54 protein-coding genes, 2 tRNA genes, 3 rRNA genes, 3 pseudogenes and 2 riboswitches (1 of these 64 running past the window's edge) are annotated in these 57671 nt (G+C 55.5%); of the genes and pseudogenes, 58 read left to right on the forward strand and 4 right to left on the reverse strand.

Annotation, left to right across the window (positions count from 1 at the left end):
• The 20 genes and pseudogenes from dnaA to PM3016_RS00100 all read left to right on the forward strand — a co-directional run bounded on the left by dnaA (position 1) and on the right by PM3016_RS00100 (position 22524).
• Positions 1–1362: a chromosomal replication initiator protein DnaA gene (gene dnaA / locus PM3016_RS00005; RefSeq protein WP_013913823.1), complete on the forward strand. Its 1362-nt coding sequence runs from the start codon at positions 1–3 to the stop codon at positions 1360–1362.
• Between the two features lie 231 nt (positions 1363–1593).
• Positions 1594–2736, forward strand: coding sequence for a DNA polymerase III subunit beta (gene dnaN / locus PM3016_RS00010; RefSeq protein WP_013913824.1), 1143 nt, complete (start codon positions 1594–1596; stop codon positions 2734–2736).
• A gap of 12 nt (positions 2737–2748) precedes the next feature.
• Positions 2749–2964 (forward strand): S4 domain-containing protein YaaA, encoded by a 216-nt coding sequence (yaaA, locus tag PM3016_RS00015; protein WP_014368069.1) that lies wholly within the window; start codon positions 2749–2751, stop codon positions 2962–2964.
• Positions 2964–4071: pseudogene (recF, locus tag PM3016_RS00020) on the forward strand (DNA replication/repair protein RecF). The gene yaaA and the pseudogene recF overlap by 1 nt, the downstream one beginning before the upstream one ends.
• A 29-nt stretch (positions 4072–4100) precedes the next feature.
• Positions 4101–4349, forward strand: coding sequence for an extracellular matrix regulator RemB (remB, locus tag PM3016_RS00025; protein WP_013913827.1), 249 nt, complete (start codon positions 4101–4103; stop codon positions 4347–4349).
• Between the two features lie 90 nt (positions 4350–4439).
• Positions 4440–6353 carry a DNA topoisomerase (ATP-hydrolyzing) subunit B gene (gene gyrB, locus PM3016_RS00030; protein WP_014368070.1) on the forward strand — a complete coding sequence of 638 codons (1914 nt, stop codon included), beginning with the start codon at positions 4440–4442 and terminating at the stop codon, positions 6351–6353.
• 201 nt (positions 6354–6554) lie between these two features.
• Positions 6555–9062: a DNA gyrase subunit A gene (gene gyrA / locus PM3016_RS00035; RefSeq protein WP_014368071.1), complete on the forward strand. Its 2508-nt coding sequence runs from the start codon at positions 6555–6557 to the stop codon at positions 9060–9062.
• Between the two features lie 143 nt (positions 9063–9205).
• Entirely contained in the window at positions 9206–10276 is a 1071-nt protein-coding gene (locus tag PM3016_RS00040) for an HD-GYP domain-containing protein (RefSeq protein WP_014368072.1), read from the forward strand.
• 318 nt (positions 10277–10594) lie between these two features.
• Positions 10595–12131: ribosomal RNA gene (locus PM3016_RS00045) — 16S ribosomal RNA — on the forward strand.
• 280 nt (positions 12132–12411) lie between these two features.
• Positions 12412–15341: ribosomal RNA gene (locus tag PM3016_RS00050) — 23S ribosomal RNA — on the forward strand.
• Between the two features lie 97 nt (positions 15342–15438).
• Positions 15439–15555 (forward strand): 5S ribosomal RNA (gene rrf / locus PM3016_RS00055).
• The 16S, 23S and 5S rRNA genes sit together here, the layout of an rRNA operon.
• 178 nt (positions 15556–15733) lie before the next feature.
• Positions 15734–17190 (forward strand): annotated as a pseudogene (gene guaB / locus PM3016_RS00060) (IMP dehydrogenase).
• Between the two features lie 132 nt (positions 17191–17322).
• Positions 17323–18627, forward strand: coding sequence for a D-alanyl-D-alanine carboxypeptidase family protein (locus PM3016_RS00065; RefSeq protein WP_013913832.1), 1305 nt, complete (start codon positions 17323–17325; stop codon positions 18625–18627).
• A 118-nt stretch (positions 18628–18745) separates the two neighbouring features.
• The gene (pdxS, locus tag PM3016_RS00070; RefSeq protein WP_013913833.1) at positions 18746–19627 is read left to right on the forward strand and encodes a pyridoxal 5'-phosphate synthase lyase subunit PdxS; all 882 of its coding nucleotides are present in this window, start codon (positions 18746–18748) and stop codon (positions 19625–19627) included.
• A 40-nt stretch (positions 19628–19667) separates the two neighbouring features.
• On the forward strand, positions 19668–20240 hold the full coding sequence (pdxT, locus tag PM3016_RS00075) for a pyridoxal 5'-phosphate synthase glutaminase subunit PdxT (RefSeq protein WP_013913834.1): 573 nt from the start codon (positions 19668–19670) through the stop codon (positions 20238–20240).
• 11 nt (positions 20241–20251) lie between these two features.
• Positions 20252–21532: a serine--tRNA ligase gene (serS, locus tag PM3016_RS00080; protein WP_014368073.1), complete on the forward strand. Its 1281-nt coding sequence runs from the start codon at positions 20252–20254 to the stop codon at positions 21530–21532.
• 47 nt (positions 21533–21579) lie between these two features.
• Positions 21580–21669 (forward strand) — tRNA-Ser (locus PM3016_RS00085).
• A gap of 140 nt (positions 21670–21809) precedes the next feature.
• Entirely contained in the window at positions 21810–22157 is a 348-nt protein-coding gene (locus tag PM3016_RS00090) for a hypothetical protein (RefSeq protein ID WP_014648961.1), read from the forward strand.
• 17 nt (positions 22158–22174) lie between these two features.
• Positions 22175–22357, forward strand: a complete 183-nt coding sequence (locus PM3016_RS00095; RefSeq protein WP_013913837.1) for a hypothetical protein — start codon at positions 22175–22177, stop codon at positions 22355–22357.
• 23 nt (positions 22358–22380) lie between these two features.
• On the forward strand, positions 22381–22524 hold the full coding sequence (locus PM3016_RS00100; protein ID WP_013913838.1) for a hypothetical protein: 144 nt from the start codon (positions 22381–22383) through the stop codon (positions 22522–22524).
• A gap of 86 nt (positions 22525–22610) precedes the next feature.
• On the opposite strand, the gene PM3016_RS00105 is transcribed toward PM3016_RS00100, so the two are convergent.
• The gene (locus tag PM3016_RS00105) at positions 22611–22796 is read right to left on the reverse strand and encodes a hypothetical protein (protein ID WP_013913839.1); all 186 of its coding nucleotides are present in this window, start codon (positions 22794–22796) and stop codon (positions 22611–22613) included.
• Positions 22797–22934: 138 nt separating this feature from the next.
• Entirely contained in the window at positions 22935–25265 is a 2331-nt protein-coding gene (helD, locus tag PM3016_RS00110) for an RNA polymerase recycling motor HelD (RefSeq protein ID WP_013913841.1), read from the reverse strand.
• A gap of 156 nt (positions 25266–25421) precedes the next feature.
• Between helD and map the strand changes: the two genes are divergently transcribed.
• Complete coding sequence (gene map, locus PM3016_RS00115) at positions 25422–26165, forward strand: type I methionyl aminopeptidase (RefSeq protein ID WP_013913843.1); 744 nt, start codon at positions 25422–25424, stop codon at positions 26163–26165.
• A gap of 222 nt (positions 26166–26387) precedes the next feature.
• On the opposite strand, the gene PM3016_RS00120 is transcribed toward map, so the two are convergent.
• A tRNA-Arg gene (locus tag PM3016_RS00120) sits at positions 26388–26460 on the reverse strand.
• A gap of 186 nt (positions 26461–26646) precedes the next feature.
• On the opposite strand from PM3016_RS00120, the gene PM3016_RS00125 reads away from it, so the two are divergent.
• From PM3016_RS00125 to PM3016_RS00140, 4 genes are all read left to right on the forward strand, one after another.
• The gene (locus PM3016_RS00125; protein ID WP_274380011.1) at positions 26647–27168 is read left to right on the forward strand and encodes an RNA polymerase sigma factor; all 522 of its coding nucleotides are present in this window, start codon (positions 26647–26649) and stop codon (positions 27166–27168) included.
• Complete coding sequence (locus PM3016_RS00130; RefSeq protein ID WP_013913845.1) at positions 27165–27671, forward strand: zf-HC2 domain-containing protein; 507 nt, start codon at positions 27165–27167, stop codon at positions 27669–27671. Before PM3016_RS00125 ends, PM3016_RS00130 begins: the two co-directional genes overlap by 4 nt.
• Entirely contained in the window at positions 27668–28831 is a 1164-nt protein-coding gene (locus PM3016_RS00135) for a hypothetical protein (protein WP_014368075.1), read from the forward strand. Before PM3016_RS00130 ends, PM3016_RS00135 begins: the two co-directional genes overlap by 4 nt.
• Before the next feature lie 159 nt (positions 28832–28990).
• Entirely contained in the window at positions 28991–29596 is a 606-nt protein-coding gene (locus PM3016_RS00140) for a DedA family protein (RefSeq protein ID WP_014368076.1), read from the forward strand.
• 63 nt (positions 29597–29659) lie between these two features.
• On the opposite strand, the gene tadA is transcribed toward PM3016_RS00140, so the two are convergent.
• On the reverse strand, positions 29660–30139 hold the full coding sequence (tadA, locus tag PM3016_RS00145) for a tRNA adenosine(34) deaminase TadA (protein WP_013913848.1): 480 nt from the start codon (positions 30137–30139) through the stop codon (positions 29660–29662).
• Between the two features lie 341 nt (positions 30140–30480).
• Positions 30481–30568: riboswitch (cyclic di-GMP riboswitch) on the forward strand.
• Positions 30569–30679: 111 nt separating this feature from the next.
• Here tadA and PM3016_RS00150 point away from each other — a divergent pair.
• The 33 genes and pseudogenes from PM3016_RS00150 to nuoL all read left to right on the forward strand — a co-directional run.
• Positions 30680–31390 (forward strand): PilZ domain-containing protein, encoded by a 711-nt coding sequence (locus tag PM3016_RS00150; protein WP_013913849.1) that lies wholly within the window; start codon positions 30680–30682, stop codon positions 31388–31390.
• A 128-nt stretch (positions 31391–31518) separates the two neighbouring features.
• On the forward strand, positions 31519–32244 hold the full coding sequence (locus PM3016_RS00155) for a peptidoglycan recognition protein family protein (RefSeq protein ID WP_014368077.1): 726 nt from the start codon (positions 31519–31521) through the stop codon (positions 32242–32244).
• Between the two features lie 180 nt (positions 32245–32424).
• Positions 32425–33525 (forward strand): redox-regulated ATPase YchF, encoded by a 1101-nt coding sequence (gene ychF / locus PM3016_RS00160; protein WP_013913851.1) that lies wholly within the window; start codon positions 32425–32427, stop codon positions 33523–33525.
• 149 nt (positions 33526–33674) lie between these two features.
• Positions 33675–34754: a peptide chain release factor 1 gene (gene prfA / locus PM3016_RS00165; protein ID WP_013913852.1), complete on the forward strand. Its 1080-nt coding sequence runs from the start codon at positions 33675–33677 to the stop codon at positions 34752–34754.
• Entirely contained in the window at positions 34747–35655 is a 909-nt protein-coding gene (gene prmC, locus PM3016_RS00170; RefSeq protein WP_013913853.1) for a peptide chain release factor N(5)-glutamine methyltransferase, read from the forward strand. Before prfA ends, prmC begins: the two co-directional genes overlap by 8 nt.
• A 164-nt stretch (positions 35656–35819) precedes the next feature.
• On the forward strand, positions 35820–36569 hold the full coding sequence (gene spoIIR / locus PM3016_RS00175) for a stage II sporulation protein R (protein WP_013913854.1): 750 nt from the start codon (positions 35820–35822) through the stop codon (positions 36567–36569).
• Between the two features lie 83 nt (positions 36570–36652).
• Positions 36653–37732 (forward strand): L-threonylcarbamoyladenylate synthase, encoded by a 1080-nt coding sequence (locus PM3016_RS00180; RefSeq protein ID WP_041619005.1) that lies wholly within the window; start codon positions 36653–36655, stop codon positions 37730–37732.
• A gap of 101 nt (positions 37733–37833) precedes the next feature.
• The gene (locus PM3016_RS00185; RefSeq protein ID WP_014368079.1) at positions 37834–38397 is read left to right on the forward strand and encodes a manganese efflux pump MntP; all 564 of its coding nucleotides are present in this window, start codon (positions 37834–37836) and stop codon (positions 38395–38397) included.
• Between the two features lie 133 nt (positions 38398–38530).
• Positions 38531–39114: pseudogene (locus PM3016_RS00190) on the forward strand (low molecular weight protein arginine phosphatase).
• 106 nt (positions 39115–39220) lie between these two features.
• A riboswitch (ZMP/ZTP riboswitch) is annotated at positions 39221–39301 on the forward strand.
• A 99-nt stretch (positions 39302–39400) separates the two neighbouring features.
• Positions 39401–39859, forward strand: a complete 459-nt coding sequence (gene rpiB, locus PM3016_RS00195; protein WP_013913858.1) for a ribose 5-phosphate isomerase B — start codon at positions 39401–39403, stop codon at positions 39857–39859.
• Between the two features lie 41 nt (positions 39860–39900).
• Positions 39901–40518: a TIGR01440 family protein gene (locus PM3016_RS00200; protein ID WP_013913859.1), complete on the forward strand. Its 618-nt coding sequence runs from the start codon at positions 39901–39903 to the stop codon at positions 40516–40518.
• A gap of 106 nt (positions 40519–40624) precedes the next feature.
• Positions 40625–41872 carry a serine hydroxymethyltransferase gene (gene glyA, locus PM3016_RS00205; protein WP_014368080.1) on the forward strand — a complete coding sequence of 416 codons (1248 nt, stop codon included), beginning with the start codon at positions 40625–40627 and terminating at the stop codon, positions 41870–41872.
• A 207-nt stretch (positions 41873–42079) separates the two neighbouring features.
• Positions 42080–42709 (forward strand): uracil phosphoribosyltransferase, encoded by a 630-nt coding sequence (upp, locus tag PM3016_RS00210; protein ID WP_013913861.1) that lies wholly within the window; start codon positions 42080–42082, stop codon positions 42707–42709.
• Between the two features lie 35 nt (positions 42710–42744).
• Positions 42745–43887 carry a non-hydrolyzing UDP-N-acetylglucosamine 2-epimerase gene (wecB, locus tag PM3016_RS00215; RefSeq protein WP_013913862.1) on the forward strand — a complete coding sequence of 381 codons (1143 nt, stop codon included), beginning with the start codon at positions 42745–42747 and terminating at the stop codon, positions 43885–43887.
• Between the two features lie 174 nt (positions 43888–44061).
• The gene (locus PM3016_RS00220) at positions 44062–44298 is read left to right on the forward strand and encodes an AtpZ/AtpI family protein (RefSeq protein WP_014368081.1); all 237 of its coding nucleotides are present in this window, start codon (positions 44062–44064) and stop codon (positions 44296–44298) included.
• Positions 44299–44391: 93 nt separating this feature from the next.
• On the forward strand, positions 44392–44658 hold the full coding sequence (locus PM3016_RS36960; RefSeq protein ID WP_238540564.1) for an ATP synthase subunit I: 267 nt from the start codon (positions 44392–44394) through the stop codon (positions 44656–44658).
• Positions 44659–44694: 36 nt separating this feature from the next.
• Positions 44695–45462 carry a F0F1 ATP synthase subunit A gene (gene atpB / locus PM3016_RS00225; RefSeq protein WP_013913865.1) on the forward strand — a complete coding sequence of 256 codons (768 nt, stop codon included), beginning with the start codon at positions 44695–44697 and terminating at the stop codon, positions 45460–45462.
• Between the two features lie 99 nt (positions 45463–45561).
• Positions 45562–45792, forward strand: coding sequence for a F0F1 ATP synthase subunit C (gene atpE, locus PM3016_RS00230; protein ID WP_013913866.1), 231 nt, complete (start codon positions 45562–45564; stop codon positions 45790–45792).
• A 112-nt stretch (positions 45793–45904) separates the two neighbouring features.
• Positions 45905–46390, forward strand: a complete 486-nt coding sequence (atpF, locus tag PM3016_RS00235; protein WP_013913867.1) for a F0F1 ATP synthase subunit B — start codon at positions 45905–45907, stop codon at positions 46388–46390.
• Entirely contained in the window at positions 46387–46938 is a 552-nt protein-coding gene (locus PM3016_RS00240) for a F0F1 ATP synthase subunit delta (protein WP_013913868.1), read from the forward strand. Before atpF ends, PM3016_RS00240 begins: the two co-directional genes overlap by 4 nt.
• 16 nt (positions 46939–46954) lie before the next feature.
• Positions 46955–48469 carry a F0F1 ATP synthase subunit alpha gene (gene atpA / locus PM3016_RS00245; protein WP_013913869.1) on the forward strand — a complete coding sequence of 505 codons (1515 nt, stop codon included), beginning with the start codon at positions 46955–46957 and terminating at the stop codon, positions 48467–48469.
• Between the two features lie 96 nt (positions 48470–48565).
• A complete protein-coding gene (gene atpG / locus PM3016_RS00250; RefSeq protein ID WP_013913870.1) occupies positions 48566–49423 on the forward strand; it encodes an ATP synthase F1 subunit gamma in 858 nt (285 codons plus the stop codon).
• A gap of 156 nt (positions 49424–49579) precedes the next feature.
• Positions 49580–50986 (forward strand): F0F1 ATP synthase subunit beta, encoded by a 1407-nt coding sequence (atpD, locus tag PM3016_RS00255; RefSeq protein ID WP_013913871.1) that lies wholly within the window; start codon positions 49580–49582, stop codon positions 50984–50986.
• A gap of 120 nt (positions 50987–51106) precedes the next feature.
• Entirely contained in the window at positions 51107–51511 is a 405-nt protein-coding gene (locus PM3016_RS00260) for a F0F1 ATP synthase subunit epsilon (protein ID WP_013913872.1), read from the forward strand.
• A gap of 396 nt (positions 51512–51907) precedes the next feature.
• Positions 51908–52273, forward strand: a complete 366-nt coding sequence (locus PM3016_RS00265) for an NADH-quinone oxidoreductase subunit A (protein ID WP_013913873.1) — start codon at positions 51908–51910, stop codon at positions 52271–52273.
• Positions 52258–52776, forward strand: coding sequence for a NuoB/complex I 20 kDa subunit family protein (locus PM3016_RS00270; protein WP_013913874.1), 519 nt, complete (start codon positions 52258–52260; stop codon positions 52774–52776). The genes PM3016_RS00265 and PM3016_RS00270 overlap by 16 nt, the downstream gene beginning before the upstream one ends.
• Positions 52773–53930 (forward strand): NADH-quinone oxidoreductase subunit C, encoded by a 1158-nt coding sequence (locus tag PM3016_RS00275; protein WP_014368082.1) that lies wholly within the window; start codon positions 52773–52775, stop codon positions 53928–53930. Before PM3016_RS00270 ends, PM3016_RS00275 begins: the two co-directional genes overlap by 4 nt.
• Before the next feature lie 6 nt (positions 53931–53936).
• Positions 53937–55040, forward strand: coding sequence for an NADH-quinone oxidoreductase subunit D (locus tag PM3016_RS00280; protein ID WP_013913876.1), 1104 nt, complete (start codon positions 53937–53939; stop codon positions 55038–55040).
• Positions 55040–56047: an NADH-quinone oxidoreductase subunit NuoH gene (nuoH, locus tag PM3016_RS00285; RefSeq protein ID WP_014368083.1), complete on the forward strand. Its 1008-nt coding sequence runs from the start codon at positions 55040–55042 to the stop codon at positions 56045–56047. The genes PM3016_RS00280 and nuoH overlap by 1 nt, the downstream gene beginning before the upstream one ends.
• Before the next feature lie 49 nt (positions 56048–56096).
• On the forward strand, positions 56097–56540 hold the full coding sequence (gene nuoI / locus PM3016_RS00290) for an NADH-quinone oxidoreductase subunit NuoI (RefSeq protein ID WP_013913878.1): 444 nt from the start codon (positions 56097–56099) through the stop codon (positions 56538–56540).
• On the forward strand, positions 56541–57068 hold the full coding sequence (locus tag PM3016_RS00295) for an NADH-quinone oxidoreductase subunit J (RefSeq protein WP_013913879.1): 528 nt from the start codon (positions 56541–56543) through the stop codon (positions 57066–57068). It begins immediately after the preceding gene.
• 5 nt (positions 57069–57073) lie between these two features.
• Positions 57074–57391 (forward strand): NADH-quinone oxidoreductase subunit NuoK, encoded by a 318-nt coding sequence (gene nuoK / locus PM3016_RS00300; RefSeq protein WP_013913880.1) that lies wholly within the window; start codon positions 57074–57076, stop codon positions 57389–57391.
• A gap of 58 nt (positions 57392–57449) precedes the next feature.
• Positions 57450–57671 carry the start of an NADH-quinone oxidoreductase subunit L gene (gene nuoL, locus PM3016_RS00305; protein WP_014368084.1) on the forward strand. Its footprint extends 1671 nt past the window's final position, so 222 of the gene's 1893 nt are visible here — the first part of the coding sequence; it begins with the start codon at positions 57450–57452; the stop codon falls past the right edge of the window.

Genomic DNA, 57671 nt, shown 5'->3' on the forward strand with positions numbered 1-57671 from the left:
GTGGAGAGCCATCCTAATGACCAGTGGCAGCAAGTACTTCTAATATTGCAAAAAAGGGTGAGCAAGCCGAGCTATGAAACCTGGCTCGCGTCCACAAGGGCCGTTGTGTTCAACAAATCGACGGTGACCATCTGTGCACCCAACAAATTTGCAAGAGAATGGCTGGAAGACCGATACACAAAACACATCAATGAAGCCATTGTCGATTACATGGGCCACCCGGTCGAGCTCAAATTCACGATTGAAGATGAGCAAACGGAAGCTGCCGGCACTCCATCCGAAGCTCTGCCGGTGAAACCGAAGCAGCCGCCTGCAGCTGAAGAAACCTTCAGCCATATGATGAATCCGAAGTATACCTTCGATACATTCGTCATCGGTGCGGGGAACCGGTTTGCACACGCAGCGTCGCTGGCCGTCGCTGAAGCGCCGGCCAAAGCCTATAACCCGCTGTTCCTGTACGGAGGCGTCGGACTCGGCAAAACGCACTTGATGCATGCGATCGGTCATTTTGTGCTCGAGCATAATCCGAGCGCGCGCGTACTATACATCTCATCCGAGAAGTTTACGAACGAGTTCATCAATGCCATCCGGGACAATCGTGGCGAGAGTTTCCGCGCCAAATACCGCAGTATCGACATTCTTCTCATAGATGATATTCAGTTCCTGGCCGGTAAAGAACAGACGCAGGAAGAATTTTTCCACACGTTCAACGCGCTTCATGAGGAGCGCAAGCAGATCATCATTTCGAGTGACCGCCCGCCGAAGGAGATCCCGACGTTGGAAGAGCGCCTGCGCTCCCGCTTCGAGTGGGGGCTCATCACGGACATTCAGCCTCCGGACCTGGAGACGCGGATCGCCATTCTCCGCAAGAAAGCGAAGGCGGAGAATCTCGATATTCCTAACGAAGCCATGGTATACATCGCCAACCAGATCGATTCGAACATTCGGGAGCTTGAAGGCGCCCTGATTCGTGTGGTGGCTTATTCGTCTCTGATCAATGAGGACATTACTTCCCATCTGGCAGCTGAAGCACTCAAGGATATCATTCCGAGCTCCAGGCCGAAGGTTATTACGATTCAGGATATCCAGGCGAAGGTCGGGGAATTCTACGGACTTAAGATTGAGGATTTCAAAGCGCGGAAACGGACCAAAACCGTAGCATTTCCAAGGCAGATCGCCATGTATCTTGCCCGCGAGATGACGGATTTCTCCCTGCCGAAGATCGGGGATGCCTTCGGGGGCCGGGACCATACGACGGTCATCCATGCCCACGAGAAAATTTCTGCGGCGCTGAAGGTGGATCAGGATCTCTATAAGATCATCCAGAACATCAGCGAAAAAGTGAAAAACGTGACGATGTGAGTCACTATATACGCGTTTTTATCAGTTATACACAGGCCAGACCCTTGGGATAACCAATCGAATAACGAAGAGCCTATGCACAAACTATTCACATGTGGATAGGCTTTTCTTATGCCCCTTTCGGGTACATATCCACATATCCTCAGCCCCTACTACTATTACTAATAAAAAAAAGGTAATATAGAGGTATATGCCGTATCCGACTATTTTAGAACCTGTAGGAGTGACATTATGAAGTTAACGGTACTGAAAGAATATCTGAACGAGTCCATACAGCACGTATCGAAGGCCATTTCCAGCAAAACGACCATTCCCATCCTGGGCGGTATCAAAATAGACGCGGATTCGACCGGAATGACGTTGACCGCAAGCGATACGGACATCTCCATTCAGAGCTTTATCCCTAAAGAGAAGAACGAAATTTCCGTTATCGATCTGAAACAGACCGGCAGCGTCGTACTGCCATCCAAATTTTTTGTCGAGATTATTCGAAAGCTGCCGGCGCAGCAGGTTGAAATCGAAGTAAAGGAAGGTTTCCACACCACTATTCGCTCCGGTTCTTCCGAAATTCAGCTGGTCGGCCTCGATCCGGAAGAATATCCGATCATGCCCGGCATTGAAGAGAACAAGCGGATCCAGATTCCAAGCGATCTGCTCAAGACGATGATCAAGCAGACGGCTTTCGCCGTTTCGACGAATGAGGCCACTCCTATTCTGACGGGAATCCTGTGGACCATTGCCGACGGCAAGCTCAAGTTCACCGCCTGTGACAGACACCGTCTGGCCAGCCGCGAAACGAGCATCGATACCGAAGAAGGGCTCGTTCTGAATAATGTTTCGATCTCCGGCAAGACGCTGAATGAGCTGTCCAAAATCCTGCCTGATCAGAACACGCTGATCGATGTCGTGTTCGCGGAGAACCAGGTGCTGTTCAAGATGAGCTCCATTCTCTTCTACTCGCGGATTCTGGACGGTACGTATCCGGATACGTCGAAGCTCATCCCGCAGTCTTACCAGACGGAGCTTGTCATTAACACCGATGACCTGGCCGATGCGATCGACCGCGCTTATTTGCTGTCCCGTGAAGAGAAGACCAATATCGTCAAGCTGATCATGCGTGAAGATCAGACGATCGAGATCTCCTCCTCTTCTTCCGAGCTTGGCAAAGTAACCGAGGAGCTGACCGCCTCCCGCCTGAATGGTGAACTGCTGCGAATCTCTTTTAACTCCAAGTACATGCTTGATGCGCTCAAGGTAATGGATTCCGAGCAGATTCATATCGGGTTTACCGGTGCCATGCAGCCGATCATCATCCGGCCGGACGAAAATTCGAGCCTGCTGCAGCTCATCCTGCCCTACAGAACGACAGGCTAAAGGAGCATATCCATGAAAACCGTATCTATCCACACCGAATACATCACCCTCGGCCAGTTTTTGAAACTAGCCGACTGCATATCCACAGGTGGACAAGCCAAGCCTTTTCTTGAAGAAACGCCGATTACCGTGAATGGAGAGCCGGAGAACCGCCGCGGCCGGAAGCTGCGTCCTTCCGACATCATCAAGGTGCAGGGCTGCGGGGAATTTCAGGTGGTCCAGGGCTGATGCAGTTAACCCGGCTGGCACTGCAAAATTACCGCAATTACGAACAAATGGAGTTTCGGACCGATGCGATGGTAAACATCATTGTCGGGCCGAATGCGCAGGGGAAGACGAATCTGCTGGAGTCCATCTTCGTGATGGCCCTGACCAAGTCCCACCGGACCAATCAGGACAAGGAGCTTATCCGATGGGATACCAAAGCTGCACAGCTGCACGCCGAAGTAGATAAGCGCTACGGAGCCGTGCAGCTGGATTTGTCTATTTCCCACCAGGGCAAGAAGGCTAAGATTAACGGGCTGGAGCAGAAAAAGCTGAGTAATTTCATCGGCTCATTGAACGTCGTCATGTTCGCACCGGAGGATCTTGAGATCGTGAAGGGCTCCCCGGGCGTCCGGCGGCGCTTTCTTGATATGGAGATCGGTCAGGTCCATCCCTCCTACTTGTACGATCTGTCGCAGTACAACAAAATTCTGGTGCAGCGCAATAATTACCTCAAACAGCTGTTCTCCTCTTCCTCTCCTGCTCCCCTTTTTGGAAGTTTGGAATGAGCAGTTGGCTACTTTTGGTATTAAAATCATGAAAAAACGTCAAAGCTTTATAAAGAAGCTGCAGGCCTGGGCGGAGAAGATCCATTCTGGGATCACAAACGGCGGAGAACAGCTGCGAATTGACTACGAAAGCCCGCTGTCCGGCAGCCTGGAGGAAGATGAAGCTGTTTTATTTGACCAATTTATGATAAAGTTATCACAGGTAAAGGATCAGGAGCTGCGGCGCGGCGTGTCGCTGGTAGGGCCTCACCGAGACGATTTAAGGTTCTATATCAACGGCAAGGAAGCACAGACGTTCGGTTCTCAAGGTCAGCAGCGGACAACCGCGTTGTCGCTGAAGCTGGCCGAGATCGAGCTGATTCATGAAGAGGTTGGCGAATACCCGCTTCTTCTGCTGGATGACGTGCTGTCCGAGCTCGACCGCTTCCGGCAGACGCAGCTCATCGAGACGTTTCAGCGCAAGGTGCAGACCTTCATCACAACGACCGGCATCGAAAGTGTGGATGTTTCCAAACTCGAAAGCGCTTCTGTCATTCATGTACGCAGCGGAAGCTTGACATAGATAGTTATGCCGATAAGGAGAGGGCCTGCATGTTTATCCATTTGGGCGGGGAGAAAATCATTCGCGCATCGGAGCTTGTCGCCATTTTTGACTTATCCATCGAAAAATCCTCTAAAATATCCAAGCAGTTCGTAACCTATGCCAGCAAGGAGAAGCGCGTGGAAGTCATAGGCGACGAAGAGAGCAAATCGCTGGTGGTCACCCAGTCCAAGGTGTACTATTCCCCGATCTCTTCCATGACGCTCAAGAAACGCGCTCATCAGCTGCTGACGAACTAGCACGACCATAAAGCCTCTCTGCTCAGATATAAACTTCTTAGAAAAGGCTTCGAAAGAAGCTTTTCTTATTACGGAAAAGTGGGTGTCTGCATGTCTGTAAATCCAGGTACGACCTATGATGAAAGTCAGATCCAGGTGCTTGAAGGTCTGGAGGCGGTACGAAAGCGGCCCGGTATGTATATCGGCTCGACGAGCGCCCGGGGCCTTCATCACCTGGTGTGGGAAGTTGTCGACAACAGTATCGACGAAGCGCTTGCGGGGTACTGTACGCGCATTGAGGTTATTGTTCACAAGGACAATTCCATTACCGTTATCGACAACGGCCGCGGTATTCCGGTAGGGGAACATCCCAAGCTCAAAAAATCGACTCTCGAAGTCGTGCTCACTCATGCCGGCGGAAAGTTCGGTGGCGACGAATCCGGATATAAGGTTTCCGGCGGACTTCACGGCGTGGGTATATCCGTCGTTAACGCTCTGTCCAAGAAGCTGGTCGTCCAGGTCAAGCGTGAGGGCAAGGTTCACCAGCAGGAATTCAGCTGTGGTGTGCCGCAGTATGACCTCAAGATCATAGGGGAAACGGAAGAGACGGGGACCCAGGCAACTTTTTGGCCGGATGAAGAGATCTTCAAGGAAACGACCGAGTATGATTTCGATACGCTTCAGTCCCGGATCCGGGAGCTGGCGTTTCTCAATAAAGGCATTGAAATCGTTTTGACCGATGAGCGTTCCGATGTGTCCAATTCCTTTATGTATGAGGGCGGGATCGTCTCCTTTGTCGAGCATTTAAACCGCAACCGGGAACCACTGCACGAGCCTCCGATTTTTGTGGAGGGGGAGAAAGACAATATTACGGTGGAAGTTGCCCTGCAGTACAATGATACGTACGCGGAGAACATTTATTCGTTTGCGAACAATATCAATACACACGAGGGCGGAACGCATGAGTCTGGCTTCAAGAGTGCATTGACCCGGATCTTGAACGAGTATGCGCGTAAGTACAATACGATTAAGGATAACGATGCGAACCTGTCCGGCGATGACGTACGCGAAGGCCTGACAGCCATCATTTCCGTGAAAATCCCTGAGCCTCAATTTGAGGGACAGACGAAGACCAAGCTGGGCAACAGCGAGGTGCGGGGGATTGTGGAGTCTCTCTTCTCCGACAAGCTGGAGGAATTCCTGGTTGAGAATCCGTCCGTAGCCAAAAAAATTGTGGAAAAAGGTGTTCAGGCTCAGCGTGCAAGGGAAGCAGCCCGTAAGGCGCGTGAACTGACTCGGCGCAAAAGTGCACTGGAAGTCAGCTCTCTGCCGGGCAAGCTTGCCGACTGTTCCTCCAAGGATGCTTCGATCAGCGAAGTTTATATCGTTGAAGGAGATTCCGCGGGAGGCTCGGCCAAACAGGGCCGTGACCGTCATTTCCAGGCTATCCTGCCTCTGCGCGGAAAAATTCTGAACGTAGAGAAGGCCCGACTCGATAAGATTCTGTCCAATGCGGAGATCAGGGCGATTATTACTGCTCTGGGCACAGGTATTGGTGATGATTTCGAGATTACCAAGGCCCGCTACCACAAGGTCATCATCATGACGGATGCGGACGTCGACGGAGCGCATATTCGGACGCTGCTGCTCACCTTCTTCTTCCGCTACATGCGCAAACTGATCGAAGCGGGATTCGTGTACATCGCTCAGCCGCCTCTCTATAAGCTGGAGCGGAACAAGACCATCCGTTACGCGTACAACGACAAGCAGCGCGAGGCCATCATGGCGGAGTTCGGTGAAGGCGCCAAAGTCAACGTCCAGCGCTACAAGGGTCTAGGAGAGATGAACCCGGGCCAGCTGTGGGAGACAACCATGGATCCCGACAGCCGTACGCTGCTGCAGGTCAGCATCCAGGACGCCATCGACGCGGACGTCGTGTTCGATACCCTGATGGGCGATGCGGTTGAACCGCGGCGCGACTTTATTCAGCTCCACGCAAGATACGTGAAGAACCTGGATATTTAATCCATGATTGTATTACCCATATCCGGACCCTCGGGTCCACATGCGGATCTGCTGCAGCGAGGCGCGTTTCATTCGGCCTGCAGCAGTTTCGCGGTTTTCGGGGATCTAGCAGTCCCTCGCATGAGAACGTTGTTTTTATATTGTCCTACCATCATCCTTTGACTTAAGGCCTAATCCAGTGAAGTAATGTAGGAGGTACCAATGTCGGAAGAACCTCGTTCGCAAGTAAAAGAAATTGATATCGGTTCGGAAATGCGCACCTCCTTTATGGACTATGCGATGAGTATCATCGTCTCCCGTGCGCTCCCGGATGTCCGGGACGGCTTGAAGCCGGTTCACAGACGGATTCTCTTTGCCATGTCCGAGCTCGGCATGTCCCCGGACAAGCCGTACAAGAAGTCTGCGAGAATCGTCGGTGAAGTAATCGGTAAGTATCACCCTCACGGGGATTCTGCCGTGTATGAGACGATGGTCCGTATGGCACAGGATTTCTCACTGCGCTACATGCTCGTAGACGGTCACGGAAACTTCGGTTCCATTGACGGCGATATGGCGGCGGCCATGCGTTATACGGAAGCCCGTCTGTCTAAGATTGCCATGGAGCTGCTCCGTGATATCAACAAAGAAACGATCGACTTCGTTCCGAACTATGACGGTGAGGAACAGGAGCCGGCCGTACTCCCGTCCCGTTTCCCCAACCTTCTGGTGAACGGTCTGTCGGGGATCGCCGTCGGGATGGCAACCAACATTCCGCCGCATAACCTGACAGAAGTGATCAATGGGGTTCAGCAGCTGATCCAGAACCCGGAGGTCACTCCGCTGGAGCTCATGCAGTCGATCAAGGGGCCGGACTTCCCTACCGGCGGTTATATTATGGGCCGTGAGGGAATCAAACAGGCGTATGCGACCGGCAGAGGCTCGGTCATTATGCGTGCGAAGACCCTGATTGAGGAGAACGGCAACAAAGCCAGAATCATCGTTTATGAGCTGCCTTACCAGGTAAATAAGGCGCGGTTGATCGAGAAGATCGCCGAGCTTGTGCGTGAGAAGAAAATCGACGGGATTACGGACCTTCGGGATGAATCGGACCGCAACGGCATGCGCATCGTGATCGAACTGCGCAGAGATGTCAATCCGAATGTCGTTTTGAATAATTTGTACAAACAGACCGCCATGCAATCCAATTTCGGTATTATTATGCTGGCTTTGGTCAATGGCGAACCGAAGGTGCTTAATCTTCGTGATGTGCTGTTCCACTACCTGGAACACCAGAAGGTAGTCATCCGCCGCAGAACCGAATTCGAACTGCGCAAGGCGGAAGCACGTGCCCATATTCTGGAAGGCCTGCGTATAGCACTCGATCATCTGGATGAAGTGATTGCGCTCATCCGTGCTTCCCGTACGACGGAAGAGGCCAGAGAAGGCCTCATGACCCGGTTCGGGCTCAGCTTCGATCAGGCACAGGCCATTCTCGACATGCGTCTGCAGCGTCTCACCGGGTTGGAGCGGCAGAAGATCGAGGAAGAATATGCCGAGCTTCTCAAGAAAATCGCCGAGTACAAAGCCATTCTGGCTGACGAGCAGCTCGTTCTGGCGATTATCAGTGAAGAGCTCAATGAGATCAAAGAGAAGTTCGGAGACGAACGGCGTTCCGAAATTACGATCGGTGAGGAAAGCATCGAAGATGAGGATCTCATTCCTCAGAGCGATGTTGTCATTACCATCACCCATACCGGCTATATCAAGCGACTGCCTGTGACGACATACCGCAGCCAGCGCCGCGGCGGCAAAGGGATTATGGGGATGGACACGAAGGATAAAGACTTTGTGGAACACCTCTTTGTCACGAACACGCACCACTATCTGCTGTTCTTTACGAACAAAGGTAAGGTCTACCGTTTGAAGGCTTATGAGATTCCGGATCTCAGCCGTACGGCCAGAGGAACGCCGATCATCAACCTGATTCAGATTGAACAGGGGGAGACGATCAATGCGGTCATTCCGGTGGAATCCTTCGATTCGGACAAGTATCTCTTCTTTGCATCGAAGAAGGGACTTGTGAAGAAGACCTCGCTGGACGATTACAGCAACATTCGCAAAGGCGGTTTGATCGCAATCACGCTGCGCGAAGACGATGACCTGATTGGCGTGCGACTAACGGACGGCAACCAGTCCATCATCATGGGGACGGCACAAGGCATGTCCATCCACTTCCCGGAGAACGAAGTGCGCCCGATGGGCCGCTCAGCTACGGGGGTCAAAGGTATTCAGCTCGATGAGGAAGACCATGTGATCGATATGGACGTCGTTCATGAAGATAACAGCGTGCTGATCGTAACTTCGAAGGGCTTCGGCAAGCGTACGCCGGTATCGGAGTACCGTCTTCAGTCCCGCGGAGGCAAAGGGATCAAGACCCTGAACGTGACGTCCAAGAACGGACCTGTCGTTGGTCTGAAGGTCGTGCAGGAAGAAGAAGATCTGATGATCATTACCGCTTTCGGAACGGTGATCCGGACGAGCATGTCGGGTATTTCTCTGATGGGCCGCAACACCCAAGGGGTAAGGCTCATTAACATCCGGGAAGAAGATGAAGTATCTACCTTGGCCCGGGTGGAGAAGAGTGATGATCCGGCGGATGACGCGGAAGGTGAGGAATCCGAAGAGATTCAGGGGACCTCGGAAGGCTTTGATGAAACGTCGGAAGAATAACCAATACTATCCGAAAAGAATGGGGCTTACATCCCCATTCTTTTTGATTTATAATGGTTGTACATAGGTCTTCGGTCTTGTTTTGAGGAAAGGGGACCTGATCTTCGAGAGTTGGCATACTGAAGGCAAAGTGAGGGATTATAATGGCATCCGTCCCTGTTTCCCAATTGAAGTACGGCGACAGAATCAGTGATAACGTAGTAACGAAGAGGAATCAGGTCCTGTTCCCCAAAGGCAGAGTGATCTCCGGCAGGGATGTGGAAATTCTGCAGGCCTTCCTTATTTCTTCGGTTGAGATAGAATCCAAGAATGGGAGCAGAGAGACGGCAGCCGAGTCACCGGTTCCTTCCGATGTGCCGGAACCCGTCAAATCTACCTTCCAAGAACAATATGATAAGATGCTTCGCCTGCTGAAGCAGGTGTTTGATGCTGTCGGCCCTGGGGGACAAGCTCTTCCTATTCTCGAAATCCGGACGGCGTTGGAAGGCCTCATTCGGCACATAGACCAATATAATGTCCTAACCTTCAGCCCCAAGGTGTTTCAGCTCACCGACTATATGTATCATAACAGCATCATGGTTGGACTCACCTCGTTTCAATTAGCGAGATGGCATGGCTGTGCTCCCAAAGATCTGATTCCTATTGCGCTGGCCGGTCTTTTGCATGATATCGGGAACGCCAAGCTGGACACCTCCATCCTGTTTAAGCAGGACGCGCTTACGTCAGCGGAGTTTGAAGGTATGAAGAAGCATACAATCCTCGGGTACAATATTTTAAAAGGCGTGGCCGCCATTAATGAAGGGGTGAAGCTCTGCGCCCTGCAGCACCATGAACGGGAGGACGGCACGGGCTATCCGCTGGGCATTTCAGGCGACAAGATCCATTCGTACGCGAAGATTGTGGCCGTGACGGACATGTTCCATGCCATGACGTCCGATCGGTTCCATAAGAAGGCCAAGTCACGTTACCTTGTGCTTGAAGAGTTACTCCAGGAGTCCTTCGGCAAATTGGACCCGGCTATCGTCCAGACATTCATTCAAAAAGTAACATCGTTCCATAACGGAACCTTAGTCAAGCTCAGTGACGGACGCACCGGGGAGATCGTGTTCTCGGACCGCTCCAATCCGACAAGGCCTTGGGTTAACGTTAACGGGGCGATTATTAACCTGACGGTGGAACGGAGTCTTTATATTTTGGATGTACTGCCCCAGTAGAGAAACCGAAAATCAAGGCAAGGGTTATTGCTTCTTATTTGAGAAAGAAAAGTCTTCGCTTGCCTTACAAGCGGAGGCTTTTTTGATTATGCAGTTTTTTTAAAAAAACTCTTGCATCTTGGTAGGCGGCTGTGATATATTAATCAAGTCGCCGCTGAACAGGCGGGGAAATGAAAGATTAGATTGCCCTTTGAAAACTGAACAACGAGTGAGTGTTAAATATAGAGACTCAGCGATGAGTTTCTGCCAAGCTAGTTGCAATTGTGATGCCGATTTCGGCGGCGCAATTGTCAACCGTAATGAGTCATCAGCTTTTCTTTAATGGAGAGTTTGATCCTGGCTCAGGACGAACGCTGGCGGCGTGCCTAATACATGCAAGTCGAGCGGAGCACTTCGGTGCTTAGCGGCGGACGGGTGAGTAACACGTAGGCAACCTGCCTGTAAGATCGGGATAACTACCGGAAACGGTAGCTAAGACCGGATAGCTGGTTTCGGTGCATGCCGGAATCATGAAACACGGGGCAACCTGTGGCTTACAGATGGGCCTGCGGCGCATTAGCTAGTTGGCGGGGTAATGGCCCACCAAGGCGACGATGCGTAGCCGACCTGAGAGGGTGATCGGCCACACTGGGACTGAGACACGGCCCAGACTCCTACGGGAGGCAGCAGTAGGGAATCTTCCGCAATGGGCGCAAGCCTGACGGAGCAACGCCGCGTGAGTGATGAAGGTTTTCGGATCGTAAAGCTCTGTTGCCAGGGAAGAATGTCGTGGAGAGTAACTGCTCTGCGAATGACGGTACCTGAGAAGAAAGCCCCGGCTAACTACGTGCCAGCAGCCGCGGTAATACGTAGGGGGCAAGCGTTGTCCGGAATTATTGGGCGTAAAGCGCGCGCAGGCGGTCTTTTAAGTCTGGTGTTTAAGCCCGGGGCTCAACCCCGGTTCGCACCGGAAACTGGAAGACTTGAGTGCAGGAGAGGAAAGCGGAATTCCACGTGTAGCGGTGAAATGCGTAGAGATGTGGAGGAACACCAGTGGCGAAGGCGGCTTTCTGGACTGTAACTGACGCTGAGGCGCGAAAGCGTGGGGAGCAAACAGGATTAGATACCCTGGTAGTCCACGCCGTAAACGATGAGTGCTAGGTGTTAGGGGTTTCGATACCCTTGGTGCCGAAGTAAACACAATAAGCACTCCGCCTGGGGAGTACGCTCGCAAGAGTGAAACTCAAAGGAATTGACGGGGACCCGCACAAGCAGTGGAGTATGTGGTTTAATTCGAAGCAACGCGAAGAACCTTACCAGGTCTTGACATCCCTCTGAAAGCCCTAGAGATAGGGTCCTCCTTCGGGACAGAGGTGACAGGTGGTGCATGGTTGTCGTCAGCTCGTGTCGTGAGATGTTGGGTTAAGTCCCGCAACGAGCGCAACCCTTGACTTTAGTTGCCAGCATTGAGTTGGGCACTCTAGAGTGACTGCCGGTGACAAACCGGAGGAAGGTGGGGATGACGTCAAATCATCATGCCCCTTATGACCTGGGCTACACACGTACTACAATGGCCGGTACAACGGGAAGCGAAGTCGCGAGATGGAGCGAATCCTTAGAAGCCGGTCTCAGTTCGGATTGCAGGCTGCAACTCGCCTGCATGAAGTCGGAATTGCTAGTAATCGCGGATCAGCATGCCGCGGTGAATACGTTCCCGGGTCTTGTACACACCGCCCGTCACACCACGAGAGTTTACAACACCCGAAGCCGGTGGGGTAACCCGCAAGGGAGCCAGCCGTCGAAGGTGGGGTAGATGATTGGGGTGAAGTCGTAACAAGGTAGCCGTATCGGAAGGGGCGGCTGGATCACCTCCTTTCTATGGAGTCCATGTCACCTGCAGGGTGGCGGACAAATATGGCAGCGCAAGCTGCATCGACCGCGCAAGCGGGACACTCACTCGTGTTCAGTTTTGAAAGGTGCAATGCCTTTCAAACTTGGCTAGGCTGTCAAAAGCTGATACTTGTATCGGCCGCGGCGCCATGCTAAGATAACGTTCCTGCCAGTGAAACGGCGGTGAACATGGTTTGTTCCTTGAAAACTGGATAGCGAAACAAAGCAAATAAAGCTGAAACATCCAATGTTTCGAATAGCGATTAGGTTAAGCTATTAAGAGCACACGGAGGATGCCTAGGCACCAGGAGCCGAAGAAGGACGTGGCGAACAACGATAATGCCTCGGGGAGCCGTAAGCAGGCTTTGATCCGGGGATGTCCGAATGGGGAAACCCACATGTGGTAATTCGCATGTACCATGCAGTGAATACATAGCTGCATTGGAGGCATACGAGGGGAACTGAAACATCTAAGTACCCTCAGGAAAAGAAAACAATAGTGATTCCGTCAGTAGCGGCGAGCGAAAGCGGAACAGCCCAAACCAAGGAGCTTGCTCCTTGGGGTTGTAGGACGTCAATGTGGGTTAAGCAGAGTAGGCGAACAGGTCTGGAAAGGCCGGCCAGAGTGGGTAAAAGCCCCGTAACTGAAATTCTGCGAACACCCTAGACGGATCCTGAGTACCGCGAGACACGTGAAACCTCGTGGGAAACCGGCAGGACCATCTGCCAAGGCTAAATACTCCCTGGTGACCGATAGTGAAGCAGTACCGTGAGGGAAAGGTGAAAAGAACCGCGGGAGCGGAGTGAAAAAGAACCTGAAACCGTGTGCTTACAAGAAGTCAGAGCCCGTTAATGGGTGATGGCGTGCCTTTTGTAGAATGAACCGGCGAGTTACGTTCCCGTGCGAGGTTAAGGTGAGAAGCCGCAGCCGCAGCGAAAGCGAGTCTGAATAGGGCGACATAGTACGTGGACGTAGACCCGAAACCGTGTGATCTACCCCTGTCCAGGGTGAAGGTGCGGTAACACGCACTGGAGGCCCGAACCCACGAATGTTGAAAAATTCGGGGATGAGGTGGGGGTAGCGGAGAAATTCCAATCGAACTCGGAGATAGCTGGTTCTCCCCGAAATAGCTTTAGGGCTAGCCTCGGGTTAGCGTTGCGGAGGTAAAGCACTGATTGGGTGCGGGGCCCGCCAAGGGTTACCAAGTCCAGTCAAACTCTGAATGCCGCAAACGTGATGCCCGGGAGTCAGACAGTGAGTGCTAAGATCCATTGTCAAGAGGGAAACAGCCCAGATCATCAGCTAAGGTCCCCAAGTGTGTGTTAAGTGGGAAAGGATGTGGAGTTGCACAGACAACCAGGATGTTGGCTTAGAAGCAGCCACCATTGAAAGAGTGCGTAATAGCTCACTGGTCGAGTGACTCTGCGCCGAAAATGTAACGGGGCTAAACACACCACCGAAGCTATGAGTCCAAGGTGCAAACTTGTTTGCACCCGGGCAGTAGGGGAGCGTTGTATGCGGGTTGAAGGTTGATCGTGAGGACAGCTGGACTGCATACAAGTGAGAATGCCGGTATGAGTAACGAAAAGATCAGTGAGAATCTGATCCGCCGAAAGCCTAAGGGTTCCTGAGGAAGGCTCGTCCGCTCAGGGTAAGTCGGGACCTAAGGCGAGGCCGAAAGGCGTAGTCGAAGGACAACAGGTTGAAATTCCTGTACCACCGTGAACCGTTATGAGCAATGGGGTGACGCAGAAGGATAGTGACGCGAGCTGATGGATGCTCGTCCAAGCAGTAAGGCTGATGTGTAGGCAAATCCGCACATCGTAAGGCTAAGCTGTGATGGGGAGGGAAATTTAAGTACCGAAGGTCATGAGTTCAGGCTGCCAAGAAAAGCCTCTAGCCAGGGAGAAGGTGCCCGTACCGCAAACCGACACAGGTAGGCGAGCAGAGCATGCTAAGGCGCGCGGAAGAACTCTCGTTAAGGAACTCGGCAAAATGACCCCGTAACTTCGGGAGAAGGGGTGCCTCGGTAGGGTGAATAGCCCGAGGGGGCCGCAGTGAAAAGGCCCAAGCGACTGTTTAGCAAAAACACAGGTCTGTGCGAAGCCGCAAGGCGAAGTATACGGGCTGACGCCTGCCCGGTGCTGGAAGGTTAAGGGGAGCGGTTAGGAGCAATCCGAAGCTGTGAACCGAAGCCCCAGTAAACGGCGGCCGTAACTATAACGGTCCTAAGGTAGCGAAATTCCTTGTCAGGTAAATTCTGACCCGCACGAATGGCGTAACGACTTGGGCGCTGTCTCGACGAGAGATCCGGTGAAATTTTAATACCTGTGAAGATGCAGGTTACCCGCGACAAGACGGAAAGACCCCATGGAGCTTTACTGCAGCTTGATATTGGACTTTGGTACGATCTGTACAGGATAGGTGGGAGCCTGAGAAGCCTGAGCGCCAGCTTGGGTGGAGGCGCCGTTGGGATACCACCCTGATCGTATCGGAGTTCTAACCTGGTACCGTGATCCGGTACGGGGACAGTGTCAGGTGGGCAGTTTGACTGGGGCGGTCGCCTCCTAAAGCGTAACGGAGGCGCCCCAAGGTTCCCTCAGAATGGTTGGAAATCATTCGAAGAGTGCAAAGGCATAAGGGAGCTTGACTGCGAGACAAACAGGTCGAGCAGGGACGAAAGTCGGGCTTAGTGATCCGGTGGTACCGAATGGAAGGGCCATCGCTCAACGGATAAAAGCTACCCTGGGGATAACAGGCTTATCTCCCCCAAGAGTCCACATCGACGGGGAGGTTTGGCACCTCGATGTCGGCTCATCGCATCCTGGGGCTGAAGTAGGTCCCAAGGGTTGGGCTGTTCGCCCATTAAAGCGGTACGCGAGCTGGGTTCAGAACGTCGTGAGACAGTTCGGTCCCTATCTGTCGCGGGCGCAGGAAATTTGAGAGGAGCTGTCCTTAGTACGAGAGGACCGGGATGGACGTACCGCTGGTGTACCAGTTGTTCCGCCAGGAGCACGGCTGGATAGCCAAGTACGGACGGGATAAGCGCTGAAAGCATCTAAGCGTGAAGCCCCCCTCAAGATGAGATTTCCCAGTATGTAAGACCCCTTGTAGACGACGAGGTTGATAGGTTCGGGGTGGAAGCGCGGCAACGCGTGGAGCTGACGAATACTAATCGGTCGAGGGCTTATCCACAAGCTTCCGTAAGGAAGCGGCGGCAGTAATATAGATGTTAGATCTTTAGCTAGCAGTTTTCGTTTCCAGTTTTCAAGGTGCAAGCCTTGAACAACCGTTTGGTGATGATGGCGGAAGGGAACCACGCGTACCCATCCCGAACACGAACGTTAAGCCTTCCAGCGTCGATGGTACTTGGACCGCAGGGTCCTGGGAGAGTAGAACGTCGCCAAGCAAAAAGAGCCTTTTTGGAAATAATCCGAAAAGGTTCTTTTTTTATATTCAAAACACTGGATGAAAACCCATGAAAATGCACCTAGTTTAGGCTTGACACCAAAAATGGGCTTTTGATAAGATTGCAATAATACTTTTCGGGCTTTATATGAGGTATAACATGAAGGAGGATTATTTTTGTGTGGGAGACTAAGTTTGCCAAAGAAGGGCTGACATTTGATGACGTATTGCTGGTGCCCCGTAAATCGGATGTGTTCGGCAAAGAAATTGACATCTCAACGGAACTGACCAGTTCGATCAAGTTGAATATTCCCTTCCTCAGTTCGGCGATGGATACGGTGACGGAATCGGCCTTGGCGATTGCTATTGCAAGAGAGGGCGGCATAGGGATCATTCATAAGAATATGCCCATTGCCCAGCAAGCAGAAGAAGTGGACCGGGTTAAGCGTTCCGAAGCCGGCGTATCACCAATCCTTTCTCCCTTACTCCTGAACATCATGTGTATGATGCGGAAGAGCTGATGGCGAAGTACCGGATCTCCGGTGTGCCGATCTGCGACGAGAACAACAAGCTGGTCGGTATTCTGACGAACCGTGACCTTCGTTTCGTACATGACTACTCCATCAAAATCAAGGAAGTCATGACACGTGAAGACCTGGTCACCGCTCCTGTCGGAACCACGCTGCAGCAGGCGGAAGGGCTTCTGCAGAAGCATAAGATCGAGAAGCTGCCTCTGGTGGATGAGAACAATGTACTGAAGGGCCTCATCACCATTAAGGATATCGAGAAGGCGATTCAGTTCCCTAACTCGGCTAAAGATCAACACGGACGCCTTCTTGCAGGTGCGGCTGTGGGTGTATCCAAAGACGTGATGGAGAGAACGGCAGCTCTGGTGGAAGCCGGTGTGGACCTCATTGTAGTCGATTCGGCACACGGCCACCATATCAACATCCTGAATACGGTTCGCAAGATTCGTGAACAGTATCCGAACCTGCCGATCTGCGCCGGGAACGTAGCGACGGGGGAAGGAACAAGAGACCTCATCGAAGCCGGCGCTTCCATGGTGAAGGTCGGGATCGGTCCTGGCTCCATCTGTACGACCCGCGTAATTGCAGGTATCGGTGTTCCTCAAATCACTGCCATCTACGACTGTGCTTCCGTAGCCCGCAGCTACAATGTGCCGATCATCGCAGACGGCGGCATTAAGTACTCCGGCGATGTAGCGAAGGCGATCGCAGCCGGTGCCAGCGCCGTCATGATCGGAAGCCTCTTTGCCGGTACGGAAGAAAGCCCTGGCGAATCGGAAATTTATCAGGGCCGCCGCTTCAAAGTTTACCGCGGCATGGGCTCCCTCGGCGCAATGAAAGAGGGCAGCAAGGACCGCTACTTCCAGGAGAACGAAAGCAAACTCGTTCCGGAAGGCATCGAAGGCCGTGTGGCTTACAAAGGGCCTCTGGCGGATACTTTGTATCAGCTGGTCGGCGGTCTGCGCTCCGGTATGGGATACTGCGGTGCACGCAACATTAAGGCGCTTATTAATGAAACGAGCTTCATCCGTATTACGGGTGCGGGGCTTCGCGAAAGTCATCCGCACGACGTGCAGATTACGAAAGAAGCACCTAACTACTCGTTGTAATACATGCTTTAGAGAGACGGAAGCCCCAGGCTGCCGTCTTTCTTTTTTGTAAAGGAAAAGTCGCTTATGGTACAATAACAAAGTCATCATGGAGAACATGGTATAAAATTTTTTTTATGGGAGTTGAGTTGGTTGTTTGTACGTGCAAAGCGAATTTGTTCCACATTAGCGGTTACGTTACTCTTACATACGACATTGGCAGCAGTCCAGCCTGCAGCAGTTCGGGCAGAGGAAGCTCCTCCGGCCCAAAGTACGGAGCTTCAGCTCAATGCGAAGTCGGCCGTGCTGATGGATGCGGCAACAGGCCAAATTTTATACCAATACAATGCGGATGTAGCTTATCCGCCGGCCAGTATGGCAAAAATGATGACCGAATATCTGGTCATGGAAGCCGTGGATCAGGGCAAGCTGAAGCTCGATGAGATGGTGACGACCAGCCAATATGCGGCCGATGTTATCGGTTCCGGTCAGCTCCTTGCGGCTAATGAGCAGGCGACGGTAGACAATTTGTTCGCCGCCATGTCCATCTATTCGTCCAATGATGCATCCGTAGCCCTTGCTGAGCGGATTGCGGGGACGGAAGAAAAGTTTGCACAGATGATGAACGACAAAGCGAAGGAATTTGGATTGTCGCCTCAGGCTCATTTTAACAATGCAACCGGACTCTCGATCGCCGATCTGGGCAAATATGCACCGAAGGAAAACAAGCAGGAAACGATGCTGACGGCCAAGGATGCAGCTATCATCGCTTATCACATGATTAAGGATCATAAGAAGGTCCTGGAATATACCAAAACCTCTTCCCGTAAGTTCCGTGAGAAAGACGCGGCGCCGATGGTGAACTGGAACTGGATGCTGGAAGCCAACAAAGATAATGCTAACTTCAAGCGTTATGCTTATACGGGCTTGGACGGTTTGAAAACGGGACATACGGACGAAGCCGGATACTGTTTTACAGGCACGGCTGAGCGCAACGGCATGCGTCTGATCAGCGTGGTCATGGGAACGCCTACCGAACCGAAACGTTTTGAGGAGACCCGTAAGGTACTGGATTATGGGTTCAACAATTTTGAATCCAAACAAATTGCTGCGGCAGGTGCGCCGATAAGTTCCATGCAAACCGTGAATATTAAAAAGGGTGTGGAAACCGAAGTGCCGGTCGTCACCGAGCAGGAAATGAAGCTTGTGGTGAAAAAGGGCACGCCGGATGACCAGATTCAAGTCACTGGACAAGCAGTTGCTGACGAGGCGAAGCTGACGGCTCCGATCCAGAAGGGTCAGGTTGTCGGAACCGCCAAGGTCACGTACAACGGAAGCGAGCATACTGTCAACCTGGTCGCAGCCCAGGATGTGGAGAAGGGAAGCTGGATCCGCTTGTTCTTCCGGGCCATCAAAAACTTCTTCGTGGACACGATCAATGGGGCCAAAAAGGGATAAAACCGGGCCTCATGGGTTGTTTATTTGGAGAGGTTCATGTAGAATTATTGCTTAGTTAGTTTGTCCTATAATACCGGATCGTGGAAAAATAACGGATAGGTTTCAGGAGGAATCGGACATGGAAACAGGTACATCCCGCGTTAAAAAAGGTATGGCCGAAATGCAAAAAGGCGGCGTCATCATGGACGTCATGAATGCAGAACAGGCCCGTATTGCTGAAGCAGCAGGCGCTTCCGCCGTTATGGCACTGGAACGCGTGCCTTCCGATATCCGTGCGGCCGGCGGCGTTGCCCGCATGGCTGACCCGACAGTAGTCGAAGAGGTTATGAAGGTAGTCTCCATCCCGGTTATGGCCAAAGCCCGTATCGGTCATTTTGTCGAAGCGAAGGTCCTCGAATCCATGGGTGTAGACTACATCGATGAGAGCGAAGTGCTCACGCCTGCGGACGAAGTGTTCCATATTAATAAGAAAGAGTTCACGGTTCCTTTCGTCTGCGGTGCAAGAGATCTGGGTGAAGCACTGCGCCGGATCGGCGAAGGTGCTTCCATGCTCCGTACGAAGGGTGAACCGGGAACAGGCAACATCGTGGAAGCCGTTCGCCACATGCGTCTGATCAACGGCCAAATCCGCAAAATCCAGTCCCTGTCGAAGGACGAGCTCATGGCGGAAGCGAAGAACCTTGGCGCTCCATACGAGCTGCTGCTCCAGGTTCATGAGACAGGCCGTCTTCCGGTCGTTAACTTCGCAGCCGGCGGCGTTGCCACTCCTGCGGATGCTGCCCTGATGATGCATCTCGGCTCCGACGGCGTATTCGTAGGGTCGGGTATCTTCAAATCGGACAGCCCGGAGAAGTTCGCGAAGGCGATCGTGGAAGCAACTACGCACTACAATGACTACGAGCTGATTGCGAAGGTTTCCAAAAACCTGGGTACGCCGATGAAGGGCATCGAGATTTCCAAGCTGCATGCATCCGAGCGGATGCAGGAGCGCGGCTGGTAATTCACGATTCCATGGCTTAGCAGGAAGAAGGATGAGAGCGATGAAGATTGGTGTTCTGGCGCTGCAGGGTGCTGTGGCCGAACATGTGAAGATGATTGAGAAAGCCGGTGCCGAGGGGGTTCCGGTCAAGCGGACGGAACAGCTCGGAGAGATCGACGGCATTATCATACCCGGTGGCGAAAGCACAACCATCGGCAAACTGATGCGCACCTACGGATTCCTGGATGCCCTGCGTGAATTTTCACGTCAGGGCAAGCCGTTATTCGGGACCTGCGCAGGACTGATCGTGCTGGCGAAGGAGATTGAAGGCCAGGATGAGGCTCACTTGGGCCTTATGGATATGAATGTGGCCCGCAATGCCTTCGGCCGACAGCGCGAGAGCTTTGAGACGGATCTCGATATCAAAGGCATCGATAAGGACGTACGGGCCGTGTTCATCCGCGCGCCGCTGATCAACAGTGTAGGCGAAGGCGTGGACGTGCTGTCGGAGTACAATGGCCAAATCGTTGCGGCCCGTCAGGGTCATCTGCTTGCAGCCTCGTTTCATCCGGAATTAACCGACGATGAGCGGATGCACGCTTATTTTCTAGACATGGTACGTGAGACGAGGTAGGAGGGATCTCCTTGTTAGATGTGAAATTGCTGCGCGGCGATCTCGATCGCGTGAAACAGGGTCTGTCGAACCGGGGCGCAAACCTCGATGATCTGGACCGGTTCACAAGTCTGGATACGAATCGCAGACAACTGCTGCAAGAAGTGGAACAGCTGAAGAACCGCCGCAATGTGGTTTCTCAGGAGGTTGCACAGCTTAAGAAAGCGAAAGAAAATGCGGATCACCTCATTGAAGAGATGAAGGTGGTCGGGGACCGGATCAAGGCGCTCGACGAAGAAATCCGCGTACTGGAAGCGGACCTGGACAGCATCCTGATGTCCCTTCCGAACATGCCGCAGGACAGCGTACCTGTTGGCTCTTCGGAGGAAGAGAATGTGGAGATCCGCCGGGTCGGCGACGTGCCAGCGTTCGGGTTTGAACCGAAGCCCCACTGGGAAGTAGCCCAGGCGCTCGACATTCTTGACTTCGAGAATGCCGGCAAGGTCACCGGTTCCCGGTTTGTGTTCTATAAGGGGCTTGGAGCGCGTCTGGAACGGGCGCTTATCAACTTCATGATGGACCTGCATGCGGATCAGCATGGATACGAAGAGATGCTTCCTCCGCAGATCGTCAACCGCGACAGCTTGACCGGAACCGGGCAGCTGCCGAAGTTTGCCGAAGACGTATTCAAGCTTGAGGGTACCGATTACTTCCTGATTCCGACGGCGGAAGTGCCGGTGACGAACTATCACCGTGACGATATTTTGTCGGCGGAAGACCTGCCGAAGTATTTCGTCGCCTTCAGCGCCTGCTTCCGGTCCGAAGCCGGATCGGCCGGCCGCGATACGCGCGGGTTGATCCGTCAGCATCAGTTCAACAAGATTGAACTCGTGAAGCTGACCCTGCCGGAACAATCGAATGACGAGCTCGAGAAATTGACTGCGGACGCGGAGAAGGTACTTCAGCTCCTGAAGCTGCCTTACCGGGTGCTGTCGCTCTGTACGGGCGATATCGGCTTCTCGTCTTCGAAGACGTATGATCTGGAGGTATGGCTGCCTAACAGCAATACGTACCGTGAGATCTCGTCCTGCAGCAACTTCGAGGACTTCCAGGCCCGCCGCGCGAACATTCGCTTCCGCCGCGACGCGAAGGCCAAGCCGGAATTCGTTCATACGCTGAACGGTTCGGGACTGGCGCTCGGCCGGACGGTTGCCGCGATCCTCGAGAATTACCAGCAGGAGGACGGCAGCGTCCTGATTCCTGAGGTACTTCGGCCTTATATGGGTGGCGTGACCAAGATCAGCAAAAAGTAGACCTTGAAATTGCTTTTCCAGGTGTGATACAATGCTTCTTGTCACCCGGAGAGGTGGTCGAGTGGTTTAAGGCAGCGGTCTTGAAAACCGCCGTATCCGTGAGGGTACCGTGGGTTCGAATCCCACCCTCTCCGCCATATACATAAAATAACGACCCTAGCGGTCGTTTTTTTGTTTTTGCCGGCCGCAGCCCCGGAATGGCTTTATTTTGAGCAGTGGGGCTTGGTATAGGGACCACGCCGCTTTCACATGTTATAAGGTGTGGAGGTGGTACATGATGAGCAACAACGACAAACTGCAGATTGATTCTAAGCGCCTGGCTGAAGCTTGGCAAAACACACTGCCGCGGGTGCTCGAAGAATCGGACCGTGCCGAAGTCAAAGCAGACGAAGCGGAACCGAATGCGCTGCGCGTCCGCATCTCTACAGCAGGCCGGACGATGTACAACTTTGATTTCAAGTGTACGTATGTCGACTCCCGGGAAGTGAAAGTCGAGCTGGTTGATGTGGAGCGCGGCGGTGGGTCCGTGGATGAGCGGACGACCGTCATCCAGAACCTTGTAGACGACTACGTAAGGCATCTTCACGAGTGTGCTCAGCAGCTGCATTCCGTAACCCACAGCTAAGCCGGAGGAGGGTTCCTATGACCAAGAACAAAAGCGGTGTGGATAAAAACCTGCAGAACGTCGTGGAGGATCTTGAGGTTCGTCCGGTGAACAGCCACCAGGCACAGCAGATACAGCAGCAGACGAATGACCACCGTCACCAGGACTCGCTGAACCATGATAAAGAACCGCATGCGTTCACACTGACGGATAAGGACTAATTCGCCCATAGGAGGAGACCGACATGCCTAAAGATATTCCGCAGCCGGTGAACCCGCCGACCGGTCAGGAGAATCAACATGAACAGCGACAGCGTACGGGGCCCAAGCCGGGTTCGAAGCGGATCAAGAACGAGAATCACAGCCGTCACAACAACGGAGAAGGCTGATCCGCCGCCATGATTGTATCTATACATGAAAAGCAGCCTCTTACCCATCGTAAGAGGCTGTTGTTTTTATATGACTTAACGGGATTTTATAGATTTCCTTTTTCTACGACATGGAAACATTCGTTGAGCATCCATTGTGCCATATCTTCGTTATCCGTGTATCCGTATAACAAGGCCCCGCCGGCTACAGCATCGCAAACTTCATCAAGCATGGTGCAAATGGAAATGGAAAAATCGTCGTAAATGATGTAGTAGCAAGATTCTGCCGGCATTATGGTTTCCACCTCGATTATGAATTATCCTCATTTTACCACGAAGAAAAGAAAAAGAGAACCGTTTTTGCGCAGTTCTCTTTATATTTTTTTCGCAAATGCGCAAAAACTATTGCGCTTATATTAGATGAGCAGCTGTTAATCGAGCAGTGGAGATACGCTGCCAACCGCACAGACCGTCAGCTGGTGCATAGCCCGCGTACAAGCCGTATAGAGCAGCTTGCGTTCATTATCGTTGCCATAGCGTTTGCCGGATGCGTTATAGACAATAACGGCGTCGAACTCCAGCCCCTTAGCCAGGTAAGCCGGAAGAACAAGCACTCCCTCGGGGAAAATCCGCGTATCCTTGGTAATGAGTTCCGTTTGCAGTAAGGAAGACAGCGCATCGTTTGCGGACCGGGCCTCAGATGCTGTCTTGCAGATCACCGCAATCGACTGCTGCCCTTTCTCCCGCAGCCGGGCAACCTCCTGAGCGATCACGCGATGCAGCTCATCCGTATCCTTCACCTGAAGGATACGGGGATCTTCTCCACTTCGGTTGAAGGCTTCCACGGGTTCACCTGCCGGCAGGATCTTCAGCGTGAAATCCACAATATTGCGGGTGGAGCGGTAGCTTCTCACGAGACGGATCAGCTCCACCTGATCCTTCCCGAACAGATCGTAGACCACCCCGTACCCCGTATCGGCGGTGTCCCCACCTCCATGCGTATGCGCATAAATCGCCTGATTGAAATCCCCAAGCAGCGTCATTCGCGCGCGGGGGAACAGCCTGCGGAGGAAGGCCAGCTGGAAAGCCGAATAATCCTGGGCCTCGTCGATCAGCACATGACGCACCGCATTATACGAATGGAAGCCTTCCATAAGCCCGGTCAGGTACAGCAAAGGCGTGGCATCTTCGTAAGGCAGCTGCCCCGCTTCCATACGCTCCAGCGTCCACAGGCGCACCGCATCCCACTCCCCGGGAAGTGAAAGGGTTGCATCATCAGCGGTCCAGGATTCATCGGAGAGCATCTGCTTATACAGCAGGGCGCCGGATACGAAACGAAGAGCCTTGATCCGGCTGCGCAGGCTCTTGAACCTCTCGTGGACGACGAATTTGGCCAGGAGCAGCGCTTCCTGCTGGGCATCGTCAAAAGCTACCTCCCGCTCGCCTGCCTGCTTCTGAAGGGCATTGTAGGCTCTCTGGTAGTCTTCCTTATCGAGCAGCTCGATCTCCTTTTTAACCCACGATTTCCTGCGCTCCAGCTTGGCCAGCTCCTTCAATTCCTTCAGCAGCCATTCCTTCAGAAGGTGCAGCTTGTTGCTGAGCTTCAGGCCGGGATCCAGACGGTAAAATTCCTCAGCCATCCGTTCCCGGCTGATGAGTACCCTGCCGCGGAAGATCAGGTCTTGAAAGAGCATGCCTTCTTTCTCCAGGCGCTTCGCATACCGCTCGATCACCTCGATATAGGCACGGGATGATTTGAACCGGATACTGGCCGTACGCAGCTCATAATCGCTGTCTTCAGGCGAGAGACCCAGCAGGGTCTCGATCTGGTCATAAGCATCCTCTACCTCAAACTGGCGAGAGAGACGCAGGCGCAGATATTCCTGGTAGGTAGTCTGCTGCATATTCGCCTCGCCGAGCTCGGGGAGAACCGATGCAACATAGCTGTTGAAGAGCGCATTGGGGCTGAACAGCACCATATTATCGGCATGAAGCGTCTGCCGGTGTTTGTACATAAGATAAGCGACACGCTGCAGGGCTACGGAGGTCTTGCCGCTGCCCGCGGCGCCCTGGACGATCAGGACGGGGTGGGTATCATCCCGGATAATGCGGTTCTGCTCGCTTTGAATCGTAGCCACAATGCTCTTCATCCGGTCATCCGCATGACCGCCCAGGATCTCCTGCAGCACCTCATCGCCGATCGTGACCCCGGTATCGAAGAGCGCTTTGAGCTCCCCGCCGCGGATCATGTACTGCCGCTTGAGCTCCAGCTGCCCGTCAATGGTGCCTGCCGGGGTCTTGTAGCTTGCCGGCCCCGGCGGATAGTCATAGAAGAGAGAAGAAACCGGCGCACGCCAGTCGTACACCCAGTACGTCTGTGTCTCTTCGTCCAGCACGGAGCCGATTCCGATGTAGATCTGCTGGGTATCGTCCGTTCCGTCTTCCGTAAAGTCAATCCGGCCGAAATAGGGAGAGTTGTACATCCGGAGAAGCCGGTAACGGTTGTCTTCCGCATGCTGGAGGCTTCGTTCCTGGCCGCCCAGCATCATGGACTGCTGGGTGATCGCCGCGTACGTCTCCATAATATCGTCTCGGTTTGAGAGATTGACGGAGATGTCGCTCCAGAAATCCTTGCGCGCCTCCGCCACCGTGGTGAGGCGTTCCTCCGACAGGGCCTCCGTCCGCTTAATTTCCTCTTGAATCCGCTCCAGTACGTGCCCGAGACGCTTTTTCTCTTCCTGCCAAACCGGGTCTTGTGTCAAAGTCCGGCACCTCCTTATGCTGCTGAGCCGCATCCAAAAATTCAGTGTGGATCATCTTACCACATGGGAAGTTTTTGAAGCAACTGCGTACAATAGAGTACAATCGGTGTTGACAACGGCCTTATCCGGCCTTTGAAAAGCTAGGAGTGAATAGCCATGATTATCCTTAAAACACCCGAAGAAATTGCCAAAATGCGAGAGGCCGGGCAGATCTTAGCCGCATGTCACCGGGAGATTGCCAAGATCGTCCGGCCCGGCATCACCACGATGGAAATCAATGATTTTGCCGAAGCCTTCATCGTTAAGCACGGAGCGAGCCAGGTGACGAAGGGCTTCAAGGGCTTTCCTGCGGCGACCTGTGCCTCGGTGAATGATGTGATTGCCCACGGCTTCCCGAGCAAGGAGCCGCTTGTGAACGGGGATATCGTCAAGATCGATATCGTCTGCTGCTATAACGGCTGGATGGCCGACACCTGTGAGACGTATGCGGTCGGGACCATCTCCCCGGAAGCCGAGAAGCTGGTCCGCGTGACGAAGGAATGCCTGAACCTGGGGATCTCCAAAGCCTTGATCGGCAACCGGATCGGAGACGTCGTCAGCGCCATTCAGAAGCATGCCGAAGGTAACGGCTTCTCCGTCGTACGCGATCTGGTCGCCCACGGAATCGGCCGCAATATGCATGAGGAGCCTTCCTTCCCGCATGCCGGCAAGCCCGGACGGGGCTTCCGTCTGGAAGAAGGCATGGTATTCACGATCGAACCGATGGTGAACGCGGGCAAGCACGAGATGTTCATCGATTTTGACGGGTGGACCGCCCGGACGATGGACGGCAGCCTCTCGGCGCAGTTCGAACATACGGTGGCCATCACGAAAGACGGCCCGCTTGTCCTGACGCAATGAAAGAAAAGAGCCTGCGGCACGAAGGAAATTCGTGGATGCGGGCTCTTTTTGCCAATGGTGTCGGTTATGTACTTGGCTGCATGTGATGCAGGATGTTCATCGCGTAGTGTGCCTCTGAAGGGACGCGTCTATACGGGCGGCCAGCAGCCGCGGAGAAAATAAAAGCCCGTAAGGGCCTTGAAGTCATGAAGAAGCGCACCTGTCGGCGGCAGCTGAAGAATGGGTCCCCAAGAGGACTCGAACCACTATCTGTCCTTTAGGAGAGGACTGCTCTATCCTGTTGAGCTATGGGGACGCGATATCCTAACCAAGGGTTATTATATCACACCGCCTTACGGGAGAAAAGCGAACACCCTTCTTAAGCAAGCATGAAAAAAATTCTTGCCATTCGCTGCAGTGAAAAGAGACACGGCGGTCGTCTATAGCTTGTGGAGAAGGGAGGGGGAGACCGATTACCGAAGAAGCGTGGATTGCTCGAATCATCGATGGGGACCGGGAAGCGTTCCGCGAGCTCGTGGAGCGGTACGGAACCGACTTGTACAAAGCCGTCTACTCGGTGCTGCATTCAGCCGGGGATGCCGAGGATGTAACGCAGGAAGTGCTGCTGAAGATCTACAGCTCCCTCCCCCAGTACCGGCATGGCGGACTGAAGACATGGCTGACGCGGATCGCCGTACATAAGGCCATTGATTATAAACGCTCGAAAGACCGCAAGAGGGAGCAGCTGACGGAGGAATGGGAAGCCATAGGGGCGGCTGCTCGGTCCCCGGGCAGCCCCGTGGAAGAAAAGGTGCTTCGCAGGGACCGCCGGGAACGGGTAAGGGAGAATCTCGAGCGGCTGCCGGGAGCGTACCGGGATGTGGTGGTGGCGTTCTATCTTGAGGACAAGAGCTACCAGCAGATTGCCGACGAGCAGCAGGTGGCGGTCAAAACGGTGGAGTCCAAGCTCTACCGGGCCAAGCAGTATATGCGCAAAGCATGGAGGGAGGAGGATCTGGAATGAACCATATGCCAAGGGAAACATGGCTCGACTATATAAGGGGCACCCTCGCTCCGGAAGAAAGAGACGTATGTGATGCCCACCTGGCAGAGGACTGCGCATCCTGTTTCGAGCTATATCTGGAGGCACTGGAGGAGCTAGCTGAAGAGCTGCCGGAGCCGGATGCGGCCTCTCTGCAGGCATCGGTGATGGAGCAGTGGGATTTGGAGCATCGTTCCGCTGCGCCCGCCATTGTGGGACAGACCGGAAGCCGCCGTCACCGGCTGCTCTGGCTCCAGCATCCGCTGTTCCATTACGGAGCCGCCGCCGCCATCACGATGCTGCTCATGAGCTCCGGCGCCTTCCAGTTCTTGCTGGGCAGCGTTTCGGCGGCCGTGGAGCAGGCACCTCCGGATTCTACCCGTCCGGCGTCCGAGACGGAGCCTTATTCCGTAAGATGGATGGAAAAAACGGTCGGCCTGCTTGACCGGATTGAGCCCAAACGAGAAAGAGGGGATAACCGATGAACACGACAAAACATCCGATGGCCGCTCTGCTGCTGTCGTTCATACCGGGACTCGGACACCTGTACAGGGGCAGAATCATCAAAGGGATGATTTATGGGATCTTATTTTTCGGACTGGCACTCCTGTCGTTCTTGTCTGCCGTGATATTCAGGGAGACTGAACTGGGCATACTCCTGTGTCTGGGCGGCATTGCCGTGGGGCTGATCAACCTCGCGGACATGATCGTGTCCCTTCTGACTTCCTCCCATCCGACGAGACCGCCCTCTTCATATCCGGGACGAGTATACAGCGAAGAGGGGCCGCAATCGTTCCAAAGTCCTCATGCAAACGAAGGACGTACACACGCATCTCAAGATTACCCGCCTGCAGCGGCGAACGACCGTTATTTTACCGTATTCCTTTCGTTGATTCCGGGGCTGGGGCACTTTCATCTCGGACTGATGCAGCGGGGCCTGGCCTTCATGGCGGTGTTCTTCGGCTTCATTGTAATGACGCTGTTCCTCGCAGCATTAACCGGTCAGGACGATTTCTTCGTCTTCCTCGGGGTTCTCCCCATCGTCTGGCTGTACTGCATGTTCGACTGCGTACAGCTTCTGAAGCGCCGGGAAGCCGGGGAGCCGCTGCTGGACCGGACGTTTTTCGATGATTTTCAAGAGTGGCGCGGACCCGGGCGAAAGAACCGCACGCTGGCGGCGATCCTCTCCGTCTTCCCCGGAGCGGGCCATATGTATCTCGGCCTCCAGAAGAGGGGATTCCAGCTCATGGCGGGATTTCTGCTCGCGGTCTACATTCTGGATGTGCTGCGGCTCTCCCTCTTCATGTTCCTGATTCCCCTGCTGTGGTTCTTCAGCTTCTTCGACGCCCTTCAGCATATCTCCCGATGGGAGAAGGAGGAGCTCCGGGATATCCCGGTCGTCGAGTGGATCCTGCACCATCAGCGCGGGATTGGTATTGGACTCCTCGGTCTCGGTATTTATTATCTGTTCGATCAAGTGCTGCTGCAGGTGCTCGACCTGTGGGTGACCCCCGAGACCCAGCAAAGAATCGTCTACTGGTTCGAGCGGTATTTTCAGACCTTCGTCGTCTCGGTGCTGCTCATCGGTGGCGGCATCCGGCTGCTGCTGGGCAGCCGTGGTAACGGGCAGGGCAGGCGGATGTGACGGAAGCCCCCGTAAGAAGAGGGAGTGCGGAAGAGTGCGCAGGGCCAATGAGAGAGAACCGTTCCTTAACCGGAACGGTTCTTCGGCGTTTAGGAGAGGGGCTCTCCGGGAAATCTGGATAGAGTACGGGGCCGCCTGACATGCCGCCCTCGAAAGGAGATGGAGACCATCACGATCGATACGCTGCTCTCTTACATTCACCAGTTCGGCTACCTCGCGCTGTTCTTCGCCCTGTGGCTCGGCATCGTGGGGATGCCCATTCCGGATGAGGTTGTGGTGATGACCGGCGGCATGGTAGGTGCGCTGCATCTGCTGAGCCCGCTTCCGGCCTTCGTAATTACGTATGTGGGCGTTGTCTCCGGCTTAACCCTCGGATATGTGCTCGGCCGGGTCATGGGGCCTCCCGTGCTGGAGCGGCTCCGAAAGAAGAAGAGCATGGAGCCTTATATCGAAAAGTCCTATGCCATGCTCGACAAATACGGTTCGGGTACGCTGGTGTTCAGCTACTTTCTTCCCGTCGTCCGCCATCTCGTCCCCTACCTGGTCGGCATCAACGGCATGTCCTACCGGACCTATGCCCTCTATTCGTACCTGACGGGACTGCTGTGGACGATGGTTTATTTCGTACTGGGGTATTTTTTCGGGGACTCGATCGAGGTCATCTCCCGTGCAGTGACCCGGTACGGCTGGTATGTACTTGCGCTGCTGGCAGCCGGGGGCCTGGCTGTCATGTGGCTCCGGCCGCTGCGCCAGAAGGCCAGATAGACAACGAAGGGGAGGGACAAGCGGCTTGTCCTCTCCCCTTCGGGCTATGGGGGTATGGGGGCTTCACTGGTGACCGCCCGGCTTATTTTTTCCTCTCAGCCTGCGGAAGAAATCGGTCAGCATCGAGCCGCATTCCTCCTGAAGGATACCGCTGACCACGTCGACCCGGTGATTGAACCGTTCTTCCTGCAGCAGGTTCATCAAGGTGCCGGCACATCCGGCCTTGGGGTCATGGGTTCCATAGACCACCTGCACGATGCGGGACTGGACGATGGCGCCCGCACACATCGGGCAGGGCTCCAGCGTTACATACAAGCGGCAGTTCAGCAGCCGCCAGGCATCCAGATGCTCGCTCGCCTCGCGGATGGCGATCAGCTCCGCATGGGCCAGCGGATCTTTATCCGTCTCCCGCCGGTTATAGCCGCGGCCGATAATTTCCCCCTCACGGACGATGACCGCCCCGATCGGCACCTCCCGAATCGCCTCGGCTTTGCGTGCTTCTTCGATCGCAGCACGCATGAAGCGTACGTGTTCTTCCTCCATAGCTGCTAACCTCTCATTTCTGCTGATGTGGACAGGGTGCCGTCAGAAGTTATTCTTTGTCAACACGCTGTGGATAAATTTGTGGATAATCCGATCCGTTTCCCAGTCCATTGTAGAAAAAAGCGCTTGATAGAGCAAGTCTCTCTCCGGCCAGCAAACTTATCCACAGGCCCTTAACAATGTGAATAACTAACATGGTTTATACACATGTGAATAAATGGCGGGAAAAATCCTCGAAAAAAGGCTTGATGTATCAGGGATTCGTACCTATAATGAAGAGTATGAATAGGTATTAGTGCCTAATAACTGATGCTAAGTAACTATGCATATCATAAGAAACATTCGTTTCATGGCAAACCTGCCGAAAGGCAGGGACGCAAAGCTTAGGGTCTACGGTCCTGCAGGGACTATGACAGCCTGGCCGCCGAATGGACTCACGAACAACACGGCGGATCCCTCTTTGCGAATGGAGTCGGCCTTTTTGCTTTGGCTGCTCCCCAACATCCAGAACAAACATCCAATGCGAGAGGTGGCAACCCCATGATGAAGATGGCTGCAGCAAGATCAGCCTACAGTCTTACGGACGAGAAGTACCGCAGCCCCAGCGGCATCCTGCTTCACAGCCGGACGGTCGTTGAGAAGGCGAATTTCGTATCTACCGGTATTCTGAGCTTTGCGGAAGGCGATATTCTGGAGATCGAAATGTCGGAGTACAAAGTATTCGACCTCGGAGATACGGTGAAGCTTACCGTGTATTCTCCGGGCGGGATCTATATGTTCGAATCCACCGTGGTGGCCAAGGACCACGGTGCCCTGATTATCATCAATCCCCCGCAGAACCGGAACCTGTTTGCCGAGAAGCGGGAAAACCCCCGGATTACCGTGAAGGAAGAGGGCCGGGTGCTCTCGGTACAGATGGCTGACGGCACCGACCGGCTGCTCGAAGACAAGATCGAGCTCAGCGTGCATAACATCAGCATCAGCGGGATCGGGTTTACGATCAGAGAAGACCTGGGTATCGGCAAAGGCGCCGTAGTGCATCTGCATCTGCAGCTCGGTTTCGAAATGCCGTGCCGTGCGGAGATAGCCAGAACCGAGAAGACCGAGAACGGGGAGTTTTATTATGGGGCCCAGTTCATCGATCTGGCCAAGGATAAAGCGAATTCTCTGCGTGCTTACGTTTTGAAAAAGCAGGTGGAGACGCATTTCCGGACGAAGCGGGAAGAGTCGGCCAAGCGGATCTTTAAATAATCCGGCTTCGCCTCCCAAGGAACAAAGCGGGTCGTATGGACAATCTTATAACAGCCGACGTATGCGCCGCGTACCGTCCACCTCCTTGCAGCATATGCTGTAAGAAAGAAGAAGAGGTGGTGAGGAACGTGGCGTTTTTGATGAAGTACGAGATCATTCCGCGTTACTTGACCGGACCCAGCCAGAGAAGGCCGAAGCTTCCTTTGGCACGCTGCCGGTTCATGGTTGCCCATGATACGGGCAATCCGAGCTCGACGGCAGCGGCGAACGTGGCGTATTATGAGCGGACAAGGAACGATATGGCCTCCTCCGCTCATTTGTTCGTCGACGACCAGCAGATCATCGAGTGCATCCCCCTGCTGACGGGGGCGGCGGAGAAAGCCTATCATGTGATCTACAACGTGACGAGCGATAACGCGCGCTACGGCACCGATGCCAACGACACGGCCGGTGCGGTGGAGCTGTGCTACGGCGGGAGCATCAATCTCACGGAGTCCTACAAGCGGTACGTATGGGTCTTCGCCTATGCCTGCTACCGGTACGGACTGAATCCGCTGACGGACATTACAGGACATTACATCCTCGACCCGGCACGGCGCAGCGATCCGCAGACGCCCCTGCGGCTGCTCGGCAAATCGTTTGCGAATTTCGTACAGGATGTGGCTGACGAGCTGAAGGCCTGCACGATCGTTACGCCCCCGAAGCCCCAGGTGCTGATCTCGCCGGAGGATGCGAACAAGCTGATCAGCTTCCTGTCCGCGATCTACTACGCCGCGGAGGATGAGGAAAGCCGGACCGAGGTGAACCGGCTGGCCAACGAGCTGCGGCGGATCTCGGGGCAGCCGGAAGAATAAGAGGGAGGGCGGATCTGACAGGGATTTGCCCGCGATCAAGCCGGCTTCGCACGGGCGGGGACCGGCTTTTTACATAACCTCGGGTACCAAAAAGTGTAACTGCGTGACAAAATGGCTAATAATAAGCTATAATAGAATGTCAGAATCTAAGCGGAATACCGGATAGGAGTTGTCCTTGATATGGCTTTGAAAGCAGGAATCGTCGGGCTGCCGAACGTAGGAAAGTCCACGTTATTTAATGCGATAACACAAGCTGGGGCAGAATCAGCGAACTACCCGTTTTGTACTATAGATCCGAACGTCGGTGTAGTGGAAGTGCCGGACGAGCGTCTGGAGGGCCTTGCGAAGATCGTGACGCCGAACCGTATCGTGCCGACGGCTTTTGAATTCATCGATATTGCCGGTATCGTCAAGGGCGCGAGCAAGGGCGAAGGCCTCGGCAACAAGTTCCTCTCGCATATCCGCGAAGTCGATGCGATCGTGCACGTCGTCCGCTGTTTCCAGGACGAGAACATCACGCACGTCTCCGGCAAGGTGGATCCGATCAGCGACATCGAGACGATCAACCTGGAGCTGATCCTCGCCGACGTCGACTCCGTCGACCGGAAGATCGAGCGCTCCCGCAAAAACCTCAAGGGCGGCGACAAGAAGGTGGCCCAGGAAGTCGAGACGCTCGAGAAAGTCAAAGAAGCGCTCTACAACGACAAGCCGGCCCGCAGCCTCGACCTCACCGATGAAGAAAAGCTGCTGATCCGCGACCTGCACCTGCTCACGATGAAGCCGGTCCTCTATGCGGCGAACGTCAGCGAGGCGGAAGTGGCGAACAGCGACGATAACCCGTACGTGCAGAAGGTGCGCGAATATGCGGCTGCCGAGAATGCGGAAGTCGTGCCGATCTCGGCCAAAGTAGAGGCCGAGATTGCAGAGCTCGAAGGCGAAGACAAGGCGATGTTCCTCGAGGAGCTCGGCCTGCAGGAATCCGGCCTCGGCCGTCTGATCAAAGCGGCTTACAAGCTGCTTGGACTGTATACGTACTTCACGGCAGGTGTGCAGGAAGTGCGCGCCTGGACGATCCGCAAGGGGATGAAGGCTCCTCAGGCGGCAGGGGTCATCCATACCGACTTCGAGCGCGGGTTTATCCGTGCGGAGGTTGTCGGCTACGAAGATCTTACGAATTCCGGCTCCATGAACGCGGCGAAAGAAAAAGGGCTGCTGCGCCTCGAAGGCAAAGAGTACGTGGTGCAGGACGGCGACGTCATGCATTTCCGTTTCAACGTATAGCTGGGCCCGCGGCAGCCGGACTTCATGAGGGTGGAGCCGCCTTAGCCTCCGGGACATCAAGGCGGCGGAGCAGACAGCAGGAAACAGTCAGTAGGATGCCAAGGGCACGGATACGAAGAAACGGAAATGAAGGGAAAGGGTGAACGACGATGCTGGACCGGCTACAAGCGCTGGCGGACCGTTATGAGAAATTGAGCGAGCTGCTCTGCGACCCTGATGTCGCGGGCGACTCCAAGAAGCTGCGGGAGTTCTCGAAAGAGCAGTCCGACCTGCAGGAAACGTATGATGCCTATATGGAATACAAGAGCGTATCGGAGCAGTACGAGTCTGCCCGCGCCATGCAGAACGAGAAGCTCGACGACGAGATGAAAGAACTCGTCAAAATGGAGCTGGAAGAGCTGACGGAGCGCAAGACCGAGCTGGAAGAGCGCATCAAGGTGCTGATGATGCCGAAGGATCCGAACGACGACAAGAACGTCATCGTCGAGATCCGCGGCGCGGCCGGCGGAGACGAGGCGGCGCTGTTCGCAGCCGACCTGTACCGCATGTATTCCAAATATGCGGATACCCAGGGCTGGAAGATCGATGTGATGGACGTGAGCATGAACGACCTTGGCGGCTTCAAGGAGATCATCTTCATGGTCAACGGCAAGGGCGCTTACAGCAAACTGAAGTTTGAGAGCGGCGCGCACCGCGTACAGCGGATTCCGGCGACGGAATCGGGCGGCCGGATTCATACCTCAACGTCGACGGTGTCCGTGATGCCCGAGATGGAAGAGTTCGACATCGAGATTCACGATAACGATATCCGCGTCGATACGTTCTGTTCGAGCGGTGCCGGCGGGCAGTCCGTCAATACGACGAAGTCGGCGGTGCGCGTGACGCATATCCCGACGGGGATCGTGGCGACGTGTCAGGACGGCAAATCGCAGAACTCGAACAAAGAGAAGGCGCTGCAGGTGCTGCGGGCCCGGATCTTTGATAAAGCGCAGCAGGAAGAGATGGAGAAGTACGGTGCCGAGCGGAAAAGCAAGGTGGGTACAGGCGACCGTTCCGAGCGGATCCGCACCTACAACTTCCCGCAGAGCCGTGTGACCGATCACCGGATCGGCCTCACGCTGCACCGTCTGGATGCCATCATGAACGGCGACATGGAAGAGATTGTCTCGGCCCTGACGATCGCCGCTCAGACGGAGCAGATGGAAAAAGGAGAATACGCCGGTGCCTGATGAACGGCGAAGAACCATACGTGAAGCCTATACCGAGGCTTCTTCTTTTTTGGCGGCGCAGGGCGTGCGCGAGCCCGAGTCCAACAGCGAGCTGCTGCTCGCCTATGTGCTCGGCGAGAGCCGGAGCGGGCTCTTGCTCCGCTGGCCGGAGCCGTTCCCGCCGGAGCGGGAGGCGCTGTGGCAGCGCGTACTGGAGCGCAAGGCGGCGGGCGAGCCGGCGCAGTACATCATCGGGGAGCAGGAGTTCTACGGGCTCCCCTATACGGTGACGCCGGCCGTGCTGATCCCGCGGCCGGAGACGGAGCTGCTGGTCGAGGCCGTAATCCGGCTCGGCCGGCAGCTGTGGATGGGCCCCGGTGAGGGCGGGGAAGGTCCGCTTGCAGCCGATGTGGGGACGGGCAGCGGCGCCATCGCGGTGACGCTGGCGTCGCAGTGCCCTTCCTGGCGCCTGATGGCCTCGGACATCTCGCGCGCGGCGCTGGATGTGGCGCAGGCCAATGCCGTGCGCCACGGGGCCGAGGAGCGGATCACCTTCGTGGAAGGGGATCTGCTCCTCCCGTGGATCGAGCAGGGCATCGCGCTCGATCTGGTCGTTTCGAATCCGCCGTATATTCCGGATTCGGATGAGGCGGGCCTGCAGCCGGAGGTGCGGCTGTACGAGCCGCGGACCGCGCTCTACGGCGGCCCCGACGGCCTGGAGCCGTACCGGCGGCTGACGCAGCAGCTGCTCGAGCTGCCGGCGGTGCCGCGGCTGGTCGGCTTCGAGGTAGGCCAGGGGCAGGCCCCGGAAGTGCGGCGGCTGCTCGAGGCGGCGGCCGACTGGGACGGTGTACTCATCGTGCCGGATCTTGCCGGCATCGAGCGGCATGTGGTCGCTTACCGCAGCGGCAGGGGAAGCTAGCATAGGGCACCGCAGATCAGCCGCCATTCCGCAGTAGAAGGATGGCGGCTGATTCTCTATCCTAAGTTTGCTGTGCAAGATGTATAAACTCTCTCAACCGGGTCATACTGACTACTAGAACTTATAGTTTATAGAGTCATAGATTCCGAGAGGGGCTGCTTACAATGGTCAAACGGGTGTCGTGGAAACGGTATGGATATCTGCTGTTCGCCTTTATGGTGATGATGATGTGCTGGGAGTCGAACCGCTCCAATGTCATGCTCGTTACCGCAGCTGCGGCTGAGACAGGCGGCGAAGCAAACGGACAATCGATTCCGCAGGAATCCATCCGGCTGCGCATTCTGGCCAACTCCGATGCCCCCGCCGACCAGTGGATCAAGCGTGAAGTGCGAGATGCCATTGTGGCCGAGATGGAAGGCTGGGTGGAGCAGCCGAAGGGGATCGAGGAAGCACGCGAAGCGGTCCGCGCCCATCTCCCCGAGCTGAGTGAGGTGGTAGGCAGCACCCTCCGGAAGAATGGATTTGATTACGCCTATAACGTGGAGCTCGGTACGGTTCCTTTTCCAACGAAAATGTACGGCAATGAAGTATATCCGGCCGGCGAGTATGAAGCTTTGCGCGTGTCCATCGGGGAAGCCGAAGGACAGAACTGGTGGTGCGTGCTGTTCCCGCCCCTGTGCTTCATCGATTCCGAAATGGTCGTGAAGCCGGAGAACACGGCGCAAGCGGCCGGTGCGGAAGAAGCACCGGAGAACAATGCCGATGAAGCATCGGCGGAATCCCGCAAGGGAGCCAAGCCGGCTGAAGCGGAAAAGAAAGCGGAGGGCGAACGGACGGCCGCAACTGCGGCCAAGCCCGAAGTGCGTTTCTTCCTGTGGGATCTGCTGCAGAAGATCGGAACGTGGTTTGCCTAATCTTCACCCGGAGGGCTTGAGCGGCCGAGTGTTCTAGTGTTCGGACCCCGTGCACAGCCCCATTCCGGAGAAAATAGAGTGGGATGATGTCGATGACAACGAAACAATGGAAAGTCACTGCGGAAGAGGCGGCCCCCGAGACACTAGCCGAGCCCGCCTCCCTTCTAAAGAAGGGCGGGACGGTAGCTTTCCCTACGGAGACCGTCTACGGCCTCGGCGCCGACGCCCGGAGCACGGAAGCGGTGGCCGCCGTATTCGCGGCCAAGGGCCGGCCTTCCGACAATCCGCTCATCGTGCATATCGCTGACCGGTCTCAGCTGGAGGAGCTTACGGCTCCGCCGGAGGAGGCCGTTTCGCGTTTGCTCGATGCGTTCTGGCCGGGGCCGCTGACGGTCGTGCTGCCGGCGCGCCCCGGGGTACTGTCACCGCTGGTCACGGCGGGCCTGTCCACGGTAGGGGTGCGGATGCCGGACCATCCGGTGGCACTGGCGCTGATCGCCGCGGCCGGCTGTCCGGTGGCGGCTCCGAGTGCGAACCGTTCCGGCCGGCCGAGCCCGACCCGGGCGTCTCATGTGCTCGAAGACCTCGGCGGCCGGATCGGCGGGGTGGTCGACGGCGGGGAGGCCGGGGTAGGCCTGGAGTCGACTGTAGCGGAATATGCCGGCGGTGCGCTGCATATTCTGCGCCCGGGCGGCGTCACGCAGGCCCAGCTGCAGGCGGTGCTGCCGGATGTTCCCGTGGTGGGCGCATCGGCCGGCCTGGAAGCGGAGAGTCTGCCGGAGCCGGAAGCCCCTCGCGCGCCAGGCATGAAGTATGCCCACTACGCGCCTCAGGGGGCCATGCTGCTTGTGCAGGGGGAGGACCCGGCCGCGGTTCAGGAGCGCATCCGGGCGGAGCTCGATGCGGCCAAGCAGCGGGGCGAACGCACGGGCGTCTTCACTTACGCCGAGCACGCCCATCTTTTTGCTGCCGACCATGTCGCGGTTTGCGGCAGACTCGATGACCCGGCTTCCGTTGCCCGGGAGCTGTATGCGGCCCTGCGGAGCTTCGACGAAGCCGGCGTGTCGTTCATCGCTGCCGAGGCCTGTCCGGCGGCCGGTATCGGACAGGCCGTCATGAACCGCCTGCGCAAGGCATCCGGGGGCAACATCCGGACCGTATAGCGGAGGTCTTCCTTGGAGCACACAGCCCGTCCGCCGCATGTCATGAATCCCCCCTTGTCCGCATAGGATGGTTAGGAATAGGGACAGGGGGTAGGGGAAGCATGGCATGGTCATCGCCTCTCATGTGGGCTCAATTCGTTTCGATCGGGCTGATGGCCCTGGCGCTTGGGCTTGATGCGCTCTCATTAGGACTCGGACTAGGCATGAAAGGCATCCGCAAGCTGGATATTTTAAAAGTGAGTGCCGTTACGGCGCTCTTTCACGTTCTGATGCCCTTGGCAGGAATGTGGATGGGCGGGTACATCTCGGTGCTTCTCGGCAAGGTGGCTACGATGTGCGGCGGCCTGCTCCTGCTCCTCTTGGGCGGGCATATGATTTACAGCTCCCTGCACCCGGGGGAGGAGCGTTCCTACGATCACCGGTCCTTCGTGGGGCTGCTGCTGTTCTCCTTGAGTGTCAGCATCGACGCTTTCTCCGTAGGCGTGTCGCTTGGCATGTTCGCCGGCGATGTCCTGCTTACCGTGGGGATGTTCGGTGCGGCCGGCGGGCTGATGTCGGTCATCGGTCTGCTGCTTGGCCGGCATGTGGGTGAATGGATCGGGGAATACGGGGAGATGCTGGGAGGCGTGATCCTGATGGCCTTCGGCCTGAAGTTTCTGTTGTGACCCGCCCCCGGGAACGACAGGCGTCAGGTGCGCCCTTTTGGATGTTGCACCGTTTTGAGGTACAATAAGAGGAGAACGGGTTTTTGCTGCCGAATTCAACCTCTGACAATAGACGAAAAAGGCGGGGAGACGCATGAAGCGGATTTTGTTCGTTTGTACAGGCAATACGTGCCGAAGCCCGATGGCGGAAGGGCTGATGCGCCGGATTGCAGCCGATGAAGGACTGACCGGGCTGGAGGTGCGCTCTGCCGGCGTGGCGGCGATGGTGGGAACGCCGGCATCGGACCACGCGGCTTCCGTGCTCGCTGCGAAAGGCTGTCCTGCGCCTTCCGCCTCCACCTACCTGAACGCGTCGGCCGTCGAATGGGCCGATCTCATTCTGACGATGACCTCCAGCCACAAGCGGCACACGATCCAGCTGTATCCGGAGGCCGTGGCAAAGTGCATACGCTCAAGGAGTATGTGCAGGACGATGCGGCATCGGCCGGCAAGCTCGCGGAAGTGGAAAGCCTCGTGACCGAACTGCAGCTCAAGCAGGCGCTCTCCGGCGAGATTACCGAAGAGGAGCGCACGCGGGTCCGTATGCTGCAGGATGAGCTGCCAAGTCCTGATATCGCGGACCCGTTCGGGGGACCTCTCCGCGTCTATGAAGCCTGCGCGGAGGAGATTGAGGACTGTTTGCGCAAGCTGGCCGCCAAACTGAAGTCCGGCCAATAATCCGGCGGGATCCTAGGGAAACGGGCAGGCGGAGGCAGCGGATCCTGCCTCCAAAATGGACTTTACAGCCACCAGCGGTTTACGCTATGATGGGAATAGAAATGAAGGACCCCGATGTAACTGGCGACGAGTGGGATCAACCACAGTGGAGCATCGGGACATACGGCCGGTCGCCTGGGCAAAGAGCTGCGCATAGAGCGGGATTTCCGCGTGCGTCCGGCTCTTTTTCTTTTTGCGGCGGGAGTGCGGTATAATAGATGGGATCAAAGCGAGGAGGCGACGGAGGATGAAAATTGCAATGGGTGCAGACCACGCGGGATACCGGCTGAAGGACGAACTGAAGCCGTTCCTGGAATCGCTGGGCCATGAGGTGGAGGATTTCGGATGCTCCTGCGGCGATTCGGTGGACTATCCGGACTATGCGATTGAAGTGTGTGAGAAAGTGGTATCGGGCGAAGCGGATAAGGGTATTCTGATCTGCGGGACCGGCATCGGCATGACGATCGCCGCCAACAAGGTACCGGGAATCCGCTGCGCTCTGGTGCACGACCTGTTCACGGCCAAGGCGACCCGGGAGCACAACGATACGAACGTGCTTACGCTCGGTGAGCGTGTAGTCGGTCCGGGTGTAGCACAGGAGATCGTGAAGATCTGGCTCGAGACGGATTTCTCGCAGGGCGAACGCCACCAGAAGCGCCTGGATAAGGTGAGAGCGATCGAAGAGAAGTACGCTCTGCATCCGTAAGGCCTAACCGGCGGTCCGCACGAGAGAAAGGACGGGATCAGATGACAGTGGAGCATTCGGCAGTGCAGGAAGATGGCGGAGCATCCCTTCTGACCGGCCTGCGCCCGCAGGTGGAACAGATTCTTAGGGAGCTGGTTCAGGCGGGCGGCGTGAAGCCCGGGCAGCTGCTGGTGATCGGGACAAGCACCAGTGAAGTGCTCGGGCACCGGATCGGCACGGCGGGGAGCGGGGAAGTGGCCCAGCGGATATTCGAGGCCGTGGAAGCGGTCCGGGAGGAAGCCGGGTTCTACCCGGTCTACCAATGCTGTGAGCACCTGAACCGGGCGCTTGTCCTGGAGCGGGAGGCCGCCGAGCGGTATGGACTTGAGGAAGTCAGCGTTGTGCCGGCACCGCGTGCAGGCGGATCGATGGCGGCCCACGCATTCAGGCAGCTGCCTCAGGCGGTGGTGGTCGAGACCGTACAGGCGCATGCGGGGATCGATATCGGCGATACGATGATCGGCATGCATCTGAAGCGCGTGGCGGTGCCTGTCAGGCCTACGATCCGGCAGCTCGGCGATGCGCATGTGACGATGGCCTTCACCCGGCCGAAGCTGATCGGCGGAGCGAGAGCGATCTACACGGCGGAAGCCCCGCAGGTGAACGACAACTGCAGCTAACCGGTTTTTTCGGTGCTGAATTTATAGATACTGTAATGGCTGTTATGGTTGTATCGGTATGAGGCGAATTGGATTGTTGAAAACCAAATTAGGGAGGAATTTCACCATGGAACAACTGCGCAAACAAGACCCCAAAATCGTCGAGGCGATGAACCTCGAGCTCGGCCGCCAGCGTGACAAAATCGAACTGATCGCTTCCGAGAACTTCGTCTCCGAAGCGGTGCTGCAGGCGATGGGCACCGTACTGACGAACAAGTACGCCGAAGGCTACCCGCACAAGCGCTACTATGGCGGCTGTGAGTACGTCGACATCGTGGAAGATATCGCACGCGACCGCGCGAAAGAACTGTTCGGCGCCGAGCATGCGAACGTGCAGCCGCATTCCGGCGCACAAGCCAACATGGCGGTCTACCTGGCTGCAGTGAAGCCGGGCGAAACGATCCTGGGCATGAACCTGGCCCATGGCGGCCACCTGACGCACGGTTCCCCGGTGAACGCGTCCGGCATTCTGTACAACTTCGTCGCTTATGGCGTATCGGAGAAGGATTCCCGCATCGATTATGATGATGTCCGCAAAGCGGCGTTCAAGCACAAGCCACGCCTGATCGTAGCCGGCGCATCCGCCTACCCTCGGACGATTGACTTCGAAGCACTTGCTTCCATCGCCAATGACGTGGGCGCTCTGTTCATGGTCGATATGGCTCATATCGCCGGTCTCGTCGCGGCAGGCCTGCACCCGAATCCGGTGCCGTACGCCCACTTCGTAACGACAACGACACACAAGACGCTCCGCGGACCTCGCGGCGGTATGATCCTGTGCCGCAAGCCTTGGGCGGCTGCGATCGACAAAGCGGTCTTCCCAGGCTCCCAGGGCGGTCCACTGATGCACGTGATCGCGGCCAAAGCCGTAGCCTTCGGTGAAGCACTCCAGCCGGAGTTCAAGACCTATGCGCAGAACGTGGTAGACAACGCGAAGGCGCTGGCGGAAGCCCTGACGGCGGAAGGCATCAACCTCGTATCCGGCGGTACGGACAACCACCTGATGCTGATCGACCTGCGCAACCTCAACATCAGCGGCAAAGACGCCGAGCATCTGCTCGACGAAGTCGGCGTAACGGTCAACAAGAATGCGATTCCGTTCGACCCTACTTCCCCATTCGTGACGAGCGGGATCCGTGTTGGTACGCCTGCCGCAACTTCCCGCGGCATGGACCAGGAAGCGATGAAAACCATCGCGAAGATCATCTCCCTTACCCTCAAGAACCCTTCCGACGAAGCGGTTCACGAGAAGGTTCGCGGCATGGTCAAAGACCTCACGGCACAGTTCCCGCTGTATGCGGGTCTTGGCTACTAAGACAGAAATCGGCTTACGCCGGCGAATCCCCTTCGGGGGAAACGCCGGCTTTTTTTGTTCCACGTGGCACATCTGTGGGTGCAATATCGCTGCTGGGATAACTGCTGGCGGTTGTGGTATAATAGACAAGATTTGGCGCAGGACCCAAGGAATCGACAGAGTAAGATTGCCGCTTAGTGATTTTGGTGAAGATAGGGAGAAGCAGGTATGGGAAAAGTTTACATTTGTGATCATCCGCTGATTCAGCACAAGCTGACCTACATAAGGGATGAGAACACGACCACAAAGGACTTCCGGGAGCTGGTCGATGAAGTGGCCACGCTGATGGCCTATGAGATTACCAGAGATATCCCGCTTGAGAAAGTGCAGGTCAAAACGCCGGTTACGATGGCCGAATGCCGCGTGATCTCCGGCCGCATGCTGGGGTTGATCCCGATTCTGCGTGCTGGTCTCGGCATGGTGGACGGGATCCTGAAGCTCGTGCCGGCCGCGAAGGTAGGGCATATCGGCCTGTACCGCGACCCGGAGACGCTGGAGCCCGTGGAGTATTACGCGAAGCTGCCGACGGATGTGCTTGAACGGGAGCTCATCGTGATTGACCCGATGCTGGCTACGGGCGGTTCGGCGAATGCCGCCATCACGGCGCTGAAGAAGCGGGGCTGTACCCAGATGAAGCTGATGTGTCTGATTGCTGCGCCGGAAGGGGTACAGGCCGTTCAGGAGGCCCACCCGGACGTAGATCTGTATGTGGCCGCCATCGACGACCATTTGAATGACCACGGTTACATTGTACCGGGTCTCGGGGATGCTGGAGACCGGCTGTTCGGTACGAAGTAAGAGTGTGTGAAAGGCGAGAGGAGAGACCGATTGTTATGAAAAAAACGAAGGTGATTACGATCTTCGGTACGCGTCCGGAGGCCATCAAGATGGCTCCGCTCGTCAAAGAGCTCGAGAAGCATCCGGATCATATCGAATCGCTCGTCTGCGTGACGGCACAGCATCGTCAGATGCTCGATCAGGTGCTGGAGATTTTCAAAATCAAGCCCGACTATGATCTTGATGTCATGAAGGACCGCCAGACGCTCAATGAGATTACGATCCGTGTACTGCAGGGCCTGGATCCGGTATTCCAGAAGGAAAAACCGGATCTCATCCTGGTTCACGGCGACACGCTGACCACATTCCTGGCAAGCTATGCGGCGTTCCTGCAGCAGATTCAGGTAGGACATGTGGAGGCGGGCCTGCGCACGTGGAACAAGATGTCCCCGTACCCGGAAGAGATGAACCGGCAGCTCACCGGCGTGCTGGCTGACCTGCATTTTGCCCCTACGAACTGGTCTGCCGGGAACCTCCGCAAGGAGAACAAGCCGGAAGAGCGGATCTTCGTTACAGGCAATACGGTAACGGACGTGTTCCAGTACACCGTGCAGGATGAGTTCCAGCATGAGGTGCTGGACTGGGCCAAGGGGAAGCGTCTGGTGATGATGACCGCCCACCGCCGGGAATCGCAGGGCGAGCCTCACCGCCAGATTTTCCGCGCCGTACGCCGTCTTGCCGATGCGTTCGACGATATCGCCATCGTATACGCGGTACATCCGAGCCCGGCCGTTAAGGAACCGGCTTACGAGATGCTTAGCGGTCACGAACGGATCAAGCTGATCGAACCGCTTGACGTGTTCGAGTTCCACAACTTCTACCGCCACGCGCATCTGATTCTGACGGACTCCGGCGGTCTGCAGGAAGAAGCGCCTTCGTTCGGTGTTCCGGTTCTTGTCCTGCGGGAGACGACCGAGCGTCCGGAAGGCATCGAGGCGGGTACGCTCGAGCTAGTCGGAACGGATGAAGAGAAGGTCTTCAGCCGGGCCAGCGCCCTGCTCAGCGACCAGGTATTGTATGAGCGGATGAGCCGTTCGGCCAATCCGTACGGGGACGGCAAAGCCTCGGAGAGGATCGCCGATGCGATCCTGTATCACTTTGGACATAAGCCGGAAAGACCTCTTCCATTCCAACCGTGACAATATCATGACAAACGTCACAGCGTACAGTTGTACTGTTTGGTTTGAAACCCCCAAAAACCTTGATTTATCAAGGTTTTTGGGAAGTCTCACGGGGAAATGCCAACAAGTTGCACAATTGACAATTCGATCTTTAGTCCGATAAAATAAACTAGGATTGTGGTTGATGGCTGAATGAAGAGGCAAAATTCCAATGATAGTCCCTGGCGCGCACTGGCGCTGCTCGGTGGAATCGGCGTGGATTTGGGTGTCTGTATGGCAGCCGGCTATTGGGTCGGAGACCTGATCAGCGAGTGGCAGGGAGGAGAGCCCCTCTGGATTGTAGGGGGAATGATGACCGGGTTCATCTTAGGAATCGCCAGCATCTACCTGATCATCAGAAACTACATGCGGGGAGGCCCCAATGGATGAGTTTTCGCTCCGCCTGAAAACGGTTCAACGCACTGTCATATTTTTTTTGCCTTCTGTTTCCTGGCCTGGGCACTGTTTCCCGGGTATCGTCCGCTGTTTGCGGGATGGATTCTGGGGACGCTTGCCAGTCTTATTAACGCGCATTACTTGGCCTGGAAAATCCGACGGCTCTCCGATGCAGTACTTGCGGGCCGCAGGAGCAGGGGCATCGGATTCGGCACACGTGCCGCCATTGCGATCCTTGCCGTATGGGCCGCTTACCGGTATCCGGAAGTTTTTGCCGTATGGACGACCATTACCGGATTAATTTTTGTTCAGTTGGCAACACTCCTACTGGGTATTATTTCAATTAAAAAATAATCCATCATGCTTTTGGAAAGGGGTGAAACTACTGCAATGCATGAATTACCGATAGTGAATTGGCTGGGTCTGAACTGGGACCTCTCCACCATCATCACCGTAACTGTAACATGTTTGATTGTCCTGATCCTCGCCATTGCCGGTACACGCAATCTTTCGGTGCACAATCCCGGGAAGATGCAGAACTTTCTGGAATGGCTGGTCGAGTTCGTTCAGAATATTATCGCCGGCTCCATGGACATGAAGAAAGGCAAGCCGTTCCTGATGCTCGGCATTACGCTCATCATGTTCATCTTCGTGGGGAACATGCTCGGTCTTCCGCTGTACATCGCAACGGAGGTGACCGGTCCGCTGCCGCAATTCGGCATCACGGCTGCAGAGTATGAGGCTGCTCACGCTGCGAACAAACACCTGTCGATCTCCTGGTGGAAATCGCCTACAGCCGATCTGTCCGTAACGATGGGCCTCGCGCTGATGGTGATCGTCATGGTCCACTTCCTTGGTCTGACCAAGAACACGAAGCATTACCTGCACCACTATGTAGAACCGTTCGCGGTGATGTTCCCGCTGAACATTGTCAAGGAGGTTTCCAAACTCCTGACACTCGGTATGCGTCTTTTCGGTAACATCTATGCCGGTGAGGTACTGATCGCCGTCATCCTGATGGCCGGAATCGGCGGGATTGTTCCGCTGATCATCTGGCAGGGCTTCTCCGTGTTCGTCGGTGCCATCCAGGCATTCGTCTTCACGACGCTCACCATGGTGTACATTTCGCAGGCCATCGTGCACGAAGAAAAGCATTAGCAATTCGCGGACGAGATTTTGTAAGTTCATTACCCCTTATCCGCTTCATTAAACACTAATAAAAAACTATGCGAACCAATTAAAGGAGGATTTTCTACAATGGAAGGTATGTCTTTTCTTGCAGCAGCAATTGCAATCGGTCTGGGTGCACTCGGCGCAGGTATCGGTAACGGTCTCATCGTAAGCAAGACGGTTGACGGTATCGCCCGCCAGCCGGAACTCAAAGGTACGCTCCAAACGGTAATGTTTATCGGTGTAGGTCTCGTCGAGGCGATTCCAATCATCGCGGTAGTATTCGCATTGCTCTTCACGTTCGTATTCGCAGGTTAATAGCAACGCTCAGGCGGGGAAGCCTTCAGCCTCCACGCCTTCCTTTTGTCCCGGCGTTCTTTGGCCGGGACCTTGATTCAGCCATTAGCCCTCTGAAGGGAGTGACGTATAGATGCATTTCGAATTAACCTCGTTTATTTTCGCCATCGTTTCGTTCGCGATTCTGATGTGGCTGATCAGCAAATATGCCTTCGGTCCACTGATGGGCATCATGGAGCAGCGCAGACAGCTCGTCCTCGATCAAATGAACAGTGCCGAGCAAAACCGCAAGCAGGCGGATTCCCTTCTTGCCGAGCAAAAAGCGGCTCTGGAGCAGGTTCGCAGCGAAGCGAAGCAGATCATGGAGCAGGCTCGTGTAACGAGCGGCAAGCAAGCTGAAGATATCATTGCCCAAGCGAAGGCGGAAGCAGGACGTCTGAAGGAAGAAGCTCTTCGCGATATCGAGAACGAGAAGAACCTGGCCGTTGCCGCACTGCGCAGTCAAGTGAGCGCCATGTCCGTTCTGATCGCTTCGAAGATTATCGAGAAGCAGATCGACGAGAAGTCCCAAGAGCAGTTGGTTGAGCATTACCTCAAGGAAGTAGGGGGCAACCAATGAGTCAGGACCTAATCGCAGCCAAACGGTACGCCAAAGCTTTGTTTGAAGTCGCGAAAGACGCGGGACGGATTGCTGAGGTGGAGCAGGAGCTGGAGACGGTCGTTGCCGTATTCAAGGAAAATCCGGATCTGAGCAAGCTCATCAAGCACCCGGGCATCGATGCCGGCGTTAAGATCGGGCTGATCAAACAAATCTTCGGTGCAGGCGTATCCGAGAGCGTGCTGAACACGCTTCAGCTGCTGATCGAACGCCGCAGGGAAGAAGCGCTGGAAGCTTTCGTGAGAGCTTACAGCAAAATTGCCGGCGAATCGCTGGGTCAAGCGAATGCAACGGTCTACTCTCCGGTGGAGCTTTCCGCCGAAGAACTGTCGAACATTGCATCCACGTTCGCCAAAATGACGGGAAAACAAATCCGTGTCAGCACGGTTCTGGATAAGAGTCTTCTCGGGGGCATTCAAGTTCGTATCGGCGACCGCCTGTACGACGGAAGCCTGTCCGGCAAGCTGCAGCGTCTGGAAAGAGCATTGAATCAATCTCAAGCATTGTAGATAGGGGTGAGGTTCGTTGAGTATCAAGCCTGAAGAAATCAGCACATTGATCAGACAACAGATCGAGAACTATAAATCCGAAATTCAAGTGGTTGACGTTGGTACGGTTATTCAAGTCGGTGACGGTATCGCCCGTGCACACGGCTTGGAGAACGTAATGGCCGGTGAGCTGCTCGAGTTCTCCAACGGCGTACTCGGCTATGCGTTTAACTTGGAAGAAAGCAACGTCGGTATCGTTATCCTGGGACCTTACACAGACATTCGTGAAGGCGATCCAGTTAAGCGTACGGGCCGTATCATGGAAGTACCGGTTGGCGAAGCTCTGCTGGGCCGTGTCGTGAACGCACTCGGTCAGCCGATCGACGGCAAAGGTCCAATCAACACGACGCATTCCCGTCCGGTTGAATCCCCTGCTCCAGGCGTTATGGCCCGTAAATCGGTACATGAGCCAATGCAGACAGGGATCAAAGCCATCGATGCGATGATCCCGGTAGGCCGCGGTCAGCGTGAGCTGATCATCGGTGACCGTCAAACGGGTAAAACCTCGATCGCTGTCGATACGATCATCAACCAAAAGGGCAGCGGCGTAAAGTGTATCTATGTTGCTGTCGGTCAAAAGCAATCCACGGTCGTTGCGCTCGTTGAAACGCTCCGCCGTGCAGGCGCGCTGGACTACACGATCGTCGTATCCGCTTCGGCTTCCGAGCCGTCCCCAATGCTCTGGCTGGCTCCATATGCAGGCTGCGCAATGGGCGAGTACTTCATGTACAAAGGCGAGCACGTACTGATCGTATACGATGACCTGTCCAAGCAAGCTGCAGCATACCGTGAGCTGTCCCTGCTGCTCCGCCGTCCTCCGGGCCGGGAAGCTTACCCGGGTGACGTCTTCTACCTGCACTCCCGTCTGCTTGAGCGTTCCGCCAAGCTGAGCGATGAGCTCGGCGCAGGTTCGATGACTGCTCTGCCGTTCATCGAAACCCAAGCGGGTGACGTATCGGCTTACATTCCTACGAACGTTATCTCGATTACGGACGGACAGATCTTCCTGGAGTCCGACCTGTTCTACTCCGGTCAGCGTCCAGCCGTAAACGTAGGTATCTCCGTATCCCGTGTAGGTGGTTCGGCTCAAACCAAGGCGATGAAGAAGGTTGCCGGTACGCTCCGTCTGGACCTTGCGCAATACCGTGAACTCGCGGCATTCGCACAGTTCGGTTCCGACCTCGACCGTGCTACGCAAACCCGTCTGAACCGTGGTGTCCGTACGCTTGAGCTGCTGAAGCAGGGCGTAAACCAGCCGCTTCCTGTTGAGAAGCAGGTAGCAGCGATCTACGTCGTAACCAGAGGTCATATCGATGACCTTCCTGTACAGGATGTACGCCGTTTCGAAGCGGAATTCCTCGCTTACCTCGATTCGAACCGTCCGGAAATTCTCGCGAGCATTCGCGACACGAAGGACCTGACTTCGGATAACGAGAAAGCGCTCGTGGATGCGATCGGCCAGTTCAAAAAAGGGTTCGCTCCTTCCGCGTAATGAATTAGACCAAGAAGCAGCCGGGCTTCTCACTCGGGAAGCTCGGCGTTCCTTATATAGTGATTCAGGGGTTCTCGAAAGAGAGGTGAGCAGAGCATGGCAAAAGGGATGCGCGAAATCAAGCGCTCGATCAAATCGAAACAAAACACGAAGCAGATCACAAAAGCGATGGAGATGGTTGCGGCCTCGAAACTGAGACGCGCTCAGGAAGCTGCGGAAGCTTCCCGCCCATATTCCGAGAAGATGAAGGAAGTGATCGCGAGCATCGCAGCAGGCACGAAGGGTGTGAAACACCCGATGCTGCAGACACGCCCGATCAAGAAAACCGGATATCTGGTGATCACCTCCGACCGCGGTCTGGCCGGTGGTTACAACGCGAACGTGCTGCGTAAAGTGATGAACGTCATTCGTGAGAAGCACAACTCCACGAATGAGTACGCGATTTTCGTGATTGGCCGTAAAGGCAGAGACTTCTTCTCGAAGCGGAATATTCCAATCGTAGAAGAAGTAACGGGTCTGGCGGATTCCCCGACGTTCGCTGATGTAAAGCAGGTTGCTGCTTCCGCAGTAGCGAACTTCGAAAAGGGAACGTACGACGAATTGTACCTCGTGTACAATGAGTTCAAGAATGCCATCACGCAGATTCCTACGGTTAAGCGCCTGCTTCCGCTGGAGGAAGTGAGCGGAGCATCCGTATCGAACTACGAATACGAGCCGTCTCCGGAAGGCGTACTGGAAGTGCTTCTGCCGAAATATGCAGAGACACTGATCTACAGCGCCGTACTGGACGGTAAGGCGAGTGAGTTCGGTGCACGGATGACAGCGATGAACAGCGCAACGAAGAATGCAACGAAGATGATCTCCACGCTTACGCTGCAGTATAACCGTGCGCGTCAGGCATCGATTACCCAGGAAATATCGGAAATCGTTGCCGGAGCCAACGCTCAAAGCTAAAGGTTGAAATCGAAAAGTCTTGCCTCGGGCAGGGCTTTTACGATGCAAACAATGACTTGGGCAAGCTAATCAAAATTTTTGGTCTTGCTTCGGCAGACTTAGTAAATGCTTACGATGTCAGTCTTGCTTCCGGCAGGACTCTTAGGAGGGGAAAACATGAGCAAAGGCCGCGTAGTGAATATCACAGGGCCGGTTGTTGACATTGAGTTCGAACGTGGACAGCTCCCTGAGATTCTGAATGCTATTAAGATCCAAAGAAAAGCCCAAAGCGCTGGTGAGCAGGATATCAACCTGACGGTCGAGACTGCCGTTCACCTGGGTGACAATATGGTTCGTTGTATCGCAATGTCTTCCACAGACGGTTTGGTTCGTGGTGTCGAAGCTGTTGATACAGGCGCTCCGATTTCCGTACCGGTAGGGGCTGCTACACTGGGCCGCGTGTTCAACGTACTTGGTGAGCCTATCGACGGCAACGAGACGGTTGACCGTACCCTGACCAGCCCGATCCACAAGGAAGCTCCTTCGTTCGAAAACCTGTCTACACAAGCGGAAATCCTCGAAACGGGGATTAAAGTTATCGACCTGATGGCTCCTTATGCCAAGGGCGGTAAGATCGGTCTCTTCGGCGGCGCAGGTGTAGGTAAAACCGTTACGATGCAGGAACTCATCCACAACATCGCTCAAGAGCACGGCGGTATCTCCGTATTCGCGGGCGTGGGTGAGAGAACACGTGAAGGTAACGACTTGTACCACGAGATGAGCGATTCCGGCGTTATCTCGAAGACCGCGATGGTGTTCGGCCAGATGAACGAGCCTCCGGGTGCGCGTCTGCGCGTTGCCTTGTCCGGTCTGACGATGGCGGAATACTTCCGTGATGAAGAAGGCAAGGACGTACTTCTGTTCGTCGACAACATCTTCCGCTTCACCCAAGCCGGTTCCGAAGTATCCGCCCTTCTCGGACGTATGCCTTCGGCGGTAGGTTACCAGCCTACGCTGGCAACGGAGATGGGTCAGCTGCAAGAGCGGATTACATCCACGAAGAAAGGTTCCGTTACATCGATCCAAGCGATCTACGTTCCGGCGGACGACTACACCGACCCGGCTCCGGCAACGGCGTTTGCTCACTTGGACGCTACAACGAACCTGGAGCGTGGTATTGCATCCAAAGGTATCTTCCCGGCTGTAGACCCGCTGGCCTCGTCCTCGCGGATCCTGACTCCGGAAATCCTCGGCGAAGAGCATTATCAAGTAGCACAAGGCGTAAAGAGAATTCTTCAGCGCTACAAAGAGCTTCTTGATATCATCGCCATCCTCGGTATGGATGAGCTTTCCGATGAGGACAAACTCGTCGTTCACCGTGCACGTCGTCTGGAACTCTTCCTGTCCCAGCCCCTGCACGTTGCCGAGGCATTCAACGGGATCCCGGGCGTATACGTTCCGGTTAAAGAAACCGTACGCAGCTTCAAAGAAGTTCTTGAAGGCAAGCACGACAACCTTCCTGAGCCGGCGTTCCACAACGTGGGAACGATCGAAGATGCCATCGAAAAAGCAAAAACGCTGTAATTTCATTTACAGCGGAGCATAGATCGCAAGTCCATCCGGCCTCCCTGCGGGGGTCGGATGCTGGCTTACTCAGCCGTTTCGCTTGTCGAACGGTAGGCTTACGTAGGAGGAGGGATCCAAGTGAGCACATTCCTGTTGGAAATCGTGACCCCAGAGCGCAAAGTGTATGCCGAGCCGGCTAACATGATCGTCGTAAAGGGTGTCGAAGGGGAGCTTGGAATTCTGCCGAATCACATTCCAATGGTTACTCCACTCCGGATCGCTGCTGTTACCGTGAAGAAACAGGGCGCGAAGGATGAGCAAATCGCTGTTCATGGCGGTTTTATGGAAGTACGCCGGGATAAAGTGGTTATTTTGGCGGAAAGCGCGGAGCTTCCCGGCCAAATTAATCTGGAGCGTGCACAGGCGGCTAAAGGCCGTGCTGAGCAGCGCCTCGCTGCTAAGAAGGATCAAATCGACTTCAAGCGGGCTGAGCTCGCACTGCAGCGCGCAATGACCCGGATTAATGTGGGCGGCGGACAGTAATACAAGATACGGATGATGAACGGCGGGCTTGAGTTTCCCGCCGTTTTCTTATCCTTTTAACGAAAGCGCTATCATATATACAATGAAAATACGGAGCAAAATTGCGCAGGTTTTCGACAAAGGGACGTATGCAGCTGGTATAAATTGCACAATATAAATTAGAAATAAGCTAGTGGTAGGGCTCATGGTGCCTCGTGTACTTCCTGAAAATGTTAGACACCCCAAAAGGCATTTGTTATAATTGGGAAGGCATATATTAACAGTAGTTAAGTTCATTCATTTGGTTTCCTGCAGCCTTCGTTCTATGGGCGACGGCAGAGATGCTCCGGTGTGCGGTAAGAAGAATGCCGCATCTGTACAAGTTCAAACTACATAGAGGGAGGCGGTTCGTTCACGATGTACTTTAATAACTACGTGGTCGTAACGATATTTCTCTTCTTAGGCGTGATCCTTCCGGTTGTAGCGCTTACATTCGGACGGCTGCTGCGACCCCACAAGCCTGTGGAAGAGAAATATACTACCTATGAAAGCGGTAACGAGCCGGTCGGTGAAGGACAAGTCCGTTTTAACATCCGCTACTATCTCTTCGCGCTGATGTTTGTCATCTTCGACGTGGAAACCGTGTTCTTGTATCCATGGGCCGTTGCGTATAAGCAATTAGGCTTGTTTGCGCTTGTAGAGATGTGTATATTCGTCGGTCTGCTCATCATAGGCTTACTCTATGCCTGGAAGAAGAAGGTGCTGCAATGGACTTCAATTTAGAGAATATCACTCCGGAAGAGCGTGAGGAACTGGATCGCAACGTATTCATGACTACGCTGGAGCAGATCAAGGCGTGGGCCCGCAGCAACTCGCTGTGGCCGCTTACATTCGGACTGGCCTGCTGTGCGATCGAGATGATGGGTACGGGTGCGTCGCATTATGACCTCGACCGGTTCGGCGTCATCTTTCGGACTTCTCCCCGTCAATCCGACGTGATGATCGTGGCCGGTACGGTCACGAAGAAAATGGCACCGCTGCTTCGCCGTCTGTACGAGCAGATGCCCGAACCCAAATGGGTCATCGCGATGGGTTCCTGTGCGACGGCCGGCGGACCTTACGTCAAATCGTACGCTGTAGTCAAAGGCGTGGACCAAGTGGTGCCGGTCGACGTCTATATCCCCGGCTGTCCGCCCAATCCGGCGGCGCTGATCTATGGGATCAACAAGCTGCAGGAGAAGATTCGTTACGAAGCGAAAACCGGTAAGCAGGTGACAAGCCGATGAGCGATGAGGAGAAAAAAGCAAAAGACGGCGATACCCCGGAACGCAAAGACGACCGCGGGCTTGGATTCACTTCCGAAGGCGGAGGATTCATCACAGCCGAGGATACGGCCGGCAACACGAAGGTTGGGGACTCAGCTGGAGGCGGTGAAGGGGAGGCGCAGAACAGCGGGAAGCCCGGAACGGTCGACCCGCATTCGGAAGCACGCACCTTCGGTGAGCCGGAGGAAGGCGAAGAGCGTCAGGGCAATACGACGCCGGGCGTGAAGGCTCCGCTGATGAGCGGTGAACCGCGCATCGCTGAAGGCGCAGCGCTCGCCAAGGCGGGCGGCGCCGGTGAGCCGCCGGGAGGCTACGCTGACGTGCCGAAGGCGGAGGGCAAGGAGCCGGAGGGCGGAGCAGCCGAAGCGCCGAAGAGCGCCGCGGATGCGCCGAACAGCGCCGCGGATACCGAGCGCGAGGCGAAGGTAAAGGCCGCCGCGGAGGCGCGGGCGGCAAGGCTTGCCGCGAAGGCGGCGCAGACGGCGGAGGCCGGCGATGCCCCGGCTGCGGAGCGGGCGGCACCGACCGACGCCGAAAAGGAGGCGAAGGCCAAGGCCGCTGCGGAGACGAGAGCGGCGCGTGCCAGCGCACGGGCGGCGAAGCCCGAAGGGGCCGAGCCGGAGGCGCCGAAGGAGCCGTCGCCGAAGCAGCCGCTGCTGGACCGGCTGACGGCGATCCTGAAGGAGTTCCGCGAGGGCATCGTGGAAGATGCGGTGGTCAATGAGAAGGGCGGGCATATCCCGACCGTCTATATCAAGGCGGAGGCTTGGCCGGAGACAGCCGACATGCTGCGCACCCACCCGGAGCTCGGTCTTCACTATCTAAGAAATGTGTCGGGCGTCGATATGGAGACCCACATGGAAGTGGTGTATCATTTCATCTCGCTTGAGCACAAGCAGGATTACTGCTTCAAGGTGAAGACCGACCGGGAGAACCCGTCGATTCCGTCGATTACGCCCATTTTTCCTACGGCCGACTGGAATGAACGGGAGATCTACGACTTGTTCGGTATCGATTTTCCGGGACATCCCGACCTGCGCCGTATCATGATGGCCGACGATTGGGTAGGCCATCCCCTGCGCAAAGACTATGAGCCGATCGACCCGGAGGTGTAATGGAGCTTGGCCATTCGAACGGAAGAACTGCTGCTCAACGTAGGTCCGCAGCATCCGAGTACTCACGGCGTGTTCCGGATCGTCGTAAAGCTGGATGGGGAGATCATTACGGAAGCGATTCCGGTTATGGGATACCTGCACCGCGGTACGGAGAAGCTGGCGGAGAACCTGACTTATACCCAGATCATTCCTTACACCGACCGGATGGATTATGTGTCGGCGATGACCAATAACTATGTTCTCGTCCATGCCGTGGAGAAGCTCATGGGACTGGAGATTCCCGAGCGGGCCGAATTCATGCGGCTGATCGTGATGGAGCTGCAGCGGATTGCGAGCCACATGGTATGGTGGGGAACGTATCTGCTTGATATCGGGGCAATGAGTCCTTTCCTGTATGCATTCCGCGACCGCGAGATCATTATCGATCTCTTCAACGAGCTGTGCGGGGCCCGGCTGACGTACAACTACATGCGGGTCGGCGGGGTCAAGTGGGATGCGCCGGAGGGCTGGATCCAGAAGGTTCGCGATTTCATTCCTTACATGCGGGGAAAGCTGGACGAGTACAATGAGCTTGTCAGCGGCAACGAGATTTTCCTGGCCCGGATCAAGGGGATTGGCAAGTATGATGCGGAGACCGCCATCGCTTATGGGCTCAGCGGGGCTAATCTGCGCTGCACCGGTGTGGATTGGGACATCCGCAAGGCCCAGCCGTACAGCTTGTACAGCCGTTTCGAGTTCGATGTGCCTACGAGCACGGTCGGTGACTGCTATGCCCGATACCTGCTGCGTCTGGAGGAGATCCGCCAGTCGTTGCGGATTCTCGAACAGGCGCTGGAACAGTTCCCCGAAGAAGGGGAAATCATGGGCAAGGTGCCCCGGGTGCTTCGTCCGGCCGAAGGGGAGGTGTATGCGGCGATCGAATCCCCACGCGGTGAGATCGGCGTTCATCTCATCTCGAAGGGCAAGGATAAGCCGTACCGTCTCAAGTTCCGCCGTCCGTCCTTCGTGAACCTGCAGATTCTGCCGAAGCTGCTCGTCGGTGAGACGATGACGAACTTGATCACGATACTCGGAGGCATAGATATCGTTGTCGGGGAGGTGGACTGCTGATGCCGGAGCTGCTGCAGGAATCACTGACATTCACGAACTTTATGATTTTCCTGGCATGGGGCGTAGTGATGCTGCTTGTCGTCCTCGGTTTTGTTACGTACGCGATCTACTTCGAGCGCAAAGTCATCGGGTGGATGCAGCTGCGGATCGGTCCGAACCGTGTAGGTCCGCTCGGACTGCTGCAGAGTGTCGCCGACGTAACCAAGCTGCTCATCAAGGAGGATACGATACCGCGCAAGGCCGAACGGGAGCTGTTCATTCTGGCTCCGGTCATCACGTTCATCCCGGCCTTTACGGTGGTGGCCACCATCCCGTTCACGGAACGGCTGATCTCCAGCTCCCTCAATGTAGGGGTGCTGTTCTACGTCGCCCTCTCCGGGATCTCGACCATCGGAATCGTGCTCGGAGGCTGGGCATCCAACAACAAGTATGCGCTGCTCGGCGGGATGCGTTCCGCTGCGCAGATGATTTCGTACGAGATTCCGCTCGTCATCTCCATCGTCGGCATTATCATGATGACGGGCAGCATGAACCTGAATACGATCGTAGAAGGGCAGGCCGGCGGCTTCTGGCACTGGAACTTCCTTCCGCAGATCATCGGTTTCGGCGTATTCGCCATCGCAGCCGTCTCCGAGCTGAACCGGACCCCATTTGACCTGCCGGAGGCGGAGTCCGAGCTTGTCGCAGGCTATCACGTGGAGTACAGCGGCTTCCGGTTCGCTTTCTTCATGCTGGCGGAGTACGTATATGTATTCGCGATCGCCGGATTAACCACCACGCTGTTCCTCGGCGGCTGGCATGCCCCGCTGCCGTTCCTGGAGTTCATCCCGGGCATCGTCTGGTTCCTGCTCAAATTCTCGTTCATCGTCTTCTTCCTGTTCTGGCTGCGTGCGACGCTTCCCCGCGTCCGGGTGGACCAGCTGATGGGACTCGGATGGAAGGTACTGCTTCCGCTGGCGCTCATTAATATTTTCGTGACGGCGCTCTATATGGCCATCGCGATGTAAGACTGGCTGCGCCGGCAGCCCATGCTGCTTACGAAAGGGTGAGTTGGATATGAAAGGCATCGTGAAGGGGCTCGGCGTCACCTTGAAGAGCATGACCCAGAAAAAAGTGACCTATGCCTACCCTGACGTTCCGCTGAATATGCCGGACCGCTTCCGGGGGATCCAGCATTTTGATCCCGAGAAGTGCATTGTCTGCAACCAATGCGCCCGGATTTGTCCGACCGAGTGCATCAACCTGATCGGCAAACCGAACCCGGACCCGGAGAAGAAGGGCAAGGTTATCGATACGTACGATATCAACTTCGAAATCTGCATCCTGTGTGATCTATGCACCGAGGTCTGCCCGACCGAAGCGATCGTCATGACCAATAACTTCGAGCTGTCGACCTACAGCCGGGATGATCTCTTCAAGAACCTGCAGTGGCTCAATGAGAATAACACCAATGTGCGCAAGGAGAACAACTCCGCACTTCCGAAAGGCGGGGCGAAGTAGATGTTCGAGAATATGACCGAGTTTCTGTCGAGCGGAGAGAATATCGCTTTTTTCTTCTGTGCGCTGCTGGCGATCGGCGGAGCGATCTTCATGATATCGTTCACCAAGGTCGTTCATATGGTGCTGGCGCTGGCACTGACCTTCATCTCGATGGCGGGGCTGTACATTGTGCTTGAGGCCGAATTCGTAGCGGTGGTGCAGATTCTGATCTATGCCGGCGCGATCTCGATTCTCATGATCTTCGGGATCATGATGACAAAGCATACGAAGGAAGAAGAGGAAGAGCCGAAGCGGCCGTGGCACCAGGTGCTGCTGTTCATCGGAGCTGCCGGGTTGTTCGGTGTCATCTTCTACGCCATCCAGCAGTCCGAGATCCCGTCGGGCCAGTTTCCTCAGGTGGCTGACAATACGCTGGAGATCGGCAAGCTCCTCTTCTCCGCGCATGTCATTCCTTTCGAGCTGATGAGTGTGCTGCTGACCGTGGCCTTCATCGGAGCCATCGTCGTAGCAAAGAGAGAGGAGGACTAATGCCTATGGGTGCAACGGGTTTGGCCACACCTTATCTGACACTGGCTGCGATCTTGTTCTGCATCGGCTTGTATGGGGCGCTGTCCAAGAAGAATGCGGTCATTGTCCTTCTCTCCATTGAACTCATGCTCAACAGTGTGAACCTGAACCTGGTCGCCTTCTCCAAATACGGAGTGAAGCCGGGACTGACCGGTCAAATGTTCTCCTTGTTCAATATCACGGTAGCTGCGGCTGAAGCGGCTGTCGGGATCGCGATCCTTATCGCCCTGTACCGCAATAAGGGAACGACGGACGTGAACGAGATGGATTCGATGAAGCGGTAGGATACGCTTACGGGGGCAGCAATCGGCTTAACGTAAGCACGGAGGAGGATTTAAGCTCATGGTATCGGCTTATTCGCAGTATGCTTGGCTCATCCCGCTGTTTCCGCTGCTGTCGTTCCTGATCCTGACGGCAGCCGGCCGGACCCTTCGGGGAGCAGGGCCTTATATCTCCATCGTGGCCGCTTTCGCTTCGTTCGTTCTGGCCGTCCTGATCTTCTGGGAACGGGTCAGCGGCGGTGTGGAAGATTTCACGTGGAACAAATTGCAGTGGCTGCGGCTC

Origin of the sequence: Paenibacillus mucilaginosus 3016 (assembly GCF_000250655.1) — a bacterium.
Lineage (GTDB): Bacteria > Bacillota > Bacilli > Paenibacillales > NBRC-103111 > Paenibacillus_G > Paenibacillus_G mucilaginosus.

Bases quoted from the DNA above. Each gene is read 5' to 3' on its own strand.
- dnaN (WP_013913824.1), top strand. From the start codon at position 1,594: ATGAAGTTAACGGTACTGAAAGAATATCTGAACGAGTCCATACAGCAC.
- atpF (WP_013913867.1), top strand. From the start codon at position 45,905: ATGCATTTCGAATTAACCTCGTTTATTTTCGCCATCGTTTCGTTCGCG.
- PM3016_RS00265 (WP_013913873.1), top strand. From the start codon at position 51,908: ATGTACTTTAATAACTACGTGGTCGTAACGATATTTCTCTTCTTAGGC.
- atpB (WP_013913865.1), top strand. From the start codon at position 44,695: ATGCATGAATTACCGATAGTGAATTGGCTGGGTCTGAACTGGGACCTC.
- wecB (WP_013913862.1), top strand. From the start codon at position 42,745: ATGAAAAAAACGAAGGTGATTACGATCTTCGGTACGCGTCCGGAGGCC.
- PM3016_RS00105 (WP_013913839.1), bottom strand. From the start codon at position 22,796: ATGCCGGCAGAATCTTGCTACTACATCATTTACGACGATTTTTCCATT.
- upp (WP_013913861.1), top strand. From the start codon at position 42,080: ATGGGAAAAGTTTACATTTGTGATCATCCGCTGATTCAGCACAAGCTG.
- pdxT (WP_013913834.1), top strand. From the start codon at position 19,668: ATGAAGATTGGTGTTCTGGCGCTGCAGGGTGCTGTGGCCGAACATGTG.
- nuoI (WP_013913878.1), top strand. From the start codon at position 56,097: ATGAAAGGCATCGTGAAGGGGCTCGGCGTCACCTTGAAGAGCATGACC.
- atpD (WP_013913871.1), top strand. From the start codon at position 49,580: ATGAGCAAAGGCCGCGTAGTGAATATCACAGGGCCGGTTGTTGACATT.
- PM3016_RS00095 (WP_013913837.1), top strand. From the start codon at position 22,175: ATGACCAAGAACAAAAGCGGTGTGGATAAAAACCTGCAGAACGTCGTG.
- PM3016_RS00140 (WP_014368076.1), top strand. From the start codon at position 28,991: ATGGAGACCATCACGATCGATACGCTGCTCTCTTACATTCACCAGTTC.
- PM3016_RS00130 (WP_013913845.1), top strand. From the start codon at position 27,165: ATGAACCATATGCCAAGGGAAACATGGCTCGACTATATAAGGGGCACC.
- rpiB (WP_013913858.1), top strand. From the start codon at position 39,401: ATGAAAATTGCAATGGGTGCAGACCACGCGGGATACCGGCTGAAGGAC.
- yaaA (WP_014368069.1), top strand. From the start codon at position 2,749: ATGAAAACCGTATCTATCCACACCGAATACATCACCCTCGGCCAGTTT.
- PM3016_RS00040 (WP_014368072.1), top strand. From the start codon at position 9,206: ATGGCATCCGTCCCTGTTTCCCAATTGAAGTACGGCGACAGAATCAGT.
- PM3016_RS00295 (WP_013913879.1), top strand. From the start codon at position 56,541: ATGTTCGAGAATATGACCGAGTTTCTGTCGAGCGGAGAGAATATCGCT.
- remB (WP_013913827.1), top strand. From the start codon at position 4,101: ATGTTTATCCATTTGGGCGGGGAGAAAATCATTCGCGCATCGGAGCTT.
- nuoH (WP_014368083.1), top strand. From the start codon at position 55,040: ATGCCGGAGCTGCTGCAGGAATCACTGACATTCACGAACTTTATGATT.
- tadA (WP_013913848.1), bottom strand. From the start codon at position 30,139: ATGGAGGAAGAACACGTACGCTTCATGCGTGCTGCGATCGAAGAAGCA.
- PM3016_RS00135 (WP_014368075.1), top strand. From the start codon at position 27,668: ATGAACACGACAAAACATCCGATGGCCGCTCTGCTGCTGTCGTTCATA.
- spoIIR (WP_013913854.1), top strand. From the start codon at position 35,820: ATGGTCAAACGGGTGTCGTGGAAACGGTATGGATATCTGCTGTTCGCC.
- map (WP_013913843.1), top strand. From the start codon at position 25,422: ATGATTATCCTTAAAACACCCGAAGAAATTGCCAAAATGCGAGAGGCC.
- PM3016_RS00090 (WP_014648961.1), top strand. From the start codon at position 21,810: ATGAGCAACAACGACAAACTGCAGATTGATTCTAAGCGCCTGGCTGAA.
- atpG (WP_013913870.1), top strand. From the start codon at position 48,566: ATGGCAAAAGGGATGCGCGAAATCAAGCGCTCGATCAAATCGAAACAA.
- PM3016_RS00270 (WP_013913874.1), top strand. From the start codon at position 52,258: ATGGACTTCAATTTAGAGAATATCACTCCGGAAGAGCGTGAGGAACTG.
- pdxS (WP_013913833.1), top strand. From the start codon at position 18,746: ATGGAAACAGGTACATCCCGCGTTAAAAAAGGTATGGCCGAAATGCAA.
- gyrA (WP_014368071.1), top strand. From the start codon at position 6,555: ATGTCGGAAGAACCTCGTTCGCAAGTAAAAGAAATTGATATCGGTTCG.
- PM3016_RS00275 (WP_014368082.1), top strand. From the start codon at position 52,773: ATGAGCGATGAGGAGAAAAAAGCAAAAGACGGCGATACCCCGGAACGC.
- PM3016_RS00220 (WP_014368081.1), top strand. From the start codon at position 44,062: ATGAAGAGGCAAAATTCCAATGATAGTCCCTGGCGCGCACTGGCGCTG.
- gyrB (WP_014368070.1), top strand. From the start codon at position 4,440: ATGTCTGTAAATCCAGGTACGACCTATGATGAAAGTCAGATCCAGGTG.
- PM3016_RS00200 (WP_013913859.1), top strand. From the start codon at position 39,901: ATGACAGTGGAGCATTCGGCAGTGCAGGAAGATGGCGGAGCATCCCTT.
- ychF (WP_013913851.1), top strand. From the start codon at position 32,425: ATGGCTTTGAAAGCAGGAATCGTCGGGCTGCCGAACGTAGGAAAGTCC.
- prfA (WP_013913852.1), top strand. From the start codon at position 33,675: ATGCTGGACCGGCTACAAGCGCTGGCGGACCGTTATGAGAAATTGAGC.
- nuoK (WP_013913880.1), top strand. From the start codon at position 57,074: ATGGGTGCAACGGGTTTGGCCACACCTTATCTGACACTGGCTGCGATC.
- atpE (WP_013913866.1), top strand. From the start codon at position 45,562: ATGGAAGGTATGTCTTTTCTTGCAGCAGCAATTGCAATCGGTCTGGGT.
- PM3016_RS00240 (WP_013913868.1), top strand. From the start codon at position 46,387: ATGAGTCAGGACCTAATCGCAGCCAAACGGTACGCCAAAGCTTTGTTT.
- PM3016_RS00180 (WP_041619005.1), top strand. From the start codon at position 36,653: ATGATGTCGATGACAACGAAACAATGGAAAGTCACTGCGGAAGAGGCG.
- PM3016_RS00150 (WP_013913849.1), top strand. From the start codon at position 30,680: ATGATGAAGATGGCTGCAGCAAGATCAGCCTACAGTCTTACGGACGAG.
- PM3016_RS00100 (WP_013913838.1), top strand. From the start codon at position 22,381: ATGCCTAAAGATATTCCGCAGCCGGTGAACCCGCCGACCGGTCAGGAG.
- PM3016_RS00185 (WP_014368079.1), top strand. From the start codon at position 37,834: ATGGCATGGTCATCGCCTCTCATGTGGGCTCAATTCGTTTCGATCGGG.
- glyA (WP_014368080.1), top strand. From the start codon at position 40,625: ATGGAACAACTGCGCAAACAAGACCCCAAAATCGTCGAGGCGATGAAC.